Source organism: Inquilinus sp. Marseille-Q2685 (assembly GCF_916619195.1).
Classification (GTDB): domain Bacteria; phylum Pseudomonadota; class Alphaproteobacteria; order DSM-16000; family Inquilinaceae; genus Inquilinus.
This window is the reverse complement of record NZ_CAKAKL010000002.1, coordinates 1,458,807-1,513,940: the sequence shown is the minus strand read 5'-3', so window position 1 is coordinate 1,513,940 and position 55,134 is coordinate 1,458,807. Positions and strand designations below refer to the sequence as shown.

At 70.8% G+C, this 55,134-nt stretch carries 54 protein-coding genes (2 of these 54 running past the window's edge); 33 read left to right on the top strand and 21 right to left on the bottom strand.

The annotated features are described in order from the left end of the window. The 4 genes in view from LG391_RS16260 to LG391_RS16245 are tightly spaced (each overlapping or abutting the next) and all read left to right on the top strand, a layout consistent with a single transcriptional unit that may run on beyond the window. A protein-coding gene (locus tag LG391_RS16260; RefSeq protein WP_225769041.1) for an ABC transporter substrate-binding protein crosses the window boundary here: on the top strand, nucleotides 1-833 show its 3' portion. It extends 220 nt beyond the left edge of the window; the window shows 833 of its 1,053 coding nt (coding positions 221-1,053); its start codon lies off the left edge, out of view; the stop codon is at nucleotides 831-833. Then, on the top strand, nucleotides 830-2,374 hold the full coding sequence (locus LG391_RS16255) for a sugar ABC transporter ATP-binding protein (protein WP_225769040.1): 1,545 nt from the start codon (nucleotides 830-832) through the stop codon (nucleotides 2,372-2,374). The genes LG391_RS16260 and LG391_RS16255 overlap by 4 nt, the downstream gene beginning before the upstream one ends. Then, a complete protein-coding gene (locus tag LG391_RS16250; RefSeq protein WP_225769039.1) occupies nucleotides 2,371-3,312 on the top strand; it encodes an ABC transporter permease in 942 nt (313 codons plus the stop codon). Before LG391_RS16255 ends, LG391_RS16250 begins: the two co-directional genes overlap by 4 nt. Beyond that, nucleotides 3,309-4,262, top strand: a complete 954-nt coding sequence (locus tag LG391_RS16245) for an ABC transporter permease (protein ID WP_225769038.1) — start codon at nucleotides 3,309-3,311, stop codon at nucleotides 4,260-4,262. The genes LG391_RS16250 and LG391_RS16245 overlap by 4 nt, the downstream gene beginning before the upstream one ends. On the opposite strand, the gene LG391_RS16240 is transcribed toward LG391_RS16245, so the two are convergent. Beyond that, nucleotides 4,259-5,164 (bottom strand): amidohydrolase, encoded by a 906-nt coding sequence (locus tag LG391_RS16240; protein WP_225769037.1) that lies wholly within the window; start codon nucleotides 5,162-5,164, stop codon nucleotides 4,259-4,261. The two genes, LG391_RS16245 and LG391_RS16240, sit on opposite strands and share 4 nt — an antisense overlap. Nucleotides 5,165-5,267: 103 nt before the next feature. Here LG391_RS16240 and LG391_RS16235 point away from each other — a divergent pair, with 103 nt between their 5' ends. Genes LG391_RS16235 through LG391_RS16205 form a run of 7 tightly spaced genes read left to right on the top strand, consistent with a single transcriptional unit; the run spans nucleotide 5,268 to nucleotide 11,625 of the window. Beyond that, a complete protein-coding gene (locus LG391_RS16235; protein WP_225769036.1) occupies nucleotides 5,268-6,569 on the top strand; it encodes an amino acid deaminase in 1,302 nt (433 codons plus the stop codon). 55 nt (nucleotides 6,570-6,624) lie between these two features. Further along, nucleotides 6,625-7,293 carry an amino acid ABC transporter permease gene (locus LG391_RS16230; protein ID WP_225769035.1) on the top strand — a complete coding sequence of 223 codons (669 nt, stop codon included), beginning with the start codon at nucleotides 6,625-6,627 and terminating at the stop codon, nucleotides 7,291-7,293. A 12-nt stretch (nucleotides 7,294-7,305) separates the two neighbouring features. After that, entirely contained in the window at nucleotides 7,306-7,956 is a 651-nt protein-coding gene (locus LG391_RS16225) for an amino acid ABC transporter permease (RefSeq protein ID WP_225769034.1), read from the top strand. After that, a complete protein-coding gene (locus tag LG391_RS16220; protein ID WP_225769033.1) occupies nucleotides 7,943-8,671 on the top strand; it encodes an amino acid ABC transporter ATP-binding protein in 729 nt (242 codons plus the stop codon). Before LG391_RS16225 ends, LG391_RS16220 begins: the two co-directional genes overlap by 14 nt. A 31-nt stretch (nucleotides 8,672-8,702) precedes the next feature. Beyond that, entirely contained in the window at nucleotides 8,703-9,494 is a 792-nt protein-coding gene (locus LG391_RS16215) for a transporter substrate-binding domain-containing protein (protein ID WP_225769032.1), read from the top strand. A 56-nt stretch (nucleotides 9,495-9,550) separates the two neighbouring features. Continuing rightward, a complete protein-coding gene (locus LG391_RS16210) occupies nucleotides 9,551-10,564 on the top strand; it encodes a succinylglutamate desuccinylase/aspartoacylase family protein (RefSeq protein WP_225769031.1) in 1,014 nt (337 codons plus the stop codon). A 23-nt stretch (nucleotides 10,565-10,587) separates the two neighbouring features. Further along, complete coding sequence (locus LG391_RS16205; RefSeq protein ID WP_225769030.1) at nucleotides 10,588-11,625, top strand: substrate-binding domain-containing protein; 1,038 nt, start codon at nucleotides 10,588-10,590, stop codon at nucleotides 11,623-11,625. A 209-nt stretch (nucleotides 11,626-11,834) separates the two neighbouring features. On the opposite strand, the gene LG391_RS16200 is transcribed toward LG391_RS16205, so the two are convergent. After that, entirely contained in the window at nucleotides 11,835-12,632 is a 798-nt protein-coding gene (locus tag LG391_RS16200) for a response regulator transcription factor (protein ID WP_225769029.1), read from the bottom strand. 790 nt (nucleotides 12,633-13,422) lie between these two features. Between LG391_RS16200 and LG391_RS16195 the strand changes: the two genes are divergently transcribed. Further along, on the top strand, nucleotides 13,423-14,586 hold the full coding sequence (locus tag LG391_RS16195) for an SEL1-like repeat protein (protein WP_225769028.1): 1,164 nt from the start codon (nucleotides 13,423-13,425) through the stop codon (nucleotides 14,584-14,586). Between the two features lie 24 nt (nucleotides 14,587-14,610). Here LG391_RS16195 and LG391_RS16190 read toward each other — a convergent pair whose 3' ends face one another. The 8 genes from LG391_RS16190 to LG391_RS16155 are packed head-to-tail and all read right to left on the bottom strand — an operon-like array spanning nucleotide 14,611 to nucleotide 23,544. Next, complete coding sequence (locus LG391_RS16190; RefSeq protein ID WP_225769027.1) at nucleotides 14,611-15,492, bottom strand: N-formylglutamate amidohydrolase; 882 nt, start codon at nucleotides 15,490-15,492, stop codon at nucleotides 14,611-14,613. A 7-nt stretch (nucleotides 15,493-15,499) separates the two neighbouring features. Then, complete coding sequence (locus LG391_RS16185) at nucleotides 15,500-17,056, bottom strand: gamma-glutamyltransferase (protein ID WP_225769026.1); 1,557 nt, start codon at nucleotides 17,054-17,056, stop codon at nucleotides 15,500-15,502. Further along, nucleotides 17,049-17,732, bottom strand: coding sequence for an RraA family protein (locus tag LG391_RS16180; RefSeq protein ID WP_225769025.1), 684 nt, complete (start codon nucleotides 17,730-17,732; stop codon nucleotides 17,049-17,051). Before LG391_RS16180 ends, LG391_RS16185 begins: the two co-directional genes overlap by 8 nt. After that, nucleotides 17,719-19,359, bottom strand: coding sequence for an ABC transporter ATP-binding protein (locus LG391_RS16175; protein WP_225769024.1), 1,641 nt, complete (start codon nucleotides 19,357-19,359; stop codon nucleotides 17,719-17,721). The genes LG391_RS16180 and LG391_RS16175 overlap by 14 nt, the downstream gene beginning before the upstream one ends. Further along, a complete protein-coding gene (locus tag LG391_RS16170; protein ID WP_225769023.1) occupies nucleotides 19,356-20,168 on the bottom strand; it encodes a creatininase family protein in 813 nt (270 codons plus the stop codon). Before LG391_RS16170 ends, LG391_RS16175 begins: the two co-directional genes overlap by 4 nt. Nucleotides 20,169-20,172: 4 nt before the next feature. Beyond that, nucleotides 20,173-21,750: an ABC transporter substrate-binding protein gene (locus LG391_RS16165; protein WP_225769022.1), complete on the bottom strand. Its 1,578-nt coding sequence runs from the start codon at nucleotides 21,748-21,750 to the stop codon at nucleotides 20,173-20,175. Nucleotides 21,751-21,776: 26 nt separating this feature from the next. Further along, complete coding sequence (locus LG391_RS16160) at nucleotides 21,777-22,613, bottom strand: ABC transporter permease (protein WP_225769021.1); 837 nt, start codon at nucleotides 22,611-22,613, stop codon at nucleotides 21,777-21,779. 10 nt (nucleotides 22,614-22,623) lie between these two features. Next, nucleotides 22,624-23,544, bottom strand: a complete 921-nt coding sequence (locus LG391_RS16155) for an ABC transporter permease (protein ID WP_225769020.1) — start codon at nucleotides 23,542-23,544, stop codon at nucleotides 22,624-22,626. 163 nt (nucleotides 23,545-23,707) lie between these two features. On the opposite strand from LG391_RS16155, the gene LG391_RS16150 reads away from it, so the two are divergent. Then, entirely contained in the window at nucleotides 23,708-24,616 is a 909-nt protein-coding gene (locus tag LG391_RS16150; protein ID WP_225769019.1) for a LysR substrate-binding domain-containing protein, read from the top strand. An 18-nt stretch (nucleotides 24,617-24,634) separates the two neighbouring features. On the opposite strand, the gene LG391_RS16145 is transcribed toward LG391_RS16150, so the two are convergent. From LG391_RS16145 to LG391_RS16135, 3 genes are read right to left on the bottom strand one after another with little or no spacing between them, the layout of a single operon-like run. Continuing rightward, a complete protein-coding gene (locus LG391_RS16145; RefSeq protein ID WP_225769018.1) occupies nucleotides 24,635-25,867 on the bottom strand; it encodes an MFS transporter in 1,233 nt (410 codons plus the stop codon). After that, nucleotides 25,864-26,508, bottom strand: a complete 645-nt coding sequence (locus LG391_RS16140) for a transcriptional regulator (protein WP_225769017.1) — start codon at nucleotides 26,506-26,508, stop codon at nucleotides 25,864-25,866. The genes LG391_RS16145 and LG391_RS16140 overlap by 4 nt, the downstream gene beginning before the upstream one ends. Nucleotides 26,509-26,564: 56 nt before the next feature. After that, a complete protein-coding gene (locus LG391_RS16135) occupies nucleotides 26,565-27,761 on the bottom strand; it encodes an MFS transporter (protein WP_225769016.1) in 1,197 nt (398 codons plus the stop codon). A gap of 430 nt (nucleotides 27,762-28,191) precedes the next feature. Here LG391_RS16135 and LG391_RS16130 point away from each other — a divergent pair, with 430 nt between their 5' ends. The 10 genes from LG391_RS16130 to LG391_RS16085 all read left to right on the top strand — a co-directional run bounded on the left by LG391_RS16130 (nucleotide 28,192) and on the right by LG391_RS16085 (nucleotide 37,612). Continuing rightward, entirely contained in the window at nucleotides 28,192-29,169 is a 978-nt protein-coding gene (locus LG391_RS16130) for a LacI family DNA-binding transcriptional regulator (protein ID WP_225769015.1), read from the top strand. Further along, the gene (locus LG391_RS16125) at nucleotides 29,166-30,191 is read left to right on the top strand and encodes a polyamine ABC transporter substrate-binding protein (protein WP_225769014.1); all 1,026 of its coding nucleotides are present in this window, start codon (nucleotides 29,166-29,168) and stop codon (nucleotides 30,189-30,191) included. The genes LG391_RS16130 and LG391_RS16125 overlap by 4 nt, the downstream gene beginning before the upstream one ends. A 182-nt stretch (nucleotides 30,192-30,373) precedes the next feature. After that, nucleotides 30,374-31,204: an ABC transporter permease gene (locus LG391_RS16120; protein WP_225769013.1), complete on the top strand. Its 831-nt coding sequence runs from the start codon at nucleotides 30,374-30,376 to the stop codon at nucleotides 31,202-31,204. Then, nucleotides 31,204-31,977: an ABC transporter permease gene (locus tag LG391_RS16115; protein WP_225769012.1), complete on the top strand. Its 774-nt coding sequence runs from the start codon at nucleotides 31,204-31,206 to the stop codon at nucleotides 31,975-31,977. Before LG391_RS16120 ends, LG391_RS16115 begins: the two co-directional genes overlap by 1 nt. A 257-nt stretch (nucleotides 31,978-32,234) precedes the next feature. After that, nucleotides 32,235-33,260 (top strand): ABC transporter ATP-binding protein, encoded by a 1,026-nt coding sequence (locus tag LG391_RS16110; protein ID WP_225769011.1) that lies wholly within the window; start codon nucleotides 32,235-32,237, stop codon nucleotides 33,258-33,260. Further along, nucleotides 33,257-34,192 (top strand): nucleoside hydrolase, encoded by a 936-nt coding sequence (locus tag LG391_RS16105; RefSeq protein WP_225769010.1) that lies wholly within the window; start codon nucleotides 33,257-33,259, stop codon nucleotides 34,190-34,192. Before LG391_RS16110 ends, LG391_RS16105 begins: the two co-directional genes overlap by 4 nt. Further along, complete coding sequence (locus LG391_RS16100) at nucleotides 34,189-35,961, top strand: adenine deaminase (protein ID WP_225769009.1); 1,773 nt, start codon at nucleotides 34,189-34,191, stop codon at nucleotides 35,959-35,961. The genes LG391_RS16105 and LG391_RS16100 overlap by 4 nt, the downstream gene beginning before the upstream one ends. A 64-nt stretch (nucleotides 35,962-36,025) precedes the next feature. After that, on the top strand, nucleotides 36,026-36,514 hold the full coding sequence (locus tag LG391_RS16095; protein ID WP_225769008.1) for a DUF1801 domain-containing protein: 489 nt from the start codon (nucleotides 36,026-36,028) through the stop codon (nucleotides 36,512-36,514). A 34-nt stretch (nucleotides 36,515-36,548) separates the two neighbouring features. Then, entirely contained in the window at nucleotides 36,549-36,965 is a 417-nt protein-coding gene (locus LG391_RS16090) for a DUF1801 domain-containing protein (protein WP_225769007.1), read from the top strand. Between the two features lie 8 nt (nucleotides 36,966-36,973). Further along, nucleotides 36,974-37,612: a class I SAM-dependent methyltransferase gene (locus LG391_RS16085; protein WP_225769006.1), complete on the top strand. Its 639-nt coding sequence runs from the start codon at nucleotides 36,974-36,976 to the stop codon at nucleotides 37,610-37,612. Between the two features lie 9 nt (nucleotides 37,613-37,621). Here the strand turns inward: LG391_RS16085 and LG391_RS16080 are convergent, their stop codons facing one another. From LG391_RS16080 to LG391_RS16055, 6 genes are all read right to left on the bottom strand, one after another. Then, entirely contained in the window at nucleotides 37,622-38,320 is a 699-nt protein-coding gene (locus LG391_RS16080) for a GntR family transcriptional regulator (RefSeq protein WP_225769005.1), read from the bottom strand. A 9-nt stretch (nucleotides 38,321-38,329) separates the two neighbouring features. Further along, nucleotides 38,330-39,121 carry an ABC transporter permease gene (locus tag LG391_RS16075; RefSeq protein ID WP_225769004.1) on the bottom strand — a complete coding sequence of 264 codons (792 nt, stop codon included), beginning with the start codon at nucleotides 39,119-39,121 and terminating at the stop codon, nucleotides 38,330-38,332. Further along, nucleotides 39,118-39,978 carry an ABC transporter permease gene (locus LG391_RS16070; protein WP_225769003.1) on the bottom strand — a complete coding sequence of 287 codons (861 nt, stop codon included), beginning with the start codon at nucleotides 39,976-39,978 and terminating at the stop codon, nucleotides 39,118-39,120. The genes LG391_RS16075 and LG391_RS16070 overlap by 4 nt, the downstream gene beginning before the upstream one ends. Beyond that, nucleotides 39,975-41,036, bottom strand: coding sequence for an ABC transporter ATP-binding protein (locus LG391_RS16065; RefSeq protein WP_225769002.1), 1,062 nt, complete (start codon nucleotides 41,034-41,036; stop codon nucleotides 39,975-39,977). The genes LG391_RS16070 and LG391_RS16065 overlap by 4 nt, the downstream gene beginning before the upstream one ends. Further along, on the bottom strand, nucleotides 41,033-42,043 hold the full coding sequence (locus LG391_RS16060; protein ID WP_225769001.1) for a PotD/PotF family extracellular solute-binding protein: 1,011 nt from the start codon (nucleotides 42,041-42,043) through the stop codon (nucleotides 41,033-41,035). Before LG391_RS16060 ends, LG391_RS16065 begins: the two co-directional genes overlap by 4 nt. 106 nt (nucleotides 42,044-42,149) lie before the next feature. Beyond that, nucleotides 42,150-43,124: an isopenicillin N synthase family oxygenase gene (locus tag LG391_RS16055; RefSeq protein WP_225769000.1), complete on the bottom strand. Its 975-nt coding sequence runs from the start codon at nucleotides 43,122-43,124 to the stop codon at nucleotides 42,150-42,152. 104 nt (nucleotides 43,125-43,228) lie between these two features. Here LG391_RS16055 and LG391_RS16050 point away from each other — a divergent pair, with 104 nt between their 5' ends. Further along, complete coding sequence (locus tag LG391_RS16050) at nucleotides 43,229-44,167, top strand: nucleoside hydrolase (protein ID WP_225768999.1); 939 nt, start codon at nucleotides 43,229-43,231, stop codon at nucleotides 44,165-44,167. 2 nt (nucleotides 44,168-44,169) lie between these two features. On the opposite strand, the gene LG391_RS16045 is transcribed toward LG391_RS16050, so the two are convergent. Then, nucleotides 44,170-44,340 carry a hypothetical protein gene (locus LG391_RS16045; RefSeq protein WP_225768998.1) on the bottom strand — a complete coding sequence of 57 codons (171 nt, stop codon included), beginning with the start codon at nucleotides 44,338-44,340 and terminating at the stop codon, nucleotides 44,170-44,172. A gap of 242 nt (nucleotides 44,341-44,582) precedes the next feature. Between LG391_RS16045 and LG391_RS16040 the strand changes: the two genes are divergently transcribed. The 9 genes from LG391_RS16040 (at nucleotide 44,583) to LG391_RS16000 (ending at nucleotide 54,632) form a co-directional block, all read left to right on the top strand. Beyond that, entirely contained in the window at nucleotides 44,583-45,899 is a 1,317-nt protein-coding gene (locus LG391_RS16040) for an FAD-binding oxidoreductase (RefSeq protein WP_225768997.1), read from the top strand. A 57-nt stretch (nucleotides 45,900-45,956) separates the two neighbouring features. Continuing rightward, nucleotides 45,957-46,496: a MarR family winged helix-turn-helix transcriptional regulator gene (locus tag LG391_RS16035; protein WP_225768996.1), complete on the top strand. Its 540-nt coding sequence runs from the start codon at nucleotides 45,957-45,959 to the stop codon at nucleotides 46,494-46,496. 248 nt (nucleotides 46,497-46,744) lie between these two features. After that, nucleotides 46,745-47,452 (top strand): SDR family NAD(P)-dependent oxidoreductase, encoded by a 708-nt coding sequence (locus LG391_RS16030; protein ID WP_225768995.1) that lies wholly within the window; start codon nucleotides 46,745-46,747, stop codon nucleotides 47,450-47,452. Next, a complete protein-coding gene (locus LG391_RS16025) occupies nucleotides 47,452-48,780 on the top strand; it encodes an FAD-binding oxidoreductase (protein WP_225768994.1) in 1,329 nt (442 codons plus the stop codon). The genes LG391_RS16030 and LG391_RS16025 overlap by 1 nt, the downstream gene beginning before the upstream one ends. 110 nt (nucleotides 48,781-48,890) lie before the next feature. Further along, complete coding sequence (locus tag LG391_RS16020; RefSeq protein ID WP_225768993.1) at nucleotides 48,891-50,570, top strand: peptide ABC transporter substrate-binding protein; 1,680 nt, start codon at nucleotides 48,891-48,893, stop codon at nucleotides 50,568-50,570. A 30-nt stretch (nucleotides 50,571-50,600) separates the two neighbouring features. Then, nucleotides 50,601-51,551: an ABC transporter permease gene (locus LG391_RS16015; protein ID WP_225768992.1), complete on the top strand. Its 951-nt coding sequence runs from the start codon at nucleotides 50,601-50,603 to the stop codon at nucleotides 51,549-51,551. A gap of 12 nt (nucleotides 51,552-51,563) precedes the next feature. Continuing rightward, entirely contained in the window at nucleotides 51,564-52,445 is an 882-nt protein-coding gene (locus LG391_RS16010) for an ABC transporter permease (protein WP_225768991.1), read from the top strand. Continuing rightward, nucleotides 52,445-53,458, top strand: coding sequence for an ABC transporter ATP-binding protein (locus tag LG391_RS16005; protein ID WP_225768990.1), 1,014 nt, complete (start codon nucleotides 52,445-52,447; stop codon nucleotides 53,456-53,458). Before LG391_RS16010 ends, LG391_RS16005 begins: the two co-directional genes overlap by 1 nt. 160 nt (nucleotides 53,459-53,618) lie before the next feature. Then, on the top strand, nucleotides 53,619-54,632 hold the full coding sequence (locus LG391_RS16000; protein ID WP_225768989.1) for an ABC transporter ATP-binding protein: 1,014 nt from the start codon (nucleotides 53,619-53,621) through the stop codon (nucleotides 54,630-54,632). Here the strand turns inward: LG391_RS16000 and LG391_RS15995 are convergent, their stop codons facing one another. After that, a protein-coding gene (locus LG391_RS15995) for an SDR family NAD(P)-dependent oxidoreductase (protein ID WP_225768988.1) crosses the window boundary here: on the bottom strand, nucleotides 54,633-55,134 show its 3' portion. The gene runs 344 nt beyond the window's last position; 502 of the gene's 846 nt are visible here — the last part of the coding sequence; the start codon falls outside the window, past its right edge; it ends in the stop codon at nucleotides 54,633-54,635.

The following is a 55,134-nucleotide window of genomic DNA, read 5'->3' as shown; positions in this document are numbered from 1 at the left end:
GGCTGGTCGACAAGCTGGTCATCACCGACGCCCAGGGCAACGCCAACACCCAGATCCAGCAGGTCCAGTCGATGATCGACGCCGATGTCGACGCGATCATCCTGATCGCCGGGTCGGCCACCGCGCTGGACCGCGTGGTCGCCGATGCCTGCGCCAAGGGCATCGCGGTGATCAACTTCGACAGCCTGGTGCAGACCGACAAGGTGACGGCCAAGATCAACACCGATTCGCTCGACTGGGGAAAACAGGCCGCCGAGTGGCTGGTCAAGCAGATCGGCGGCAAGGGCAAGATCATCGTGCTGAACGGCCCGGCCGGTATCTCGGTCAGCGACGACCGGCGCAAGGGCGCGACGCCGGTGCTGCAGGCCAATCCGGGGGTCGAGGTGCTGGCCGAGACCAACACCGACTACAACGTCGCCCCGGCGCAGGAGGCGGTGACCAGCCTGCTGTTCGCCAACCCGGAGATCGACGGCATCCTGTCGCTGGGCGGGGCGCTGTCGGCCGGCGCGATCCTGGCGATGGACCGGCAGGGCCGCGACTTCGTGCCGACCACCGGCGAGAACTACCGCCAGTTCCTGGAGCTGTGGAAGCAGCACGAGATGAAGGGCTGGGCGACGATGCAGCCGAACTGGCTGGGCGCGCTGGCCGTCTACACCGCGGTGCAGGCGCTGCAGGGCAAGGACGTGCCCGCTTTCGTCAAGGTGCCGCTGCCGGTGATCGACGACAGCAGCATCGACGGCTATCTGGCGCGGGCCGACAAGTTCCCGGCCGACGGTTACATCTTCTCGGAATACGACACGGCGCTGTTCGACCAACTGCTGGCGGCGAAGTGAGCATCGTGGGCGGGGGCGGCGCCGGGACGGCGCCGCCCGTTCAGGCCGCGCCTGTCCTGGCCGCGGAGGGCGTGTCCAAGGCCTTCTTCGGCAATCCGGTGCTGCGCGATGTCTCGATCGCGCTGCATCCCGGCCGGGTGCATGCCCTGCTGGGCGAGAACGGGGCCGGCAAGTCGACCCTGATCAACATCCTGTCCGGGGCGCTGCGGCCGGATGGCGGGTCGCTGACGGTGGACGGACGCAGCGCCGGCCACCTGACCCCGCGCGAGGCCCAGCGCGCCGGCATCGCCGTGGTGCAGCAGGAGCTGAGCCTGGCGCCGCACCTGTCGATCGCCGAGAACATCGGCCTTGGCGCCTATCCCCGGCGGCTGGGGCTGATCGACTACGGCGCCCTGGCGGCGCGGGCCCGGGCGGCCTGCGAGCTGGTCGGGCTGGACGAGCCGCTGGACCTGCCGGTCGATGCCCTGTCGCTCGGCCGCCGGCAGATGGTCGAGATCGCCAAGGCGCTGTACCGCAAGCCGCGCGTCCTGATCCTGGACGAGCCGACCTCCTCGCTGTCCGCTCACGAGGCGCAGACCCTGGCCCGGCTGGTGCGGCGGCTGCGCGACGAGGGCGTCGCCATCCTCTACATCTCGCACCGGCTGAACGAGGTGCTGGACCTCTGCGATTACGCCACGGTGCTGAAGGACGGCAGCCGCACCGCCGACCGGCCGCTGGCCGGCGTCGACCCGGAAGGGCTGGTGCGGCTGATGGTCGGGCGCGATCCCGGCGACCTGTTCCCGGCGTGGCAGCCCAGCGCCCGGGCGGAGACGGCGATCGAGATCAAGGGCTTCCGGGCGGGGTCGGCGCGGGAGGTCGACCTGACGGTCCGCTACGGCGAGGTGGTCGGCATCGGCGGGCTGGTCGGGCAGGGGCAGGAGGACCTGCTGCTGGGCCTCGTCGGCGCCCTGCCGGCGGCGGCCGATGCCGCGCGCATCGCCGGCGCCAATAGGCCCGTCGCCAAGGTGACCGAGGCGACGGCGGCGGGCTTGGCCTACATCCCGGCCGACCGCAAGAAGGAAGGGCTGCTGCTGCCGCACAGCATCGCCTTCAACCTGCTGCTGCCGACCCTGGCGCGGCCGGCCCGCGGCCTCCGCGACCGGTCGGCGGAGGCGGCGACGGTAGCCGATCTGGCGAAACGGCTGACCATCAAGGGCGACACGGCACGGCCGGTGCAGGCGCTGTCGGGCGGCAACCAGCAGAAGGTGGCGCTGGCCAAGTGGCTGCCGCTGGCGCCGCGCATCCTGCTGCTGAACGATCCCACGCGCGGCGTCGATGTCGAGACCAAGCGGGAGATCTACGTCATGCTACGGGCGCTGGCGGCGCAGGGGAAGGCGGTGGTGCTGCTCAGCTCCGACACGCCGGAGCTGGTGCATCTCTGCGACCGGGTGGCGGTGATGTTCGCCGGCCGCACCGTGGCGACGCTGGAGCGGCCGGGCATCAGCGAGGAGGCGATCGTCGGCGCCGCCATGGGCGTCGCGGCGCCGGGGCTGGCGGCATGAGCGCGGCGCTGTACCGGGCGATCCAGGGCCGCCGGCACCAGGGGCTGCGCGGGCTGTACCTGATCGTGGCGCTGTTCCTGGCGCTCTACGTCGCCCTGTTCCCGGGGCTGGTCAGCGTCGAGGGCGTGGCCAGGTTCACCCAGAACTGGTTCCCGCTGGCGCTGGTGGCGATGGCCCAGGCGATGATCATGCTGACCGGCGGCATCAACCTCGCCGTCGGCGCCATGGTCAGCCTCGGCGCCGTGGTCGCCGCCACCAGCTTCGACGGGCTGCTCGGCGTGCCCGGCGGGGTGCTGGCGGTGGCCGCGATCGGCCTCGCGGTCGGGGCCGGGGCGGGGGCGATCGTGGCTTTCTTCCGGCTGCCGGCGATCATCGTCACTTTGGCCGGGTCCTTCATCCTCGGCGGCGCGGCCCTGCTGGTGCTGCCGCGGCCGGGCGGCGACGTGCCGGACTGGCTGTCGGAGCTGCTGGCCGGCCACCAGCCGGTGGCGGCGCTGCTGCTGGTGCTGCTGGCGGTCGCCTGGAAGCTGTACCTGGCGACGCCGATCGGCCTCGGCCTCTACGCCGCCGGCGACAACCCGGTTGGCGCCTACCGCTCCGGCGTGCCGGTCGACCTCGCCAAGGTCGTGGCCTATGCCGTCAGCTTCATGCTGGCGGCGCTGGCCGGGCTGTTCGTGGCGGCGCAGACGGGATCGGGCGACCCGGTGATCGGCACGCCCTTCACCCTCAATTCCATCGCCGCTTCGGTGCTGGGCGGGGTCGGCTTCCTCGGCGGGGCCGGCACCATGCGCGGCGCCCTGGCCGGCAGCCTGCTGCTCAGCGTCATGATCAACGTCATGTTCTTCCTGGGATTTCCGCCCGTGGCGCAATACATCGCCCAGGGGCTGATCATCGTCGGCGCCGTGGCGCTGCCGCAGATCCGCTGGAGGCGGGCATGACGGCGATCGCGACCAGGCTGCCCGCGATCCTGCGGCACAAGGCGGTGCTGGCCTGGCTGGTGGTGGCCGCGGTCTGGGTCGCCGCCAGCCTGCTGACCCGCGGCTTCGGCGCCTATGGTCATCTGCGCTATCTGCTGGAGCTCGCGGCCGTGATCGGCCTGGTCGCCGCAGGGCAGACGCTGGTGGTGATCGGCGGCGGCATCGACCTCGCGGTCGGCGCGGTGATCACGGTGACGGCGATCCTGCTGCCGCTGCTGTCCGTGGCCTGGGACCCGACCGGCCTCGTCGGGGTGGCGGCGACGCTGCTGGTGGCGGCCGGGATCGGCTTCCTCAACGGGCTCGGCATCGCCGCGCTCAGGGTGCATCCGCTGATCATGACGCTGGCGATGGCGACGCTGCTGCAAGGGCTCCTGGTGATCGTCGCCGGCGGCAGCGCGATCACCGTGCGCAACCCGGTGGTGGAATGGCTCGGCTCCGCCCGACCGGCCGGGGTGCCGGTCGGCATCCTGCTGTGGCTCCTGGTCTCGGCCGGGGTGCTGGTGCTGCTGCACCGGACGGCCGTGGGCGCGCGGATCTTCGCCCTCGGCACCAGCCCGCTGGCGGCGCGCCTGTCCGGCGTCGATATCGGGCGGACCACGGTGCTGCTGTACACGCTCAGCGGCCTCGCGGCGGGCATCGCCGGGGTGCTCGTGCTGGGCATGAACCGGCAGGGCTATGTCGGCATCGGCGACCCGTATCTCCTGACCTCGATCGCCGCGGTGGTGCTGGGCGGCACCTCGATCCTGGGCGGGCGCGGCACCTATGCCGGCACCATCCCGGGGGCGATCCTGCTGGTCACCATCACCGCGCTGATCACCGTGGTGAACGCCTCGCCCGGCTGGCGCAGCATCCTGTTCGGCGGGCTGATCCTGGGCCTGCTGCTGCTGTCGGGCCGAGAGGCGCGGCGCTAGCCGATGCGGTACAGCCGGCGGGCGTTGTCGTGGAACAGCGCCCGCTGCTCTTCCGGGGTCAGGTCGGCGGTGAAGGCCTTGAAGCCGTCCCAGACCTCGTCGAAGGAGGCGTGCAGCCCGGCCACCGGGAAATCGCTGGCGAACAGCGACCGGTCGGGGCCGAAGGCGTCGAGGCAGGCCAGCACCACGTCGCGCAGGCTGTCCGGCGTCCAGTCCCGGTCATAGGCCACGAGGTCGGAGATCTTGAGGTGGACGTTCGGCTCGCGCCCCAGCGCCGCCAGGCCGGCGCGCCAGCGGGCCATGCCCTCCGGGTCGCGGTCGGCCGGGCTGCCGCAATGGTTCAGGATGAAGGTCTGGCCCGGGACGTCGCGCACCAGCCGCAGCGCGTCCGCCATCTGGCCGGGATAGATCATCAGGTCGAAGGACAGGCCGTGCCCTTCCAGCCGCGCCAGGCCGCGGCGCCAGGCGGGGTCGTCCATCCGGTCCGGCCGGGCGGCGAAGCTGCGCGCCGGGTCGGGATGCCAGCTCAGGATGTCCCGGATGCCGACGACGCGGGGGAAGGCCGCCTGCCGCTCGAGCAGCGCCGCCGCGTCCGGGGAGCCGAGCGGGACGTGGGCGACGTATCGCGCGGCGATGCCGTCCGCCTTGTCCAGCGTCTCCAGCCATTCCGTCTCCGCTACCGGATTGGAAGGATCCCAGCCGGCCTCGATATGCACGGTCGCGACCACCGGCTGGTTCCGCGCATCCGCCCGGTAATCCGCCGGCAGGTAATCGCGGCGCAGCGGCGCGTTGTCGCCGAACACCATGTCCCGCGCCGGGCGCAGCCAGGGATGGCGGTCCATCGACAGGTCCCAGAGGTGATGGTGCGCGTCGACGATCGGGCCGTCATAGGGCCGGGTCATGGGTCTCTCCAGCGGGTCATGGATTCATGACAACGTTGTCTTGACAGATAGCCCGCCGCTGCCGTCTAAGGAAGCCCAAGGACAGGGAAGGGGAGCGGCGATCGTGGCCGACGGGATCATCGACATGCTGCATGACGGCATCCGGGGCGTGCCGCCGGGCGCCGGGCCGATCCCGCTGGACGAAGTGGCGGCGCAGGGCTGGCACCCGGCCGAGGGCGCGATGTCGCTGCCGGTGCTGACCCTGGACGAGGACGCCTTCGCCGCCAACCGCGCCCTGATGCTGCGCTATGCGGCGGAGCAGGGGGCGGCGATCGCACCGCATGCCAAGACGCCGATGGCGCCGGCGCTGGCAGCCTCGCTGGTCGCGGCCGGGGCCTGGGGCACCACGGTGGCGGACATCCGCCAGGCTGCGGTGATGCTGCGCGCCGGGCTGAACCGGCTGCTGCTGGCCAACCAGGTCGGCGGCCTGGGCGGCGCGCGCCGCCTGGCCCGGCTGCACGAGGCCTATCCCCGGGCCGAGATCTACGCCTTCGTCGATTCCCCGGAGGCCGCCGCGGCGCTCGACGCCGCCTGGCGCGAGGCGCGGCTGGCGCCGCTGCCGGTGCTGGTCGAGGTCGGGGCCGGCCGCGCCGGCGCCCGCGACCTGGCGGCGGCGGAGCGGGTGATCGCCGCGGTCAAGGCCAGCGAGGGCCGGCTGCGCCTGGCCGGAATCGGCGCCTATGAGGGCGCGGCGGCGACGGCGGATGCGGAGCGCACACAGGCGGCGATCGCCGGTCTCGCCGCGCTGGCGGCGGAGGCGTTCGGCAAGGTCCGCGCCGCCGTCGGGCCGCAGGCGCCGCTGATCCTGACCGCCGGCGGATCCACCTATTTCGACCTGATCGTGCGGCATCTCGGTCCCGTCGCGGCCGCCGACGGCAAGGCCCGGCTGGTGCTGCGCAGCGGCGCGATCTTCTTCCACGACCACGGCATCTACAAGCGCGGCCTGGCCGCGCTGGACGCCCGGCAGGGCTTCCGCCTGGGCGGCGAGCCCGCCAGCGCATCGGAGGGCTTCCGCCCGGCGCTGCGGATCTGGGCCGAGGTGCTGTCGCGGCCCGAGCCCGGCCTCGCCGTCTGCGGCATGGGCATGCGCGACGTCTCCCACGACCAGGACCTGCCGACGCCGCTGCGCCTGCACCGCGACGGCAAGCCGGCACACGGCTTCGCCGGGCCGAACGAGGCGAGGGTGGCGAAGCTGAACGACCAGCACGCCTTCCTGGCGCTGGGCGCCGGCAGCCCGGTCGCGGTCGGCGACGTGGTCGAGTTCGGCATCTCCCACCCCTGCACCTGCCTCGACCGCTGGCGGGTGATCTGGGGCGTCGACGGCCGGGGCCGCGTCCGGGCCGCCTATCCCACCTGCTTCGGCTGATCCGGCCCATGACCGCCGCCGTCGCGCTTTCTTGTCCCGAAAAGACAACGTTGTCATGGACCGATTGAACTTCCGGCCGCTCTGGCGCTACGAGGACCAGCTGCTGGACGGCGCCCTGATGACGCTGCTGCTGACCGGCATCGCCGCAGCGGCGGGTCTGGCGATCGGCGTCGCCGGGGCGCTGGCGCTGCGCCACAGCCCCCGGCCGCTGCGGCTGCTGGTCCGCGCCTATGTCGAGCTGATCCGCAACACCCCGGCGCTGATCCAGCTGTTCCTGATCTTCTTCGTGCTGCCGGGCCTGGGGCTGAAGCTGCCGCCCTTCGAGGCCGCGGCCGTGGCGCTGAGCCTCTATTTCGGCGCCTACGCCACCGAGATCGTGCGCTCCGGCCTCGACTCGATCCATCGCAGCCAGGTGGAGGCGGCGTCCTGCCTGGGGCTGACGCGCTGGCAGGTGTTTCGCCACGTCGTGCTGCCGCCGGCGCTGCGCAACGTCTACCCGTCGATCACCAGCCAGTTCGTGCTGCTGCTGCTCGGCTCCTCGCTCGCCTCCCAGGTCTCGGCGGAGGAGCTGTTCCACACCGCGGGATTTGTCGAGAGCCGCAGCTTCCGCAGCTTCGAGGTCTATGCCGTGGTCTGCGTCCTGTATCTGGCGATGGTGGCGGCCTTCAAGGCGCTGTTCGCGGCGGTGGGCCGGCTGGCCTTCCGCTGGCCGGTGCGGCGCTAGGGGAGGGGCCGGATGCGCGTTTTCTCCGCCGGCGACCTGCTGTCGCTGCTGTCCGCCCTGCAATGGACGGTGGCACTGACCCTGATCGCGCTGGGCTGCGGCGGGCCGCTGGCGCTCGGCCTCGCGGCGATGCGCGCCGGGCGGGCGGCGTTGCCGCGCTGGATCGCGGCGCTGCTGCTGCAGCTGGTACAGGGCGTGCCGCTGCTGGGCCTGCTGATGTTCTTCTATTTCGGTATGCCGGTGTTCCTCGGCGTCGACGTGCCGGCACTCACCGCCGTGGCCGTCGCCTACACCATCTGGACCGCGGTGTTCCTGGGCGAGATCTGGCGCGGCGGCATCGAGGCGGTGAAGCCGGCGCAGTGGGAGGCGGCGGAATGCCTCGGCCTGACCCGGTGGCAGCAGTTCCGCTGGGTGATCGGCCCGCAGGCCTTCCGCATCGCCCTGCCGGCAACGGTCGGCTTCCTGGTGCAGCTGGTGAAGAACACCTCGCTGGCGTCGGTCGTCGGCTTCGTCGAGCTGGCGCGGGCCGGGCAGATCGCCAGCGCCGCCACCTTCCAGCCGCTGCTGACCTACACCGTCGTCGCCGCGATCTACTTCGCGATCTGCTTTCCGCTGACCACCTGGTCGCGCTCGCTGGAGGCCCGTCTCAATGGCGCTCGTTGAAGTCCGGAACCTGAGCAAGCGCTTCGGCCCGGTCGAGGTGCTGAAGGGCGTCTCGCTGGATGTCGAGGAAGGCGAGATCGTCACCATCATCGGCCGTTCCGGCTCCGGCAAGTCGACGCTGCTGCGCTGCATCAACGCGCTGGAGTCGATCGAAGGCGGCGAGGTGCGGATCGAGGGCAGGCCGGTCCGCGCCGGGATGAAGGAGCTGCGGGCGCTGCGCCAGCGCGTTGGCATCGTGTTCCAGAGCTACAACCTGTTCCCGCATCTGACGGTCGAGCGCAACGTCACCCTGGCGCCGATCCTGACCGGCCGGATCCGCAAGGGCGAGGCGCGGGCGCTGGCGGCCGAGGTGCTGGGCCGGGTCGGGCTGGCCGACAAGATCGACGCCTGGCCCGAGCGGCTGTCCGGCGGCCAGCAGCAGCGCGTCGCCATCGCCCGCTGCCTTGCCATGTCGCCGCAGCTGATGCTGTTCGACGAGGTCACCTCCGCCCTCGACCCCGAGCTGGTGGGCGAGGTGCTGCGGGTGATGGAGCAGATGGCCCGCCAGGGCATGACCATGATCCTGGTGACGCACGAGATGGGCTTCGCCCGCAACGTCGCCACCAAGATCGTCTTCATGCATCAGGGCAAGGTCTGGGAGGAGGGGCCGCCGGACCGGATCTTCGGCGACCCGCAGACGCCGGAGTTGCGCAGCTTCATCGGTTCCGCGCAGTGACCCGAAGCAACAAACAGAAGGAGGTTCTCACATGATCACCGGATTCCGCCGCCTGCTGGCCGCCGCCGCGGCGGTCGCGGCCCTGGCCCTGCCGGCCGCGGCGCAGGCCGACAAGCTGCAGGACGTGCTCGACGCCGGCAAGCTCAGGGTCGGGGTGCTGATGGACGTGGCGCCCTGGGGCTTCAAGGACGAGAAGGGCGAGGCCATCGGCCTCGACATCGACCTGGCGAAGCTGATGGCCGCCGACATGGGCGTGGAACTCGAGCTGGTGCAGGTCACGGGCGCCAGCCGCATCCCGAGCCTCCTGGCCGATAAGGTCGACGTGCTGATCGCCGCCGCCGGGGCCACGCCGGAGCGGGCGCAGCAGGTCGCGTTCTCGCAGCCCTATGCCGCGGTCGACCTCGGCGTCTACGGGCCGAAGAGCATCAAGCCGTTCGAGGATGCCGCGGCCATGGCCGGGCACAGCATCGCCGTCGCCAAGGGCACGACGCTGGACCTGTGGCTGACCGAGAACGCGCCGGACGCCGCCTATAGCCGCTTCGAGGACGCGCCCTCGGCCGTCGCCGCCTATCTGTCGGGCCAGGCCGAGATGTTCGCCGAGAACAGCGCCATCGCCCGCACCGTGTCGCAGCAGAACCCGGGCAAGGAGGTGGAGCTGAAGTTCCTGATCCGCCAGTCGCCCGCTCATGTCGTGATCCCGCACGGCCAGCCGGACCTGCTGAACTGGATCAACACCTTCCTCTACTACAACCGCCTCAACGGCAAGCTGGCCAAGCTGCAGACCACCTGGTTCGGCGCGGCCCAGCAACTGCCCTTGATGTAAGTCTCTGCCGCCGTCCTTTCCGGGCGGCGGCATTCCCTGCGCCCCCGAGGACCGAGATGCATACGGGTCTGTTCCACACCATCGATTTCGACGCCGACGGCAAGGTCCTGGACCATCTGGGAATCCCCTTCTCGGTCGACCGGTCGCCCTATTTCCACGTCAAGGTCCCGGTCGCGCGGATCAGGAACGGCGACGGCCCGCGCGTGCTGCTGATGGCCGGCAACCACGGCGACGAATACGAGGGCGAGTTCGCCCTGGCCCGGCTGGTCCGCCGGCTGGACCCGGCCCGGATGAAGGGCGCCGTCACCATCCTGCCGATCGTCAACGCGCCGGCGGTGCGGGCGTCCAGGCGCTGCTCGCCGCTCGACGGCGGCAATCTCAACCGCGCCTTCCCGGGCGACCCGGACGGCCCCCCGACCCAGCGCATCGCCCATTTCCTCGAGCACGAGCTGTTCCCGCGCCACGACGTGGTGTTCGACCTGCATTCCGGCGGCACCTCGATGGCGCATCTGCCCTGCGCCCTGATCGAGCGCCATGCCGATCCGGCGCGGCAGGAGCGGGCGGTGGCGCTGATGCGGGCGCTGGGCCTGCCCTGGGGCTTCATCGCCGACAACGGGCCGGCGGCGCCGACCTCGATGGGCGCCGCGGCGCGGGCCGGCACGATCGGCCTGTCGGGCGAGTTCGGCGGCGGCGGGACGGTGACGCCGGCGACGATGCGTGGCGCTTCGGCCGCGATCGACGCGCTGCTGCTGGCGCTCGGCGTCATCGACGCGCCGCTGCTCGGGCCTGCACCGACGGCCGGGCCGATGCGCCTCCTGTCCCTGGCCCGGCACAGCCAGGCGATCTACGCCACGGCACCCGGCTGGTTCGAGCCGGCGGTCGAGGTCGGCGCTGAGGTCGCGGCCGGGGACCTGGCTGGCTGGATGCACGACCTGGATCGGCTGGAGGTGGCGGAGCAGCCGCTGCGCTTCGCCGAGGCCGGCGTCGTGATCTCGCACCGGTTGCACAGCCGGTGCGAACCGGGCGACTGTCTAATCCAGGTGGCCGAGGTGCTGGACACCGGCCGGTGAGGCGCAGGCGGGACGGAGGGGAGATGACGGATTCGGAGAAGCGGCCGCCCCGCATCGACGAGGTCGCACGGATCGCCGGGGTGTCGCCGATCACCGTCTCCCGCGCGCTGCGCCAGCCGGAGAAGGTGGCGGAGGAGAAGCGCCGCCGTATCCAGGCGGCGATCGAGCAGACCGGCTACGCGCCGAACCAGGACGCGATCCGCCTGCGCTCCGGCGGCCGCCCCGGGGCGGCGCTCGCCGCGGCCGCGCCCTCGACCCTGGTGGCGGCCTTCGTCTCGAACATCGCCAACCCGCAATTCTCCCGCGCGGTGCGGGCCTGCGCCGAGGTGCTGGAGCCGGCGGGCTACCGGTTGATGATGGGCGAGACCGCCTATTCCTATGCGCGCGAGACGGCGATGATCCGGTCGCTGCGCGACCTCAGACCCGCCGCGGTGATGTTCACCGGCGTGATCGAGCTGGAGGAGAACCGCGAGGCGCTGCGCGCGCTCGGCGTGCCGGTGATGGAGACCTGGGCCTATCCGCAGGACCCGATCGACATGCTGGTCGGCTTCTCCAACTTCGACGGCGGGCGGCTGGTCGGCGAGCATTTCGGCGAGCGCGGATACCGCCGCGTCGCCTATGTCGGGCGCGGCGGCGGCCGCGGCGTGCTGCGGCTGCAGGGCTTCAAGGAGGGCTTGGCCAAGCACGGGCTGCGCCCGGCGGCGGAGCTGCCGGTCGAGGGGCCGGCCGGCCTGGCCGAAGGGCGCCGGGCGATGGCCGCGCTGCTGGACCAGGGCGAGCCGCTCGACGCGGCGTTCTTCGGCAACGACCTGCTGGCGATCGGCGCGATGTTCGAGGCGCGGCGCCGCGGCATGGCCGTGCCGGGCGACCTGGCGGTCGCCGGCTTCGGCGACATCGAGCTGTCGGAGGCGCTGGAGCCGGGGCTGACGACGGTGCGGATCGACAGCGACGATATCGGTCGCCGCGCCGGCCGGATGCTGCTGACCCGCCTGGGCGGGGAGAGGCCGGAGCGCGGCATCGAGCTGGTCGAACTGAGCCTGGTGGTGCGGGCGAGCGGATAGGGGCGATCGGCGCGCCCTACGCCGAAAGGCGTACTTGGACCGGTCGAATAATATATTATGATCCCGGTGCTCCGACCGAGGAAATGAATGTGTCCGGGCCGTCACCCGGCACACGGTCTTGCGGATAAAGTATTCTTGCCCGTGTTGACGGATCGGGAAGGAACGCCTGGAGCTGGAAAGGCCGCCGCTGCGTGGCGGCCTTTTCCATGTCAGGCAGCGCAGGTTTCGACCGGGCGAGCCTTTGGAGATGAAAGGAAGCCATTCTTGGCTGCGTGCAGCTTGAAGGCGATCTCGGTCCGGTTCCGGGCCTGGAGCTTTTTCATGATGGCCCTGATGTGCACCTTCACGGTGCTCTCACTCAGGTCCAGCTCATAAGCGATGATCTTGTTCGGCCTGCCGAGGGCGACGGCCTCGGCGACAGCCGCCTGCCGTTCCGAAAGACCGAGCATGCTGTGGACGGATTGCTGGCGTCCCGGCTGCTCGCGACCGGAGTTCCGAAGCGCGCTGGCAGGGACGAAGGTGCCTCCGGCCATCGCGAGGCAAAGCGCTCCGATCGCGACATTCAGGCTGACGCTGGTGGGGATATAGCCGCGAACTCCCCGCGCCAGAATCTCGGCGATATGGCCTGGATCCTCGTTTTCGCCCAGCACAACCACAGGGATGTCGCGATGGGCGCCGATCAGGCCCCGAAGCTCGTCCTCAAGCGATGGATGGTCATTGCCGACCGAACCGCATTCCAGAAGGATCAGCGACGTGTCGCTCCGTTCCGGGCTCCGTTCCCATTCACCGATGTCGGCGAATGCGCGGACCCGAAATCGGCCGTCGCTCGACACGAGCGCCCGGGTCAATGTCTCCCGGCCCAGAGCACGTCGATCGATAATTGCGACCGTCACCGGGTTCGGAACGGAATGGTCGATGGCTCGGACACTGGTAATGGAATCGATTTCAGGTTCTGGCGCTCTGATGGTGTTGGGAAGCGCATCCGCTTCATTTTCGTTGAAAAGCATAATTGCCTCGTAGCCTGGTTGGGGATACTTCCCTTCCTGCTTCAATAGCTAGAGATCAAAGATATTTTTTGGTTGCGTATGGTTTCTTGTCGTTCTTCAGAGGCCGGTGCGGCCGGCAGGAATGCGGGCCGAAGTCCGGCGAAGTTCACTCCTATTTGTATTATATTTTATGCAAAATCAATCGAGTTCGACCTAAGCCTTTCGAACGAAAGCTATTCCCAAAGTGGTAATCGACCGTGGAGGTCCTCCGGACGGAGGAGCTCGTCACCGGTGCGGGAGATCGGGCAGGAGCAGCCTATCACGAGTGCCGGGGGCAACTGAGACCCGAAAGGCCATCCTGTCGACCGCGCAGGTCCGCGGCACCGCGACGAGTCCGAATTCATGACGGCGCCGGGCAAGCTCGCCCTGGCGGCAGCCAAGTTCATTCCGTGGCTCCATCGACAGGTACTGCAGATAATTTGAGCTAGATATAACAAAAGGGCATAAGATCAGAAGTCTACCCCGTTTGGCTGAATTGTCTGGCCGCCAGATCTCCAGTAGTCGATTGGCGGGGACCGAACACTTACCTGAATGCGCGTAGACCTGGCCGATCCCGAAGCCGGGTCTTGTCCTGTCGATCGGCGCCTGGCGCCATATCGACATCTCGCCGGAGCGGAGCCGAGGACGGTCCGGCAAAGATGCCCGGTGAGCATGAGCCGGGACCCGGTCACCGCGACCGTGACGGCCGTCGTGAACGACGGCATCTGCAGCTTCTGGTACGGCAAGGCCGGGAAACGGGCGAGGAGGTTGGGTGGACTCTCTGGCCGACGATGTGACTCGGCTCGGGCATGAGCCGGACAATTCCCGCGGAAGCGCCGCCCGCCGCGCGGTCGCGGCGCTGCTCGCATTCACCGTGGTCGGCTGCTCCACCCTGGACGAACTGGGGCTCGGCTGGGGGAGTGCCGGTTCGGCCGAAGCTCCGCAAGCATCCGCGCCCGATCCCGCAGCCCCGGCTCTGCAGCCTGCGCCCGCCGCCTCGGCGCCCGCTCTCAGGACAGCCGCGATATGGCCGGATGAAACCGGCACGCCCCGCGCGCCGGACAATTCCGCAGCCGAAGCGCCGCTGCCGGACAACGCCTCCCCCGAGCTGCGCGACCTGGCGCGCAGGGCCATGGCCGGCGATGCGAACGCCGAGTATGAGATCGGCACCCGCTTCGCACGCGGCATGGAAGTGCCGCAGAGCGATGAGCGAGCCGCGTATTGGTATCGCCGCGCCGCCGACCAGCGCAAAGCCGACGCGCTCTATGCCCTGGGCCTCGTCTATCTCAACGGCTCCGGCGTGCCGCGCGACGTCAGAGAGGCGATGAACTGGTTCCGCAGAGCCAGCATCGCCGGCAATCCGCGCGGTGCGTACGAGGTCGGCCGCCTCTATGAAAGCGGCGAGCTCGGGCCGCCCAACCCGCGCATCGCCGCCGGCTGGTACCGGATCGCGGCCGATGGCGGCGACGAGCAGGGCAAGCAGGCGCTGGCAAGGCTGCAGGCGTCTCCGGGCGTTGCCGCGTCGGCGATGCCCGGCACCGGTGTCGCCAGCCCGGACGCCGGCCGCCTCGCGCCGGCCCAAGCCACCACGGCCGCCACGAGCGCGGAGCCGGGCCTCGACAATCCGGCGGCCCAGGTTCCGGCGCCGGAGCCGACCAGCCGCCAGGCGGCAATCGCATCTCCATCGGCCGTGCCTGCGACGCCACCTGCGCTTGCCCCCGACCGGCCGGCGACCGGCGCCCAGATCCGGGAGATCCAGCAGCTGCTGGGAAGGCTGAACCTGGATGCGGGGCAGGCCAATGGCCGGCTGGGGCGCAGGACCCGGGCCGCCATCGCCACCTTCCAGCGGAGCCAGGGCCTGCCGGTCACGGGGCAGCCTTCGGCGGCGCTGCTGCAGGCGCTTCGCACCGCCGCCGAGCCGCCTCGCTTCGATTGACGGACGCGGTCGGGGCGACCAGCGTCAAGCCCCGCTCCCCGCATGGTCCCGCAGCACCCGGCCCAACGTCTCCAGATGGCCGCGCAGTGCCGCGAAGCCGGCGGTGCGCTCGCGGCTGTCTTCGTCCATGTACAGGCGGCGGTTGATCTCGATCTGCAGGCTGTGGCGGCCGCGGGGCGGGTCGGAATAGGCCGAGACCAGCTCGGCACCGCGGAACGGCACGTTCAGCGCGACCGAATAGCCGAGGCCACGCAGCGTCTCGGCGGCGAGCTGCACGAAGCCGGGCTCGCAGGCGGCGCCGTCATAGTCGCCGAGCACGAAATCCGGCCGCGCCGTCCCGGCCGGGTCGGGCGACAGGGCATGGCCATAGGCCGGCATCGAGTGGCAGTTGACGTGGTAGACCCGGCCGAAGGCGCCATGCACCGCGTCGAGCAGGGCTTTCAGCCGGTCGTGATAGGGCCGCCAGTAGCGCTCGATCCGGGCCTCGACCTCGGCCACGGTCAGGCGCCGGTCGTACATCGGCGCGTCGCCCCAGGCGTAGCGCCAGATCAGCCCCATGCCGCGCCGGGCCGAGGCGCTGTCGCGCACCGGATGCGGCCAGTGGCCCTCCACGAGGTCGAGATCGACGTCGAGCAGCGACCGGTTGACGTCGAGGAAGCTGCGCGGGAACTGCGCCACCAGGAAGGGCGCGCCGAGGTCCGGGGCGAAGTCGAACAGCGCGTCGACATGGGTGTCGGACGCCATGCGCACCAGCGCCGGCGGCACCGCCGGGCGGAAATCCGCGGGCAGCGCCAGGCCGCTGTGCGGGCTGTCGAACACCATCGGGCTCGGCAGCCCTCGTGGCGGGACGACGGTGAGGACGCCGTCGATCTCGACGGCGTCGATGCGGAGGGCGGGCTGGGTCATCGCTCGATCAGCGGGTGGCGGCGGAGGCCTGGGAGGCGGGGTAGGTGGTGTCGGCCATGCCGGTGAAGCCGCCGCCCTCGCGGGCGATGGCCGAGGGCGAGGCGAAGGGGCGGGGATAGACCGCACGCTGGGCCGGGCGGACCGGGCCCAGCGGCTCAAGCGCCGCGACGCAATCCGCCGGCAGGTCGATGTCGACGGTGATCCCGACGGCCGGGCCGGCATTGATGCGCGGCGCGTTCAGCGCGGCCTCGACGCCCATCCCGGCATGCAGCAGCATCGCCGAGACCTGGGCCAGCGCCGGCACGATCTGGTTGCCGCCGGAGGCGCCGAGCACGGCGAAGGGGCCGTCGGAATCGGTGATCGCCACCGGGCACATGTTGTTCGGCCCGAAGGCGCCGGGCCGCAGGCTGTTGGCCCGGCCGGGCCGGGGGTCGAACCAGGACATGCCGTTGTTCAGCAGCACGCCGGTCGCGGGCGACAGCACCCGGGCGCCGAAGCGGTTCAGCAGGGTGAAGGTCAGCGCCACCATGCGACCGTCGCGGTCGGCGGCGTTGAGCTGGGTGGTGCTGGAGGTGGTGCTCAGCTCCGCCGGGATCAGGCGAGCGCGATGGCCGGCGAAGGCGTCGCGCAGCGCCGCGGTCATCGCCGTGTAGAAGCCGGGGTCGAGCGGCCCGGCGCCGCGCCGCGCGTCGAAGTGTCGGAGGGCGTCGTGCAGCCGGCGGCCGCCGCTGCTGTCGCCGGCGACATGGACCTGCCGGCCGGCGATCCCGGCCGCGGAAGCCGGGTAGACGCTCGGCTGATAGGCGGCCAGGTCCTCGGCGGTGATGAAGCTGCCGCCGCGGCGCAAATCCTCGGCCAGGCGCTCGGCGATACGGCCGGTGTAGAAATCCTCCGGCCCGGCCTCGGCCAGCCGCTCCAGCGTCGCGGCCAGCGCCGGCAGCGGCAGCACCGTCTCCGGCTCGGGCACCGTGTCGCCGGGCATCAGCACGGCGCGGGCGCCGTCGTCGCGCCGCAGATCGGATTCGGCCATGGCGATGGCCAGGGTGGCGTGCCAGTCGACCGCCATGCCCTTGCGGGCCCGTTCGATCGCCGGGGCCAGGGCGCGGTCGAAGCCGATCGTGCCGAAGCGCCGCAGCGCCTCGGCCAGGCCGCGGACGCAGCCGGGGACCACCGCCGCGGTATAGCCGCGGACATTCGCCTGGCCGGCCGAGGCCGGCATGCCGAGGAAGGTGACGGAACCCTCCGGATCCGGCCGGTAGGCCTCGGGGTCGAAGCGCAGCGGCGCGCGGCCGGTGAACTCCACCACCTCGACCCGGCCGTCCGGCTCTGCCACCATCAGATAGCCGCAGGCGCCGAGGCCGCTCATCCAGGGCTCGACCGTCTGCAGCACGAGGGCGCCGGTGACCGCGGCGTCGACGGCGTTGCCGCCGGCCTCCAGCACCGCGGCGCCGGCCTCGGCCGCGGCATAGTGCTGGGAGGTGACGACGCCGTGCGGCCCGGCGGCGGCCGGCTTGCTCAGGCGCCAGCGCTCGACCCGGGCGGTGGCGAAATGGGGATCAGCCATGATGGGCCTCCTGGTCGGCGGCGACCAGGCGACTTGCGCCGGAGATGTCGCCCAGCGCCTGCCCGGCCCGGGCGCGGGCCTGCCGCTCGGCGATCCGCGCCTCGCGGGCGATCGCCTCGTCCGCCGCGGCCTCGGCCTCGCCGGGCGGCAGGACCAGCACGCCGGTGGCATCGGCCAGGATCGCGTCGCCCGGCAGCACCGGGACGTTGCCGCAGGCGACCGGCAGGTTCAGCGCCCCGCCCAGATCGTTCAGCCGGGTGGTGATGGCGGAGGCGCCGCGGCACCAGGCCGGCAGCCCGGCCTCGCGGATCTCCTCCGGGTCGGTGCAGGGGCCGTCGAGCACGACCGCCACGGCGCCGGCCCGCTTCACCGCCCGGGCCACGCCGCCGCCGAGGCAGGCGTGGCGGTCGTCGCCCAGCCGGTCGATCACCAGCACGTCGCCGGGCCGCAGCAGGCCGACGGCGTGGTGCAGCAGGGTCGAATCCGTGCCCGGGATCGCCACCGTGACGGCGGTGCCGACCAGCGTGCCGCGCACCGGCTGCAGCGGCGCGATGCTGCGGTGGACGAAGCCGCGATGGCGGAAATGGCCGATCGTGGCGATCTCGACCCGGGCCAGCTTCTCGGCCAGCGCCGGGGCGATCTGCGGCGGCACGGCGCCGATCTCATACTTTCTCATGCAGCCTCGCTCCTTCCGGCCCGGCGTCGTCCCGGCCCCAGTCGCGGCCGGGCACGGCCGACAGCAGCTCGCGGGTGTAGGCCTCGCGCGGGGCGCCGAAGAGGGCGGCGGGTTCGCCCTCCTCGACGATGCGGCCCTGGCGCATCACCGCGATGCGGTCGCAGATCCGGCTGGCCACGCGCAGGTCGTGGGTGATGAACAGCATGGCGAAACCCAGCCGCTGCTGCATCTCGGCCAGCAGGTCCAGGATCTGGGCCTGGACCGAGACGTCGAGCGCCGAGACCGATTCGTCGGCGATCAGCAGGTCCGGCTCGATCGCCAGCGCCCGGGCGATGCAGATGCGCTGGCGCTGGCCGCCGGAGAATTCGTGCGGGAACCGGCCGGCCGCCTCGGCGTCGAGGCCGACGGCCTGCAGCAGCGTCAGCGCGCGCTGGCGGGCCTCGGCCCGGTCGACGCCATGGATCACCGGCCCTTCGGCGATCGCGGCGCCGACGCTCTGCCGCGGGTCGAGCGCGCTGTAGGGGTCCTGGAACACGATCTGCACCCGCCGCCGCGCCGCCCGCAGCGCCTTGCCCCTGAGGGCGGAGAACGATCCTCCCGGCAGGGTGATGTCGCCGCGCTCGGGCTCGATCAGCCGGATCACGCATTGCGCCAGGGTGGACTTGCCGGAGCCGGATTCGCCGACCAGCCCCAGCGTCTCGCCGCGGCGGATCTCGACATCGACCCCGTCCACCGCCCTGACGCTGCGGCCGCCGCCGAACAGGCCGGACTTGCGGAAGGTCTTGGCGATGCCCTTGGCCGAGACGGCGACCGGCCCCAGCCCGGGCCGGGCGCGCCGCGGCTCCAGCACCGGCACGGCGGCCAGCAGGTCGCGGGTGTAGTCCGCCTGCGGCCGGCGCAGCACCCGGTCGCGCGGGCCTTCCTCGACCAGCCGGCCGTTCTGCATCACCGCGACTCGGTCGGCGATCTCGGCGACCACGCCGAAGTCGTGGGTGATGAACAGGATGCCGGTGCCGTGACGCTGCCGCAGGTCCAGCATCAGCCGCAGGATCTGCGCCTGGGTGGTGACGTCGAGCGCGGTGGTCGGCTCGTCGGCAATCAGGATGGCGGGCTCCAGCGCCAGCGCCGTTGCGATCATCACCCGCTGGCACTGCCCGCCGGACAGCTGGTGCGGGTAGCTGTGGTACAGCTGCTCCGGGTCGGGCAGGCGGACCTCGCGGAACAGCGCCAGCACGCGCTCGCGGATCTCGGCGGCGGAGAGCTTCGTGTGCAGCCGGAAGGTCTCGGCCACCTGGTCGCCGACCCGGTAGATCGGGTTCAGGGCGGCGCCCGGCTCCTGGAAGATCATGGCGAGGCGGCGGCCGGAGAGGTCGCGCCGCTCGCGCTCGGCCAGCGCCAGCAGGTCGCGGCCCTCGAACAGCACGCGGCCGCTCGGCTCCGGCAGGTTGGCCGGCAGCAGCCCCATCACCGCCAGGGCCGTCATCGACTTGCCGGAGCCGGATTCGCCGACGACGCAGAGGATCTCGCCGCGGCCGAGCGTCAGCGACAGGCCGGAGACGGCATCCGGTCGCTGTGCCGCCGGCGGCAGCGGCACGCGCAGATCCTCGATGGCGAGAAGCGGCGTCATGCCGGCGCCGCCTCGACCCGGCGCGGGTCGCAGCGGCGGAAATGGGCGACGAAGCGGGCGGTGAATCCCACGATGTGCTCGACGATCCGGGCGCCTTTCGCGGCGTCGGCCAGGGCCGGGTCGCCGCCCAGCATGCCGTCCGGATTGACCTCGGTGACGTCGAGCGGGACCTGCACCGGCAGCCCCTCGAAGCTGACCGCGGCAACGCCGTCGGTCGGCAGGCCGAAGGCGCGGGAGGGCGTCGCCGGGCGCACCAGGTCGGGCCGCATCATCTCCGGGAACAGGTGCAGATAGACCGAGGTCAGCGGGTCGCCGCCATGGCCGCGGGCCCGGCCGGCGGCGTCGCCGTGCAGCTCCCGCCACAGCTCCGGCGGGATCAGGCGCCAGATGTTCAGCGCCGCCACCGCCACGCCGCGCTCGCGGCGCAGGCGGCGCAGCGTCTGGTCGATCAGGGGGGCGTTCGAGCTGTGGCCGTTGAACACCACCAGATGCTCGACGCCATGGTCGAGGAAGGCGGTGACCGTGTCTTCCAGCACCGCCGAGAAGGTCTCGGCGCGCAGCTGGATGCCGCCCGGCACGGTGCGGAAGAAATCGGCATAGCCGAAGGGGACGGTGGGGGCGGCGATCGCGTCCGCCGCCTCCGCCGCCAGCAGCGACAGCCGCTCGGTCAGCATGTAGTCGCCCATCGGGGCGTGCGGGCCCTGCTCCTCCTGGCTGCCGAAGGGCAGCAGGACGACCGGGCGCTCGGCCAGACGCTCGCGGAACTCCACGAAGGTCATGTCCTTCAGGGCGTGCTTGCGCGGCGGCATCGGGTCAGCCCAGCTTCAGGTAGCCGCCATACATGCGCATGTCGCTGTCGCCGATCGGCGTCCACGCGATGTCGGCGCGATGGGCCCAGTTGTAGACGCTCTTCCACAGGTAGAAGCCGGGCGTCACCCGCTGCCATTCCTCGGACAGGGCCAGATAGGCCGCCTTGCGCTTCTCGAACTCGGTCTCCTTCTCGAAGGCGCGGCCCAGCTCGACGAACTTCTCGGTCGGGGTCCAGGACTTCCAGCTGGCGGTAGACCGGGTCGCGGTCGGGCCCCAGTCCAGCCACAGCGGCTGGTACGGGTCGCCCGGGATGAAATCCGAGCTCATCGACATGTTCATCAGATGGTAGGGGCGGCGGTAGACCAGCTCGAAATTGTCCAGCACCACGGCCTCGACATTGACCCCGATCTCGCGCCACTGCTCGACCATGATCTCGGCCGCGGCCTCGTAGTTCGGGTAGAACTGCCGGGTGATGTGCCAGCGCAGCTTCTGGCCGTCGTAGCTGGTCTCCTTGACCAGGGCCTTGGCCCGTTCCGGGTCGTAGGGCAGCTTCGGCTTCAGCTCCGGGTCGTAGAACCGGCCGTATTCCGGGAAGTTGAACGGCACCGCCGGGTGGAAGGTGGCGTCGCCGAACAGGGCGGCCACGATCTCGTCCATGTTGACGCCCTGGACCATGGCGTAGCGCAGCTTCGGGTCGACCAGCGGGTTGTCCGGCGGGTCGGGCAGGGTGTTGAAGGCGAACGCCGGGTAGTTCTCGACCTGGCGCCGTATCAGCTTGACGTCGGAATAGCCCTGCAGCGTCGGTTCCTGGTCGGTCGGGATGTTGACGATGAAGTCGAACTCCTTCGACACCAGCCCGGCCAGGCGCGCCGCGAATTCCGGCACGATCTTCCACACCAGCTGCCGCGCCGGCGGCGGGTCGCCCCAATAACCGTCGAAGGCGTCCAGCACCATCACCTCGCCGGAGCGGAAGGTGGTGACCTTGTACGGGCCGGTGCCGATCGGCGCCTGGCCGAAGCGGTCGACCCCGACCTCGAGATAGTATTTCTTCGGCACCACCAGGCCGATATTGCCGGTCAGCTTGCCCGGGACGTTGGGGTCGGGCGTGGCGGTCTCGATCTCGATCGTATGGGTGCCGGTGGCCTCGACCCGCTTGAAGCCGGCGGTGAAGGTCTTGCCGCGCGGCTCGAACGGCTTCGGCCCCCACAGCCGGTCGGCGCCGAGGGTGAAGGCGACGTCCTCGGCCGTCATCTCCGTGCCGTCATGGAACTTCACGCCCTGGCGCAGCTCGATAGTCCAGACCGTGCCGTTCCGGTCCCACTTCGTCGCCAGCTTGGGCTGCAGCGTGAGGCCGTTGGGGTCGGAGAGGTAGTCGCGCTCGATCAGCGCTTCGTAGAAGTTCGGGAAGATCCGGTTCGAGGTGGTGCTGAGGCCGTTGATCGGCGACATCATCTGCCACAGGTTGTCGACCGCGATGGTCAGCACCGGCCGGTCCGCCGCCCGCCCGTATCGCAGCGGCGTGGCCAGCGAGACGGCGCCCGCGCCGAGCGCCAGCTTGCCGAAACCGCGTCTTGTGAACATCGAAGCCTCCGTTGCTTGTTTCGTTTTCAGGCGGTGCGGTGGCGCAGCATCGGGTCCAGCCGGTCGCGCAGCCAGTCGCCGACGATGCTCATCGACAGGGTGACGGCGAAGATCACGAGGCCGGGCCAGACCGCGATCCACCAGGCGCTGGAGAGATACTCGCGGCCGTCGCCGAGGATCTGGCCCAGGCTGGTCAGGGGCGGCTGGATGCCGAGGCCGAGGAAGCTCAGCGAGGTCTCGAGCAGGATGATCTGCGGGAAGTTCAGCGTGACCTGGACGATCAGCGCGCTCGCCACATTCGGCAGGATGTGCCGCAGGTAGAGCCGCATCGGCGGGGCGCCCAGCGCCACCACCGCCTTGGCATAGGGCTGGCTGGCGGCGGACAGGACCACGCCGCGCGCCAGCCGGGCGGAGGATTCCCAGCCATGCAGCCCCATCAGGATGACGAACAGCGTCAGGCTGTTGCCGAAGAAGGCCAGGAGGGTCAGGGCGATCAGGATAAAGGGCAGCGACGCCTGGAAGTCGACCAGCATCATCAGCGACTCCTCGACCCAGCCGCGGAAATGCGCGGCGATGAAGCCGATGGCGCTGCCGACGACGGCCCCGATCAGCGTGCCGGCGACGGCGACCGACAGCGACATCTGCAGCCCGCCGACCAGCCGGGCCACCATGTCGCGGCCGAGCCGGTCGGTGCCCAGCAGGTAGCGCGGGTCGCCGCCCAGGAAGGACGGCGGCTTCAGCCGGGCCAGCAGGTTCTGCTGGGTCACGCCGTACGGAGTCAGCCAGCCGCCGAACAGGGCGGCCAGCAGCGCCGCCGCCAGGATCGCGAAGGCCGCTGCGAGGAACCAGGGGAAGCGCCGCATCGCCCGCCCCTCAGCGCGCCGTGCGGATGCGGGGGTCGAGCAGCCCGTACAGCAGGTCGACCGCGAGGTTGGCCGCGACCATGGTGGCGGCGACCAGCAGCACCAGCGCCTGCACCACGGCAAGGTCGCGCGAGGTCACGGCGGTGACCAGGAGGCGGCCGATGCCGGGCCAGGCGAACACCGTCTCCACCACCACCGCGCCGCCGACCAGCGCGCCGAGATTGAGGCCGATGATGGTGACGATCGGGATGGCGGCGTTGGGCAGGGCATGGCGCAGCACCCGGACCAGGGGCGGCGCGCCCTTCGCCGCCGCGGCGCGCATATAGGGCTTGGCCAGCACCTCCAGCATCGCCGAACGGGTGAAGCGCGCCAGCGTGCCGGCGGTGTAGACGCCCAGCGTCGCGGCCGGCATCAGCAGGTGCAGGATCGAGCCGGTGCCCGAGCTCGGCAGCCATTGCAGCGTCAGGGAGAACAGGAGGATCAGCAGGATGCCGAGAAAGAAGTTCGGCAGGGCGAAGCCGAACACGGCGAAGCCCATCACCAGCCGGTCGAGGGCGGAGCCGCGGCGCAGCGCCGCGACGATGCCGGCCGGCACCCCGACCAGGATGGCGACGGCATAGGCGGAGAGGCCGAGCAGCACGGTCCAGGGCACGCGCTCGGCGATGATCTCCGTCACCGGCCTTCCGTCGCGGTAGGAGGTGCCGAACTGGCCCGACGCCATCTGCACGACATAGCGCAGATACTGTTCGGGCAGCGGCCGGTCGAGGCCCCAGGCCTCGCGGAACTGCGCGATCTCCTCATTGGTGGCGTCCGGCCCCAGCAGCGACTGCACCGGGTCGCCCGAGACCCGCAGCACGATGAAGGCGAAGGTCACGACGAACCAGAGCGTCAAGAGGGTCCGCGCGGCTTTCACCGACCAGAAGCGCACCATGCAGCAGCCTTCTCTCCGTCGTCGGGGCGGGCAGGGCCTGTCTCGGGAGGGCGCCCGCGATCGGCAAGAAAGGGTCCGATCCGGGGCGTCGAGGGCGGTAGCGAACCACAGCGATCCCATGGGATCTATCATAAAATTACAGGGGGATTTATATGTCAGAGATATGAATAGAGGCATCGAGCTGCGTCATCTGAGCTACTTCGCCTGCCTGGCGGAGGAGCTGCATTTCGGCCGCGCCGCCGACCGCCTCGGCATGGCCCAGGCGCCGCTCAGCCAGCAGATCCGGCAGCTGGAGGAGCGGCTGGGCGTGCGCCTGTTCGACCGCACGACACGGCGGGTCAAGCTGACCGCGGCCGGCGAGATCCTGCTGCGCCACGCCCGGGATGTGCTGAGCGGCCTGGACCGCGCCATCTCCCACACCCGCGCGATCTCGGGCGAGCATGTCGGCCACCTCGTGGTCGGCGGCGTGCATCTGGCGCTGTCGCAGTTCCTGCCCGCCATCATCCGGGCGTTCCGCCAGGACTATCCCGCGGTCACGGTCGACGTCGTGCCCTTCACCACGGCCGAGCAGCTGAAGACGCTGGAGGCCGGCGGCATCAACGTCGCCTTCATCCGGCCCACCACCGCGGCCGGCTTCATGCAGATGGAGCGGCTGTCGAGCGAAGGCTTCGTGGCGGTGCTGCCGAAGGCGCATCCGCTCGCCGCCAAGCCCGACCTGTCGCTGCGCGACTTCTCGGGCCAGCCCTTCATCGGCTATGCGCCGATCCTCGGCGCCAGCTACAGCAACCTGGTGCTGGACGCGTTCCGCCAGGCCGGGGTGCGGCCGATGGTAGTGCAGGACGCCTCGCACACCCTGTCGATCGTCACCCTGGCCGCCGCCGGGGTCGGCCTCGGCATCGTGCCGTCCTGGGTGTCGCACATGCCGCTGCCGGAGCTGGCCTACCGGCCCCTCGACGACCTGCCGCAGGCGGTGGAGCTGGCCATCGCCTGGCCGGCCGGCGAGACCTCGCCGGTGGTGCTCGACTTCGTCCGCATCTCACGCCTGGTCGCGGCCCAGCGCCGGGCGCGCTGAGCGGCATGGTCCCGGCGCTCAAGAGGGATCGGCGCCGGCGACCCGCCGTTTCCCGAACCCGCGGAAGCTCCTGCGCGCCAGCGGCAGCAGCGTCGCCGCCAGATATGCCAGCCCGATCAGCAGCAGCGCGGCGGGGAGGCCGACGCCGCTGATCAGCGCGCCGCCGAAGAGCCCGCCGAAGGGAATCAGGGTCCAGCAGAGCGCCGTGCTCATCGACGTGACGCGGCCGACCAAGGGCTTGGGGATCCGCTCGAACATCACGGCGAACAGGATCGGGTTGAGGAAGCCCGAGGCAAAGCCGCCGATCGCCAGGGTGGCGAAGACAAGAGCGAGCGGCACGTCCACCGCGAGGACGAGGAAACGCGGAAACCCGGTCAGGAGGAACGCGACCGTATAGACGACGAGGCGCGGCATCCGTTCGCCGATCGAGGCGGCGATGGCCGCGCCCACCATGGAGCTGCCGGAGAACACCGCCAGCATCGCCCCCAGCAGTTCGGGGCCGTGACCGGCATCCCGCGTCCAGACCGGCAGCAGGACGGCGTGGAAGGCCTGGTCCAGGAGGTTGGTGGCCGCCACCATGACGACGATGCCCATCAGCACCGCATCCCGGCGCAGGAAGGTCCAGCCTTCCAGCAGATCCCGGCCATAGGACGCCGCCGCCGCGACCGCGGGATGGCGCAGCGCGGGGATGCCCGCCCCGATGATCAGGGCGGCGACGGCGAAGGTGGCGGCATTGAAGGCAAGGGCCTGGGCCGGACCGGTCATCACGGCGATCAGCGCGCCGGCGCCGGCCGCCCCCACCGTCGAGGCCAGTCTTTCGATGGTGCCGACGACGCCGGTCACCCGCTCCAGCGGCACCGCCGCCAGCTCCGCGATGTCCGGGACCATCGCCTGCTTGGCGGCGTCGGCCGGGCCGCGCAGCGCGCCGAGGACGAAGACGATGGGGAGCAGGGCCGGGACGGTGAGCATGCCCAGCAGATGCAACAGGGGCACCAGCCCGACCACGGCCGCCGAGGCCGCATCGCAGAGGATGGCGATCCGCTTGGGGCCGGCGCGGTCGATCAGCGGGCCGCCCAGGGCCTTGGCGACGACATAGGGCAGCATTTCCGCCATCGCCACCAGCCCGGTCGATACGGGGCTGTTCGTCGTGCTCAGCACCAGCCAGGGAATGGCGATCGTCGACAGCCTCGTGCCGGAGATCGAGACGGTCTCGGCGGCGGCCAGGGCGAGAAAGGGCGCGCGTCCGCTCACGGCCCGGCATCCTCCTCGCGGTGCGGCAGCCGGCCCGGATAGGGAAAAGCGCGTAGCATGACCGTGAAGGGCGCCATGTCCGGGGGCAGCGGTTCCCCGAGGGGCGGGGCGTCCCGCATCGCCTCCAGCATGATGTCGGTCAGCCGCCTGGTCAGGGCTTCGGCCTGCTCCGCCGTCAGCGGGATGGTGACGTCGCTGGCCGTGCTGGCCTTGCGCCATGGGGCCGGCAGCTCGGGATATTCCTCGACGGCCCGCTGCATCTGGCCGACCTGCAGGGACAGCGCCGCCTGGGTGAAGGCGACGCCCGCATCCAGCTCCGCACCCTCGGCATCCGTCTCGAGCACGGAGGTCAGCTCGTGGCTGGCGCGCCACCAGCGGTCGCGCCGGGATGGCCCCGGCTTCTCCTCGATGAAGCCGTACTGGGCCAACTGGCGGAGGTGATAGCTCGTCGCGCCGCTGTTGAGGCCCAGCCGCGCCGCCAGCTGCGTCGCGGTGGCGGGGCCGTCGACCCTGAGCATGCCCAGCATCCGCAACCGGACCGGATGCGCCAGCGCCTTGAGGGCCGTCGGATAGGGGACGACCCGGCTGACGTCGCGGGGCGCGGTCGCGGCGGGAATCGATGGAGGGCGAGGCGGGTTCATTCACCAAGCTTAATTTGCAAAGATATCTTTGCAAAGATTTCTTTGTGCACCCTCGGCTATGTCGATGTTACGCGGGATGCGGCCCGGTTCAGCCGGACCGCTGCGGCGGCCAGCAGGCCGAGGAAGGAGGCCAGCAGCATCAGCAAGATCAGGAGCGTCGGCGACGGCTCGCCGGACAGGGCGAGGCCGGTCAGCGTCGTCGTCAGCGCGCCGCCCAGGACGGTCAGGGCGCCGGTGATGCCCGCGGCGCTTCCCGCCAGCCGGGGGCGCACCGACATCGCCCCGGCGTTGCTGTTCGGCGTCGTCATGCCGTTGCCCAGCCCGACGAAGACGGTGCATCCGAAGTAGAGGGCCGGCGTCAGATGGCCCATGGCGATGACCGCGAGGCCGGCGAGGAGGCCCAGGCAGGCGAGCATCCGGCCCATCAGCATGACCGTCGCCGGCGGATGCCGGCCGACCAGGCGGCTCGACAGCCAGCTGCCGGCGACGAAGCCCGCGGTGATGCTGCCGACGTACACGCCCAGCTGCGCCGTGCCGATCCCGAAGACGGTAGTGGCGATCCGGGGCGCCCCGGCCAGGAAGATGTAGAAGGCGCCGGTCGAGAAGGCGGTGCACAGCGCATGGCACCAGAACAGCGGCTCGCGCAGCAGCGCGGCCAGGCGCCCGCCGTCGTCCCCCGTCCCGGCCGAGGGCCGGAGGGTCTCGCCCAGGTCCGACCACGCCAGGCACCAGAGCCCCGCCCCGGCCACGGCAAGGAGCAGGAAGGCCATGCGCCACCCGAAGGCGGCGTCCAGGACGCTGCCCAGCATCGGCCCCAGCATCGGGGCCAGGGCCATCGCCATGCCGATGCGGCCCAGCAGCCGCGCGGCCTCGGCCTCCCCGGCCGTATCGCGGACGATCGCGAGGGAGAGGACATAGCCCGAAACCACCGCCGCCTGCAGCATCCGGAACGCCAGCAGCATCCACACGGTCTGGGCGACCGCGCAGCCGAGCGAGGCGAGGGTGAAGACCGCGAGCGCCGCCAGCAGCACCGGGCGCCGGCCGATCCGGTCGGCGAGCGGGCCCAGCCCGAGCTGGACCGCGGCCGAGACGGCGAGATACCCGCCGAGCGCAAGGCCGACCAGGGCGTAGTCGGCCTCCAGATCCCGCGCGATGTTGGCCAGCGACGGTACGATCATGTTCAGCGTGACCACCGAGGTGGCGGTCATCAGGATCAGCGTCGACAGGGCGGGCGGGGTGGTGGCCTTGCGCATCGGTGTCCGAACCCTCTGAAACAAAAAAGCCCCCGAACGGCGGTTCGGGGGCGCATGGCGGCGGACATGGCGTCCGCTATCGGGCCATGCACCTTTCGCCTACGATCGTGAAATTTGGTGGAAGCATTTTTATCTCCTGCGCAATGAACATATTATCAGATCGAATTTCTGCGCAAGTATCTGTTCAATCTCCATTGCATTGATTCGTCATGGCGAGCCCCGAAGGGGCGTGGCCATCCAGCGGCACCGACCCCTGGGATGGCCACGGCGCTACGCGCCTCGCCATGACGGGAAGGGATCGAGGAGTCGGTCAAGCACCGCGGGTACCGGGCTGGCTCGCTGCGTTTCGGCTTGCGCCGCGGCCGTCCCGCATGGTTAACCGTGCAACCTGCTTAATCGTGATACCAGGATGCCCGGCAAGCCGCCCTCCATGCTCGATCTCGCGCGCCGGCTCGGCGTGTCGCGGGCGACCGTGTCGAACGCGCTGCGCGGCAAGGGGCGGCTGTCGCCGGAACTGGCGGGCCGGATCCGCGCCCTGGCGGCGGAGCTGCACTACATCCCGGCCCATGCCGGCCGGGCCCTGCGCACCGGCCGCAGCGCCACCATCGGCCTGATCGTGCCGGATTTCGGACAGCCGCTGTTCCCGATCTTCGCCCAGGCGATCGAGCGCGCCGCCAAGAGCCGCGGATTCGCCGTTCTGGTCGGCGACAGCCTGGGCACGGCGGCGGGGCAGGCGGCGGAGATCGACAACCTGCTCGGCCGCGGCATCGACGCGCTGGTGATCATCCCGACCCGCGGCACCACGGTCAACGCCGCCGCGATCCCGGTGCCGGTGGCGGTGATCGACAGCGCCGCCACCCGCGGCAACACCGCGGCCAGCAACCATCGCGAGGGCGGCCGCCAGGTCGCCGGCCACCTGATCGGGCTGGGCCACCGCGACATCCTGCTGCTGGCCGGGCCCAAGGATTCCAGGGTGTCGCGCGAGCGCACCGACGGCATGCGCGAGGTCTTCGCCCGGGCCGGCATCACCCCGCGCATCCGGCATTCCGTCACCAGCTTCGAGGTGGGGGCGGAGATCGCGGCCGAGGTCGACCTCGCCGGCTTCACCGCCTGTGCCGCCGCCTATGACGCGCTGGCCGTCGGCTTCGTCACCGGCCTGGCCGCGCGCGGGGTGCGGGTGCCGCAGGACGTCTCGGTCACCGGCTTCGACGACCTGATGTGGGCGCGCATCGTCTCGCCGCCCTTGACCACCGTGCGGCAGGACCTCGCCGCCATCGCCGACCATGCGCTCGCCGTCGCCACCGGCGAACGGCAGGGGGCGCGGCTGTTCCCGGTCGAGCTCGTGCTGCGGGCCTCGACCGCCGGCCCACGACACGTCAACGACAACCGGAGAGGGGGTGCTTCATGATCTCGATACGGATGGCCGCCGGCGCCACGCTGGCTCTTCTCGGGTCCTCGGCCGCCCTGGCCGAGACGCCGACCCTGACCATCTCGGTCTACGGCGTCGCGCAGGACGCCTACAGGAAGGACCTCTACGATCCCTTCGAGGCCATCTGCGGCTGCAAGCTGGTGGTCGAGACCGGCAACAGCAGCGAGCGGCTGGCGAAGCTCGAGGCCAACAAGGCGTCGCCGGTGATCGACGTCGCCGCGATCGCCGACTTCAACGCGCTGGAGGCGGCGAGAAAGGACCTGATCCAGCCGATCGACGTGTCGAAGCTGTCGAATTACGGTGCGCTCTACGACTTCGCCCAGGACCCGATCGGCGGCCATCTGGCGGTCGGCTACACCTTCTACTCGACCAGCATCGTCTACCGCTCGGACAAGGTGTCGATTTCCAGCTGGAAGGACCTGTTCAAGCCCGAGCTGGCCGGCCGCATCGCCCTGCCGAACATCACCACCACCCAGGGGCCGCTGGCGATCTACATGATCGACAAGGCCGAGGGCGGCACCACGCCCGACCTGAAGGCCGGCATCGACGCCGTCGCCGCGCATCGCGAGGACGTGGTCACCTTCTACGAGCGCGGCTCGCAGATCCCGCAGCTCTTCGAGCAGGAGGAGATATTGGCGGCGGTGGTCGGCCGCTTCGGCTGGGCGAACATCAAGAAGCTCGACCTGCCGATCCAATGGGCGACGCCAAGCGAGGGCCAGACCGGCGGCATGAACGTGCTGACCCTGGTCAAGGGCTCCAGGAACGAGGAACTGGCGCTGAAGTTCATCGACTACTGGCTGTCGAAGGAGGTGCAGACCAGGCTGGCGATGGACCTGGTCGACAGCCCGGCGAACAGGACGGTCGAGGTGCCGCCCGAGACGGCGGAGGCGCTGACCTATGGCGCCGAGACCGCCGCCAGCCTCAGCTTCATCAAGCCCGTGGCGATGCTGGAGAACCGCGAGGCCTGGGTCGCCGGCTGGAACGCCAAGGTCGCCCAGTAGGACTGCAGCTATGGACAGGTTCGAGACCAAACGTTCCGAACGGGAAGCTTCCTCTCATCTGTCATTGCCGGGCTTGACCCGGCAATCCAGAGGCCACCCAGAGCGGCATCGACATCTCTGGATGCCCGGATCAAGCCCGGGCATGACAATTTTTCTTTTCAGTTCGGAGTCCTGAGCGTCCGATGTTCGAGAAGCGAGGCATCGGCCTGGCCCTGATGGCGCCCGCCGCGCTGTTCGTCGCGGTCGGCTTCCTGCTGCCGGTCGCGATCCTGCTGGCCGGCAGCTTCCATTCCGCCGCCGGCTGGGGGCTGGAGAACTTCACCGAGTTCTTCGCCAAGCCGCTGAACCGCGACGTGTTTGTCCGCACCTTCCGCCTGGCGCTCACGGTCACCGCGGTGGCGGCGGTCATCGGCTACGCCGTGGCGCTGGTGATCGTCGACGCCTCGCCGGGGGTGAAGGGCAAGCTGGTCGGCCTCCTGGTGCTGCCGCTGATGATCTCGCCGGTGGCGCGCACCTATGCCTGGCTGGTGATCCTCGGCCGCACCGGCATCGTCAACGTGGCGCTGACCGGCCTCGGCCTGTCGGACGAACCGATCCGCTTCCTGTTCAGCGAGACCGCGGTCTTCATCGGCCTGATCCAGCTGTTCTTCCCGCTGATGGTGCTGCCGCTGGTCAGCGCGCTGGAGAACCTGCCGGCCGACGTGGTGCCGGCGGCGCGGGTGCTCGGCGCCTCCTGGTGGACGGTGTTCCGGCGCATCCTGCTGCCGCTGACCCGCGAGGGGCTGGTGGTCGGCGGCACGCTGGTCTTCGTCGGCTCGCTGACCGCCTATGTCACCCCGGCGATCCTCGGCGGCTCCAAGGTGCTGATGCTGGAGACGCTGATGTACCAGCGCGTCTCGGTCGCCAACGACTATGCCGCCGCCGGGGTGATCGCCGTGATCCTGATCGGCATGAGCATCCTGACCCATGGCGGGCTGAAGCGCCTGGCCACGGCGCGGCGGAGGGCCGGCTGATGCGGATCGCCGGCCACACCCTGCTCGCCGCCGTGATGGTGTTCCTGATCGGCCCGTTCCTCCTGATCTGCGTCGCCGGCCTGTCCGCCGGCGAGACCCTGGCCTTCCCGCCGCCGGCCCTGTCGCTGCGCTGGGTGGAGAAGGTGTTCGAGGTCGAGAGCTTCCGCACCAGCTTCGCCCTGTCGATGGCGCTCGGCCTCGGCGCCACCGGGGCGGCGCTGCTGCTGGGCATCCCCGCCGCCTACGCGCTGGAACGCTACGACCTGCCGGGGCGCGAGGCGGTGCGCGGCGTGATCACGGCGCCGATCATCGTGCCCGGCATCATCGTCGGCCTTGCGCTGCTGCGGCATCTGGTGATCCCGGCCGGCATCCCGGTCATCGCCGCGCTGTTCGTCGCCCACACGGCGCTGCTGGTGCCCTATGCCGTGCGCATCACCTCGGCCAGCCTGAAGAACCTGCGTGTGGACATGGAGGAGGCGGCGGTGCTGCTCGGCGCCAGCCGGGCCGGGGCCTTCTTCCGGGTGGTGCTGCCGAACATCCGCAACGGCATCATGGCCGCCTTCGTCATCGGCTTCGTCACCTCCTTCAACCAGGTGCCGGTGTCGCTGTTCCTGTCCGGCCCCGGCGTCTCGACCCTGCCGATCGACATGATGTTCTACATGGAATTCAACTACGACCCGTCGGTGGCCGCCCTGTCGGGCCTGCTGGCGCTAATGTCGCTGGCCATCGTGCTGGTCGCCGAACGCCTGCTGGGGCTGTCCCGCTATGTGTAGCCTGCATTTCTCACCCTCGATGTGGCCTGCGCCGGTTCAAGACGCCGGCAGGGCAGGAGCCGCGCGCGGCGCGATGCGGCACATCGGGCAAGCGCGGCGACGCCCCCTGCCGGCGTCTTCAACCGGCCCAAAGGGTTGCCTTGCGGCGGGCGCCTGCGGCCCCGGGCGGCTCGACCGTATATCCCGATACGCTCTTCGCCGCCCGGAGCCGCATTCACCTCGCCGCAAGGCAACGCAGGCCGCATGGAGGGTGAGAAATGCAGGCTAGCGCTTTCCTTCATCTGGACGGGCTGACGCTCGCCTATCACGGCCAGGTCGTGGTCGACCGGCTGACCGTGTCGATCCGGCGCGGCGAGCTGGTGGCGCTGCTCGGCCCCTCCGGCTGCGGCAAGACCACGACGATGCGCGCGATCGCCGGGCTGATGGCGCCGGCCGGCGGCCGGATCACGCTGGCCGGGCGCGACATCACCCGGGTTCCGGCCAACAGGCGCGGCGTCGGGCTGGTGTTCCAGTCCTACGCCCTGTTCCCGCATCTGACCGTGGCCGAGAACGTCGCCTTCGGCCTGCGGCTGAAGAAGCTGCCGGAGGCGGAGATCACCAGCCGGGTCGGCGCGGCGCTGGCCAATGTCGGCTTGTCCGGCTTCGCCGAGCGCCTGCCCAAGGCCCTGTCCGGCGGCCAGCAGCAGCGCGTCGCTTTGGCCCGGTCGATCGTGGTCGAGCCGCAGCTGCTGCTCCTGGACGAGCCTTTGTCCAATCTCGACGCCCGGCTGCGGCTGGAGATGCGCAGCGAGCTCAGCCGCCTGCAGCGCGAGCTCGGCATCACCATGATCTACGTCACCCACGACCAGGCCGAGGCGCTGGCCCTGGCCGACCGGATCATCGTCATGCGCGCCGGCCAGATCGAGCAGATGGGTCGGCCGGACGAGATCTACGAGGCGCCGCGCTCGCCCTTCGTGGCCCGCTTCATGGGCTTCGAGAACACCTTCGCGGTGGAGGAGGGCCGGCTGGCCACGGCCGGCGGCAGCCTGGCGCCGGGCTTCGCCCTGCCGGCGGCGGCGAAGGCGCTGGGCTGGCGGCCGCAGGCGGTGGCGCTGGGCGCCGGCCCGCATCGCGGCCGGGTGCGCGGCGTCTCCTATCTCGGCCAGACCGTGGAATACCTGCTGGAAACGCCGGCCGGCCCGATCAAGGCCGAGGTGCCGTCGGCCGAACCGCGGCACGAGGCGGGGGCGGAGATCGCCTTCGACCTGCCGCTGGCGACGGCCGCGGTGATGGAGCACGCATGATGCGCCGGGTGTGGATCGACACCGATATGGGCTTCGACGACGCGGTCGCCATCGCCATGGTGGCGGATGCGCCGGACGTCGCGATCGCCGGCCTGTCTCTGGTCGCCGGCAACGCCCCGCTGGACCGGGTGGCGCAGAATGCCCGCGACGCCGCCACCTTCTTCGGCTGGGACGTGCCCATCCATGCCGGCCGCGACCGGCCGCTGCTCGGCGATCTCGTCACCGCCGCCTATGCCCTCGGCGACGGCGCCATGCCGACGGTCGGCCGCAGCTTGCCCGAAGCCGATACGCCCTTGTCCGAGGAGCCGGCGCTGTCAGCCCTGGTCCGGTACCTGGAGGAGGGCGGAAGCGAGGTCCTGGCGCTGGGGCCGCTGACCAACATCGCGGCGCTGCTGATCGCCCGGCCCGACCTGGCCGCGCAGATCCGGCTAGTCTGGATGGGCGGCAGCGCCGGCCCCGGCAATCACACCGCGGTCGCCGAGTTCAACGCCGCGGTCGACCCGGAGGCGATCCAGGCGGTGATCGACGCCGGGGTGCGCATCGCCATGGTCGGGCTCGACGCCTGCCGGCCGGTCACGGTCTCGGTCGCCGATGCCGACACGCTGCGGGCCATGGGCGGCGACCGCGCCGCGGTGCTGGCCGACCTGCTGCAGGGCTATGCCTCCATCGGCCAGCCCGGGGGGCCGCATCCGCTCTACGACCCGGTGGCGGCCGCCGCCTGGATCGAGCCGGCGACGATGGGAGTCCGCCCGGCCCGGCTGGATGCCGAGCTGTCCGGCCGGCTGACCCGCGGCATGACCGTCATCGAATGGCGGGTGCCGCGCAAGGCCGCCGCCAACGCCGACATCGCCACCGTGCCGGAGGTCGGGCGCATCCGGGCGATGGCGCTCGGCGCGCTGGAACGCGCCGCCCAACAGAAGGTCCAGCCATGACCCGCGAACCCCACGACCTGGACGATCCCGGCCTGCGCGACCGCGCCGTGCGCGCCGCCCGCGGGCTCGCGCCTTTCGACGTGCTGATCACCGGCGCCAGCCTGGTCGACGTCGCGACCTCGGAGGTCCGCGCCGCCGATATCGGGCTGGTCGGGCCGCTGGTCGCCAGCGTGCACGCCCCCGGCAGCCGCGGTGATGCCGGCCGGATGGTCGACGCCGCGGGCCGCTTCGTCGCGCCCGGGCTGATCGACACGCATCTGCACATCGAAAGCTCGATGGTGACGCCGCGGCGCTATGCCGAGGTGGTGGTGCCGCAGGGCACGACGACGATCTGCTGGGATCCGCACGAGGTCGGCAACGTCGCCGGCCTGGCCGGGGTGCGCTGGGCGGTCGAGGCCGGGCAGGGGCTGCCGCTGCGGATCCTCACCCTGGCGCCGTCCTGCGTGCCCTCGGCGCCGGGGCTGGAGGTGGCGGGCGCCGAGGTCGGCGGCGGCGAGATGGCGGAGATGCTGCGCTGGCCGGAGATCGCCGGCGTCGCCGAGGTGATGAACATGCGCGGCGTGCTGGACCGCAGCGAGCCGATGCAGGGCGTGGTCGCCGCCGGCCTGGCCAGCGGCAAGCTGGTCTGCGGCCATGCCCGCGGGCTGGAGGGCGCGTCGCTGCAGGGCTTCGCCGCCGCCGGCATCCAGTCGGACCACGAGATCACCTCGGGCGACGACCTGCTAGCCAAGCTGCGCGCCGGCTTCACGGTCGAGCTGCGCGGGTCGCACGACTATGTCCTGCCCGGCGCGGTGCAGGCGCTGGCGAGCCTGCCGCACCTGCCGCAGACCCTGACCATCTGCACCGACGACATCTTTCCGGACGATCTCGTCGCCGCCGGCGGCGTCGTCGACGTGCTGCGGCGGCTGGTCCGCTACGGCATGAAGCCGGTCGACGCGATCCGGGCGGCGACGCTGAATGCGGCGATGCGCCTCGGCCGCCGCGATCTCGGCCTGGTCGCGCCCGGCCGCCGCGCCGATCTGGTCGTGCTGGATGGGCTGGAGACGCTGGGGGTCGAGCGGGTCTTCGCCTCGGGCCGCGAGGTCGCGGCCGAGGGGCGCCTGATCGGCGGTCCGCTCGGCCGGCCGGCCGATGCCTTCCATGACAGCGTGAAGGTGCCGCCGCTGACCACCGACGATTTCGTCCTCCGCCTGCCGGGCGACGGCACGGCCGTGGTCAACTCGATCTTCCGGCCGCGCTTCACCGAATGGCGCGACCTCGCGGTCGAGGTGAAGGACGGCGCGGTGGTGCTGCCGGAGGACAGGATCCTGATGGCGGTGATCCATCGCCATGGCCGGCGCCCGGCGGTGCCGCAGATCGGCATCCTCGACGACTGGGGTCCTTGGCGCGGCGCGCTGGCCACCACGATCTCGCACGACAGCCACAACCTGACCGTGTTCGGCCGCGACCCGGCCGACATGGCGGCGGCCGCCAATGCGGTGATCGCGGCCGGCGGCGGCATGGCGGTGGCCGAAGGCGGCGCCGTCACGGCACAGGTGGCCCTGCCGGTCTGCGGCCTGCTGTCGGACGCGCCGGCGGCGGAGGTCGCGGCCGACTTCGCCGCGGTGAAGGCGGCGGCGGACCGGATCGTCGACTGGCAGCCGCCCTACCGCACCTTCAAGGCGGTGGTCGGCGCCAGCCTGGCCTGCAACCCCGGGCCCCACGTCACCGACCTCGGCCTGACCGACGGCACCACCGGCGAGATCCGCCCGCTCCTGGCGGCGGGCTGAGCCGGTCGACATCGGCCGGAATCGAAGTATTCTCTGCGGCCTGTCTGTCAGCGAGGGGAGCGCCATGACCGACACGACATCCGCCAAGGCGAAGGCCGCCAGGACGGCCGCCGCCAAGCCGCGCAAGCCGAAGGCGACGGAGCCGGCCGCGGCGCCGGTCCTGCTCTCGGGCGGCAACCCGCAGATCGCGAAGGGCTATGGCGACGAGCCCGTGCAGGCCTATATCGCGGCGATGCCGGGCTGGAAAAGCGAGGTCGGGCGCCGGCTCGACACTCTGATAGAGCGCACCGTCCCCGGCGTGCGCAAGGCGGTCAAATGGAACTCGCCGATGTACGGGGTGGAGGAGAAGACCTGGTTCCTCGGCATCCATTGCTTCACGAAATACATCAAGGTGGCGTTCTTCCGCGGCGCCTCGCTGCAGCCTCTCCCGCCCGGCACGTCCAAGCAGAAGGAGGTGCGCTACCTCGACATCCGCGAGGACGAGCCGCTCGACGAGGCCCAGTTCTGCGCCTGGGTGAAGCAGGCCAGCGAGCTGCCCGGCGAGAAGATGTGAGCGGCGAGAGATACTCGAGGGAGCGACAGCAGCCATGAATGCAACGACGGCAGCCGCCACCGAAGGCGGCTCTCCCTCCCGGCTGATCGATGCCAGGATCGAGGAGTTGGGGGACTGGCGGGGCGAGACGCTCGCCCGGGTCCGGGCCCTGATCAGGCAGGCCGATCCCGAGGTGGTCGAGGAGTGGAAGTGGAGAGGGGTCCCGGTGTGGTCGCATGCCGGCATCATCTGCACCGGCGAGACGTACAAGGCGGTGGTGAAGCTGACCTTCGCCAAGGGCGCGTCGCTGGCGGACCCGTCCGGCCTGTTCAACTCGAGCCTCGACGGCAACACCCGGCGCGCCATCGACATCCGCGAGGGCGACGCGATCGATGAAGCGGCGTTGAAGGATCTCATCCGCGCTGCCGTGACCTTGAACCTTTCGGCGCAGGCGAGAAGGAAGCGCGGCTGAGGCGCGCCGTGCCGCAGGTCGCGAACGACGCGCGCTTCTGGGACCGGGCCGCGGGCAGATACGCCGCCGATCCGATCGCGGACATGGCGGGCTACGAGCGGACGCTGGAGCGCACGCGGCACTATCTCAGGGACGGCGATGCGGTCTTCGAATTCGGGTGCGGCACGGGGACGACGGCGCTCAGGCTCGCATCCTCCGTCGGGCGCATCCTGGCGACCGACATATCGGCCGAGATGATCGCGATCGCCCGCGGGAAGGCCGAAGCCGCGGGATGCGCCAATGCCGATTTCCGGGTCGCGACCCCCGATGCGATGCCTTGCCCGGACGGGACCTTCGACGTCGCCCTGGGCTTCAATGTCCTGCATCTGGTGGCGGCGCGGGAGACTGCGCTGAGAAATGTCCATCGGCTGCTGAAGCCGGGCGGGATCTTCATTTCCAAGACGCCCTGCGTCGGCGAGGCGAACCCGCTGATGCGCGTCGTCCTGCCCCTGATGCAGCTCGTCGGGAAGGCGCCCTATGTGAGCTTTCTCACGGCGCAGGAGTTGGAGCGCGAGATCGCGGCGGCGGGGTTCGAGATCATCGAGCGCGGGCGCCACGCCTCGCGCGGCAAGGATCTGCGGCCGTTCCTCGTGGCACGGAAGCGGTGACGCCTCCCGTCAGCGCTTGCCGATGGTCGAGGACAGCGCCCTGCGGACGATCTGCCAGGCGACCTCGACCAGGCCTGCGGTGACTTGGCCGGCGGCCGGGGCGTCGCCGCGGCGGATCGCGTCGATCATCTGCTGGTTGGCCTCGATCGCGATCGCCGTCATCTCCGCCGACACGCCATAGGCCAGGTGGCGGTAGCGCAGCGCCGGCTTCTGCACGATGGCCAGCAGGCGTTGCAGCACGGCATTGCCGGAGGCCTCGTGCAGCGCCTCGGTCAGGGCGACATTGGCGTCGAAGCATCGCTCGACCTCGCCGGCCTCCAGTGCCGACCGCATCGCTGCGAGGGCGACCGAGAGCTCGCCGGCGACCGCGACCGGATTGGCCGACCGGGCCGCGCCCTCCGCCGCCAGCGCCTCCAGCTTCACCCGGCAGGAATAGATCTGGTCGAGATCGGCCAGCGACATCGGCGCCACCCGCACGCCCTGGCGCGGCCGGCGGATCACCAGCCCGGTGCCCTCCAGCAGCCGCAGCGCCTCGCGCACCGGCGACCGGCTGATGCCGTAGCGCTCGCACAGCTCCTCCTCCACCAGCTTGGCGCCGGGGGGCAGCTCGCGCAGGATGATCTTGCGCTCAAGGAAGGCGAGCACCGTCTGCGACAGCACCGGCCGGCGCGGGGCGCCGCCGTCTTCGTCCGGGATGGCGGTCTCCATGGTCGCGCGTCAGAACCTCTGGATCTTGAGGCCGAGGACCTTCTCGGTCACCACCACGACCAGCAGCGTCATGACGATGCTGACGGTGGAGACGGCCGCGGCCTCCGGCGTGAAGTTCAGGCGAAGATAATCGAACAGCTGGATCGGCAGCGTCGAGGTCCCGACGTCCTTCAGGAGGAACGAGATCGCGAAGGTGTCGAAGGAGATGATGAAGGCGAACAGGCAGCCGCCGATCAGCCCCGGCTTGATCAGCGGCAGGGTGATGCGCAGGAACACCCGCCACGGCCGGGCGCCGAGGCTGCGCGCCGCCAGCTCCCACGACCGGTCGAAGCCCTGCAGCGAGGCCGAGACGTTCATGAACACGAAGGGCAGGGTGATCAGCACATGGCCGGTGACCAGCGCCACCAGGTTCCTCGTGCCGATGCCGATGGCGTAGAAGAAGAACAGCAGTGCGATCGCCGTCAGCACCTCGGGCAGCAGCAGCGGCGCCAGCACGGCGATGCGGATCGCCTCCTTCGCCCGGCCGGCGTGGCGGGCGTGGTAGAGGGCGGCGGCGGTGCCGATCGCGGCGGAGGCCAGGGTGGCGATCGCCGCGACCTGCAGCGAGGTCCAGATCGCGGTGACGAACACCTCGTTGCCGAAGAAGGCCTCGTACCAGCGCAGCGACAGCCCCTGCGGCGGGAAGGCCAGGAAGGCGCCGGCGCTGAAGGAGGCGCCGACCACGACCAGGATCGGCGCCAGCAGGAAGGCGTAGACCAGCCCGCAGAACACCGGGAACAGGATCGGCCGACGCGGCTTCATGGCGCCCACCGCATCCGCGTGGCCCGGGCGAACAGGACGACGCAGAGCCCGCCGGCGACGCTGAGCATCAGCGCCAGGGCCGAGCCCAGCGGCCATTGGAACGCGTCGGTCAGGGTGTCGACCACGGTCAGGGTCATGGTCTTCACCCGCATGCCGCCGATCAGCACCGGGGTGACATAGGCGCTGAGCGCCAGCACGAAGACCAGGATGCAGCCGGACTGGATCCCGGGCAGGGCCAGCGGCAGGACGATGCGCCGGAACGCCACCCGCCGCGTGGCGCCGAGCGACCGCCCCGCCGCCTCCAGCACCGGATCGATGGTCTGCAGCGCCGCCATGATCGGCAGGATCATGAAGGGCAGGAAGACATGGGTCAGGGCGATGACGATGCCGAGCGTGTTGTACATCAGCGGCAGCGGGGCCAGGGTCAGGCCCAGCGACCGGGCCGCCTTGTTGATGACGCCGTTGTTGCCCAGGAGGATGGTCCAGCCGAAGCTGCGGACCACGATCCCGACCAGGAGCGGCGACAGCACGATGCCGTACAGCACCGGTCGCCAGCGCGACCGGCTGCGCGCCAGCTGCCAGGCGACCGGGAAGCCGATCAGGAGCGTCGCCGCGGTGGTCAGGAGCGCGATCCACAAAGTGCTGCCCAGCTGGGCCAGGTAGTAGCCGTCGGTCAGGGCGCGCCGGTAGTTGTCCAGCGTCAGCCCCGGCCCGTAGGGCGCGCCGGTGGCCGGCGGCCGGACGCTCATCAGCACGATGTTGAGATAGGGCACCAGCAGGAACACGCCCAGCAGCACCGCCGCCGGCGCGATCATCAGCCAGGTCCAGGGCGGCAGCCTTCTGCGCCGGGCGGTCATGGTGTCTCCGGGACGACCCAGAGCGGGGCGGCGGGTGGCCGCACCGCCACGCGCTGCCCCTCGGCGAAGCGGGTCTGGGTCAGGCTGTGGGCCTCCACGCCGCTGCCGTCGGGCAGGCGGATGCGGTAGTTGACCATGTTGCCCAGATAATAGCGGCCCTCGATGACGCCCTCCGTCGCCGTCGTGCCGATGCCGACGGGGGCGAGGGTGACCGCCTCCGGCCGCAGCAGCGCCTTGACCGGGGTGCCCGGCGCCGCGCCGTTCAGCCCGTCGGCCGCGCAGTCGCCGAACACCGTGCGGATCTTGGCGTCGGATCCGTTGGCCACGACGATGCCGGGCAGCAGGTTGGCCTGGCCGACGAAGCTGGCGACCCTGGCATCGGCCGGCCGCTCGTAGATCGCCTCGGGCGCGCCGGCCTGGACGATGCGGCCGCCGAACATCACCACGACGCGGTCGGACATCGTCATCGCCTCGGCCTGGTCGTGGGTGACGTAGATGGTGGTGATGCCGACCCGCCGCTGCAGGTCGCGGATGAACACCCGCATCTCGTCGCGCAGCCGGGCGTCGAGATTGGCCAGCGGCTCGTCCAGCAGCAGGATGCTCGGCTCGATCACCAGCGCCCGGGCCAGGGCGACGCGCTGCTGCTGGCCGCCGCTCAGCTCGCGTGGGTAGCGCTCCTCCATCCCGCGCAGCTGCACCATCTCCAGCACCCGGGCGACGCGGGTTGCGGTCTCGGCCCGGCCGACCTTCCGCATCTCCAGCCCGAAGGCCAGGTTCCGGGCCACGGTCATGTGCGGGAAGAGGGCGTAGGACTGGAACACCATGCCGATGTCCCGCCGCTCCGGCGGCAAGGCCGAGACGTCGCGCCCGTCGAAGGCGATGCTGCCGTGCTCGGCCTCCTCGAATCCCGCGATCAGCTTCAGCGTGGTGGTCTTGCCGCAGCCCGACGGGCCCAGCAGCGAGACGAACTCGCCGCTGTCGATCGACAGCGACAGCCGGTCGACCGCCCGGGCGGCGCCGAAGCTGCGGGTCAGCTCTGAAATGACGACCTCGGTCACTGGAAGGTCCGGTTCCAGCGTTCCGTCATCTCGGTGGCATTGGCGTTCACCCAGTCCCAGTCCCAGGCGAGGATCCTGCCCATCTGCTCGCCGTAGACCGGGACATCGGCGCGCAGATCCTCCGGCACCTCGACCGTGCGGTTGACCGGGGAGACGAAGAACTCCCGCGCCAGCATCAGCTGCGTCTCGGGTGACAGGATGAAGTCGATATACTTGTAGGCCAGCTCGCGCGCCGGGGCGTTGGCGCAGATGCTGAAGGTCTGGTCCCACATCAGCAGGCCTTCCTCCGGCACGATGCACTCGACCGGCAGGCCCTGGTGCTTCAGCCGGGCGATCTCGCCGAAATCATAGGGCGCGACCACGATCTCCCCGGTCGACATCAGGGTCGACATGTTGAAGTCGGTCTGCAGCACGGGCGCCAGCTCGCCCAGCTTCTCATAGGCCTTGTCCAGGTCCTGCGGGCCGCTGCCGAACAGCTTGCCGGTCAGCATCACCATCGCCTTGCCGGCGGAGTTGACGATGTTGTAGAGGCCGATGCGGCCCTGGAACTCCGGGTTGTCCCACAGGTCCTTCCAGGATTTCGGCGGGGTCTGCACCAGGTCGGTACGGTAGCCGAGGCCGAGCGGCGAGATCATGCCGACCGCGGCCCAGCCGTCGCCGGTCTGGGCGATCGGGTACAGGTCCTTGTAGTGCGGCACCAGCGAGAGGTCGAACTTCTCGAAGTAGCCCTCCTTGCGCAGCAGCGAGGCGAAGATCTCGTTCATCATCACCATGGAATAGGGCGGGTGGTCCTTGCCGGCCGCGCGCAGGGTCGAGGTGAAGGTGCGGCCGAAGCCGATGTCGAGCTTCGTCTTGGCGCCGGTCGCGGTCTCGAAGGCGGGCACCAGGCTGTTGCGCCAGAACGCCTCCCAGACCCCGCCATAGGTGGTGATGACCAGCTCCTGCGCCGCGGCCGCCAGGGCCGGGACGCGCAGCATGGCCGGGCCCATCAGGGCCGCGCATGCCATGACAACCTGCCGTCGAGTGGGCTGCATGTCCTTGTCTCCGCTGTTTGTGGACCGCCGACCTGGGCGGCGTCTCCCCGTGGAACCTCTGCCGGGTTCCTTGGCGTTCTCAGGACGCCTTCTTGCGGTACTCGTAGTTCTTGTTCAGCCGATCGAGCAGATAGTCGCCGTAGCGCACCGGCGGGTGGCGCGGCGCTTCGCCCGGAGCCAGGATGGCGGCGGGACAATCGACCACCGTGTCCATCGACGGGTCGTAGAAGAAGGGCTGCGAATAGCGCTCGCGGCCGCTCAGGTTCAGCACCCGGTGCGGGGTCGAGGCGAAGCGGTCGTTCGACCAGCGCGCCAGGATGTCGCCGACATTCATGACGAAGGTGTCCGGGATCGGCGGCGCCGGGATCCACTCGCCGGCGCGGTTGCGGACCTCGAGCCCGCCCACGGAGTCCTGCGCCAGCAGGGTGATGAAGCCGTAATCGGTGTGCGGGGCCGACCCGAACAGCCCTTCCTCGCGCCGCTGCTCCGGATAGTGGAGGAGGCGGAGGAAGAGGGTGGGGCGGTCGAAATGCGGCAGGAAATAGGTCGGCGGCAGGCCCAGCGCCTCGGCGATGGCGACCGCCATGTCGCGGCCCAGCGCCGACATCGCCCGCATGTAGTCGAGTGCCGCCTGACGCAGCTCCGGGATCTCCGCCGGCCACTGGTTCGGGCCCTGCAGCGGCTCGCCCAGCGCCGGGTCGTCCTCGGCCAGGTCGTGCATCACCATCAGGGATTCGCTCTGGTTCGGCTTGGTGACGTTGGCGACGGAGGAGGTGACGATGGTCGAGGTGCTGAACGGCATGTAGCCGCGATGCGCGTCGTTCATGCGGATGCGCAGCTTGGCCTCGGCCGGCAGGTCGTGGAACCGCACCGACAGGCGGTGCAGCCGGTCGCCCAGCTCCGCCGGCACGCCGTGATCGGCGAGATAGACGAAGCCGATCGTCTCCAGCGTCCGGCGCAGCTCCGCCACCGTGCCGGCACGGTCCTCCGGCCTGCCGCCGCGCAGCGGCGACACGTCGAGCACCGGGATGTTCGAGAATTCTCCCCGACCCATGCGCAAGCTCCCCTGTTTCGGATATTTGTATACAGAAACTCAGTTCTGTATACAGTTTTCTGACCAACAGGACCGGCCGCTTCCAGGCCGGCAGGGAGGCGGGTTTGACCGAAGCCATCATCATCGACACCGATCCGGGGCAGGACGACGCCTTCGCCATCCTGCTGGCGCTGGCGTCGCCGGAGCTCGAGGTGCTCGGCCTCACCACGGTCGCCGGCAACGTCCCCGTCGCCGTCACCGCCGCGAATGCCCGGCGGGTGGTGGAACTGGCGGGCCGGCCGGAGGTCCCGGTGCGGGCGGGCTGCGAGCGGCCGCTACTGCGCCCCGCCCGCTTCGCCGAGGAGGTGCACGGCAAGTCCGGCCTGGACGGCTGGGACTTCCCGGCCCCGGCGCGGCCGCCGGAGCCCGGCCATGCGGTCGACTGGATGGTCGAGACGCTGCTGAGCCGGCCGGACGGCGCGACCACGCTGGTGCCGGTCGGGCCCCTGACCAACATCGCCATGGCCTTGCGCCGCAGCCCGACGGTCGCCCGCAAGATCCGTCGGATCGTGCTGATGGGGGGCGGCTTCTTCCAGGGCGGCAACATGTCCCCGGCGGCGGAGTTCAACATCCTGGTCGACCCGGATGCCGCCGCGATCGTGTTCGGCGCCGGCATCGACCTCGTGGCCGTGCCGATCGACTGCACCTATGCGGCGCCGACGCCGGAGAGCTGGATCACCGACCTCGAAGGGCTTGGCACCCGCATCGGTGCCGCCGGCGCCGGGATGATGCGGTTCTTCCAGCGCTTCGGGAACGAGAAATACGGCACCGCCACCCGGCCGCTGCACGACGCGCTGGCGGTCGGCTATCTGCTCTGGCCGGAGCTGTTCGGCGGCCGGAACTGCAATGTCGAGATCGAGACGGCGTCGCCGCTGACCCTCGGCATGACCGTGGTCGACTGGTGGGGCATCTCCGGCCGCCCGGCCAACGCCCTGTGGCTGACCGGATGCGACGCGCCGGTCTTCTACGGACGGATGCTGGAGCGCCTGACCCGGCTCGGCTGAGGCTACAGCGGCGGGGCCGCGAGCGCGTCCTGCAGTGCCGCGAGGAAGGCCTGCGCCGCCAGCGACAGCGGCCGGCGCCTCGGCACGATCAGGCCGGTCGAGACCGGGATGCGCGGCGTGAAGGGCTGCACGGCGATGCCGGGCGCCGCCGCGCGCCGGGACCGCAGCGTCACCCAGCCGCCGTCGATCTTGCCGGACCAACAGATGACGCTTGACTCCGTCCATAATGGACGATCACAATCATAATCTCAGTTCCCAAGAAATGGTCGAAAGTCCGGATCGATGTCCGGCTACGAACATTCGATCGCGTACTGTCTGATCACCGGCTGATGAAAAAGAAGGCAAGATGTGCCTGTGATAGGCATTCGGCGTTCTTTCATCGGAATTGTGTCAGTTCTTCCGGGATGAGGAGGACATGATACATAAGACGCCGCTCGAACCGTCGCTGTGGTACGCCACGGCGGCCCCGGCGCCGGAGACGACGGCGCTGGACGGCACGGTCGACGCGCCGGTCTGCGTGATCGGGGCCGGCTACACCGGCCTGTCCACCGCGCTGCATCTTGGCGAGCGCGGAATCGGCGCGGTGGTGCTGGAGGCGCAGCAGATCGGCCATGGCGGGTCGGGCCGCAACGCCGGCCACTGCACCCCGACCTTCCATGTCCATGAGATCCCGACCATCCGGCGGATCCTGGGCGAGCCCTTCGCGTCGCGGCTGATCGAGCGGCAGACCAACGCCGCCAACCTGGTCTTCGACATCATCCGCCGCTACGGCATCGAGTGCGAGGCGGTGCAGACCGGCTACATCCACGCGGCCCATGCCAGCCCGGCCCTGGCGAAGCTGGAGCAGCGCTGCCGCGACTATGCGGCGGTCGGCAAGGCCACCCGGATGCTCGGCCGCGACGAGGCCCAATACCTGACCGGGTCGCCGCGCTTCTGCGGCGGCTGGTTCCATCCGGAGGGCGGACATCTCAACCCGCTCGGCTACGCCCGCGGCCTGGCGCGGGCGGCCATGTCGCGCGGCGCGCAGATCTTCACCCGCTCGCCGGTCACCGCGATCCGGCCGCAGGGCGGGCGCTGGCGGGTGGAGACGCCGACGGGATCCGTCGTCGCCGACAAGGTTGTGTGCGGCACCGGCGCCTACACCGACGGATTCTGGCCGGGGCTGGAGCAGAGCTTCGCCCGCCTCGGCGTCGCCGTGCTGGCCACCCAGCCGCTCGGCGACAACGTCCGCCGGACGATCGCGCCGGACAACAACACCGTGGTCGACAGCCGGCGCGACATCTCGATCTGGAAATACGACAAGGACGGGCGGCTGGTGACCTCGCTTTTCGTCGAGGGACGGCGCGGCCGCGATCCGGCCTATACCCACGACCTGATGCGGCGGAAGCTGCAATGGCTGCTGCCGCAGCTTGGCGACATCGAGTTCCAGTACAGCTGGACCGGCGCGCTCGACATGCAGCCGCGCACCTTCCCGCGGCTCTACGGCCTGGCGCCCGGCATCGTCGCCTCGCTCGGCTATTCCGGCCGCGGCGTGCCGACCGGCACGATGATGGGCACGGTGCTGGCGGAGTGGGCCACGGGAACGCCGCCGCAGGACCTCGCGCTGCCGGTCGAGACGCTGCAGCGCGCGCCCGTCTACATGCGCTTCATGCCGCGCGTCATGCTGGCCTGGTCGCGGATCCGCGACCAGCGTGCGGCCCGGCGCGACGGCCTCGACCCGCCGCCCTTCTGACCATGTGGACCTGTCCGTTGACCCAACCCACCGAAACCAAGGACGGCTATGCCCGCCATGAGCGATGGGCGCAGCGGGCGCACCCGCCGCGCCCGCCCGCGGAGCAATCCGCAGATCCCGAAGACGATCGACTTCTCGGAGATCGACTTCGACATCTTCACCGACCTGCTCAGCTTCTACGTCCGCACGGTCAACCTGCTGGTCAGCCGCGACCTGGACGAGCAGATGGAGGCGCTGGAGGTGGCCGGCGGCACCGGCAAGATCTCGACGCTGCTGCTGGTCGGCCGCAATCCCGGCATCCGGCCTTCGGTGCTGGCGCATTTCATCCTCAAGGACCGCTCGGCCATGGGCCGGCTGCTCGACCAGCTGCAGCAGGCCGGGCTGATCGAGCAGAAGATCTCGCCGGAGGAGCGGCGGGCGCGCGAGCTGTACCTGACCGGCAAGGGCCGCCGCCCGGCCGAGCAGGGGCGCGCCGTCGCCCGCCGGCAATCCGCCGAGTTCTTCTCGATGCTGAGCGCGGGGGAGCAGGCGGATCTGCTGGGGATCCTGCGCAAGGTCTATGTTGGTTATGTCGAGCAGGCCCCGGTGGTGGAGTGAGCGGGCCGGATCGTCTTCCTTTTAGTCCCCCCTTCCCTCGCGGGAGGGGGGTAGGGGGGGGGCTGCGCGCGTCCGCGCGCGAATGCGCATGGAGCCGGCCTCTCCACCCAGGACCCCTGCCGGTGGTCTGGGCCGGCGCTCGCTGCGAAAACCCCCTCTATCCCCTCCCGCGAGGAGAGGGGGGACTCGTTTGGCTTTGGCTGAGAGATGCGGGCGTCTGACAGCAGGCGTTGACGGAGGGCACCGCCATGCCGTCTGAAACGATCGCCCGCGTCGCCATGATCTCCGGTGCCAGACGCGGCATTGGCGCCGAGATCGCGACAGCTTTGGCCCGCGCCGGATGGCGGCTCAGCCTCGGCGCCCGCGACCCGGCGTCCCTGACCCCGCCCGACGGCGCCGACGCCCTGGTCCATCGCTTCGACGCCCGCGACCCGGACTCCGAGCGGCTCTGGGCCGAGGCCACGGCCGAGCGGTTCGGCCGGATCGACGCCGTCATCGCCAATGCCGGCATCATGATCCCGAAGACGGTGATCGCGGCCGACGATGCCGACCTCGACGACCTGATCCAGGTCAACGTCAAGTCGCCGCTGCGGCTGGTGCGGGCCGCCTGGCCGCATCTCGTCGCCTCGGGCCATGGCCGCGTCGTCACCATCGCCTCGCTGTCGGGCAAGCGGGTGAAGTCGGCGACCTCCGGCCTCTACGCCGTCAGCAAGTTCGCGGCGCTGGCGCTGACCCATGCCATCCGCCATGCCGGCTGGGACGAGGGCGTGCGCGCCACCGCGATCTGCCCCGGCTTCGTCGCCACCGACATGGCCGCGGGGCTGACCAGCCGGCCGGCCGAAAGCCTGACCCAGCCGCGGGATGTGGCGCGCATCGTCGCCTTCCTGCTGGACCTGCCGGACACGGCGAGCATCGCCGAGATCCCGATCAATTCGACGCTTGAGGAGAGCTGGTGATGGGCCCGCAGGTCGAGAGCGTCGAGCCCGATGCCGTGCTGCCGCAGCGGGCCGACGTGGTCATCGTCGGCGGCGGAATCATCGGCACCAGCGCCGCCCTGGCCCTGGCGCGGCGCGGCGTCTCGGTGGCGCTGTGCGAGAAGGGCCACATCGCCGGCGAGCAGTCCAGCCGCAACTGGGGCTGGTGCCGCAAGACCCGGCGTGATCCGCGGGAGATCCCGCTGATCATCGAGAGCATGCGGCTGTGGGAGAGCATGAACCAGACGGTGGAGGCCGAGACCGGCTTTCGCCAGAGCGGCATCCTGTTCGCGGTCGAGAGCGACCAGGAGATCGCGGAGTACGAGGCCTGGCTGGAGCATGCGCGGCCCTACCAGCTCGACGCGCGGCTGATCACCCCGGCCGAGTTCGACCGGCTGATGCCTGGCGCTGGCGGCCGCTGGAAGGCGGCGCTGTACTCCGCCTCCGACGGACGGGCGGAGCCGCAGCGCGCCGCCCCCGCCATCGCCCGCGCCGCACGCCGGGCCGGCGCTGCCATCCTGACCGACTGCGCCGTCCGCGGCGTCGAGCGGGCCGGCGGGCGCATCGCCGGCGTGGTCACCGAGCGCGGCCGCATCGCCTGCGACACGGTGATCGTGGCCGGCGGCGCCTGGTCTCGCCGCTTCCTCAAGGACCTGGGCCTCCGGCTGCCGCAGCTCAAGGTCCGGGCCAGCGTGCAGCGGACAGCGCCGCTGGAGGGCGCGCCGGAGACGGCGATGTGGTCGAAGGAGTTTGCGCTGCGCAAGCGCATCGACGGCGGCTACACCATCGCCAACGGCAACTCCAACATCGCCCCGCTGGTGCCGGACAGCTTCCGTTTCTTCAGCGACTTCCTGCCGGCGCTGCGCATGGAATGGTCGTCGCTGAAGATCCGGCTCGACGACCGTTTCCTGCAGGAATGGCGCGAGGCGGCGCCGGTGCCGCTGGACCAGCCCTCGCCCTATGAGAAGGTGCGGGTGCTGGACCCGGAGCCCGATCGCCAGGCCAACCGCCGGGCCATGGCCGACCTGGCGAAGCAGTTCCCGGCCTTCGCCGGGGCCAAGGTGGTGCAGGAATGGGCCGGGCTGATCGACGTCACGCCCGACGCCGTGCCGGTGATCTCGACGGTCGAGGAGGTGCCGGGCCTGGTCGTGGCGACCGGGTTCTCCGGCCATGGCTTCGGCATCGGTCCCGGCGCCGGCCATCTGGCCGCGGATCTCGCGACCGGCGCCCGCCCGATCGTCGACCCGAAGGATTTCCGCTTCTCGCGCTTCAGTGACGGATCGAGACCCCGGCCAATGGCCGGGGTCTAGGGTGGATCGAAGCTCCGGCCGATGGCCGGGGTGTGAGACGGCCGGGCGGGGAGACGGGCGCAGACCCGCCCCCGCCGGGCCCAGGAGGCCAAGAACAAGGGAGCTTCACCATGACCGACGAGACCAGGGATCTTCCGTTCGCCCAGCCCACCCGCCGCCGCTTCCTGGCGGCAGGCCTTGCCGCCGGCACGGCGGTCTGGCTCGGCCCCGGCCAGGGCTGGGTCAGGGCCGCGCGGGCGGCGGGGCCGCCGGCCAAGCCGACCGGCCAGGCGGTGATCGGCCTGTCGCAGGAGCCGACGGTGTTCAACCCGCTGATGCTGCACATCGAGGTCGACGAGGGCGTCTATTTCAACCTGTTCAGCCCGCTGTGGCAGGTCGACCCGCAGGGCAATTTCATCCCCGACCTCGCCGCCGAGGTACCGACCCTGGAGAATGGCGGCATCTCCGCCGACGGCCTGACCTGGCGCGTCAAGCTGCGCGACAACGTCAAATGGCATGACGGCACGCCGTTCACCGCCGAGGACGTGAAATACACCATCGACCTGATCAACAACCCGAAGTTCCGCGCCGGCCGACGCGCCGGGCACGAGCTGGTGCGCGACATCAAGGTGATCAGCCCGACCGAGCTGACCTGGCGGCTGGAGAAGCCCTACGCGCCCTATCCGTCGATCCTGTCCTGGACCTTCATCGTGCCGAAGCACCTGATGGAGAAGGAGGCCGACCCCAACGCCTCGGCCTTCGCCACCAAGCCGGTCGGCACCGGGCCGTTCAAATGGGTCGAGCGCGTGCCGGGCGACCACATCACCCTGGCCGCGCATGAGGGCTATCACCTTGACGGGCCGTATCTCGAGCGGCTGGTGATCAAGTACATCCCCGACTTGACCGTCCTGTTCACCCAGTTCACCACCGGCGACATCGATTATATCGGGCTGCAGGGCATCACCGCCGACCATTACGAGGAGGCCAAGGGCCTGGCCGACCGCGACGTCTCGCCGGTGCCGCAGGCCTTCATCGAGAACATCGCGCTGAATCTCGGGATGCCGGTGTTCCAGGACCCGGCGGTGCGCGAGGCCCTCTACACCGCGATGGACAAGCAGAGCATCATCGACAGCATCTATTACGGCCTGCCGACGCCGTCCGAATCCTTCCTGCCGAAGCAGTCCTGGGCCTTCAACCCGGACCTGCCGAAGCAGAGCTATGATCCCGAGAAGGCCAAGCAGATCCTGGACGCCGCCGGCTGGGCCCCGGGCGGCGACGGCATCCGCGAGAAGAACGGCGTGCGGCTGGAATTCGTCAACTCCACCACCGCCGGCAACCATGTGCGCGAGCAGGCGCAGCAGCTGCTGCAGCAGAACTGGCTCGACATCGGCGTCAAGATGAACATCAACAACCTGCCCCCGGCGGTGATGTGGGGCGACTACTGGATGCAGTCGAAGTTCGAGACGGCGATGGTCGGGATCTACTTCATGGTCGGGCCCGACCCGGACGCGACCGACTATTTCTCCAGCCGCTCGATCGGCGCCAAGGGCGGCGGCGGCCAGAACACCACGCAGTATGAGAGCGCCGATGTCGACAGGCTGCTGGCCGAGGGCGCGTCGACGGTGGACCCGGCCAAGCGCAAGGCGGCCTATCTGAAGATGCAGGAGTTCACGCGCAAGGACCTGCCGTACCTGCCGATCTTCCAATACGCCATGGTCCAGGGCGTGAAGAAGGGCCTGACCGGCTTCACCCCCAACGTCAACGTCCAGGAGAATTGCTGGAACGCACACACCTGGTACTGGGCCAGCTGAGGGAGGGGCCGCCCGGGAGCGGAGGAAGCCATGGCGCAATTCCTGTTCGGCCGCGCGCTGCAGAGCCTGCTGCTGCTCTGGCTCGTGTCGATGATCGGCTTCGCCGTGCTGCACCTGACCCCGGGCGGCCCGCTGTCGCAATTCGCCCTGGTCCCGGGCATGACGCAGGAGCGGCTGGCCCAGATCGCCCATGAGATGGGCCTCGACCGCCCGCTGCCGCTGCAATACTGGGAATGGGCCAGCCGGCTCCTGACCGGCGACTGGGGGCGGTCCTACCGCGACCAGTCGCCGGTGCTGGACGTGATCGGCTCGCACCTCTTCGCCACGGTCGAGCTGATGGCGACGGCGATCCTGATCGCGGTGCTGCTCGGCGTCTGGATCGGCGTCATGGGGGCGGTCCGGCGCTATTCCTTCGCCGACATGCTGGCGACGGTCGGCGCCATGGTCGCGCTGTCGATCCCGACCTTCTGGTTCGGCCTGGTGGTGATCTACGTCTTCTCGGTGCGGCTGCAATGGCTGCCGGCCGGCAACATGTACACGGTCGGCGACGGGTCGCTGCTCGACTTCCTGCACCATCTGATCGCGCCGGCCCTGGTGCTGGCGCTGGTCGAGGTGGCGATCTGGAGCCGCTATATGCGCGCCTCGATGATCGACGTGATCAACCAGGACTACATCCGCACCGCCCGGGCCAAGGGCCTGCCGGAGAAGCGGGTGCTGATCCGCCACGCGCTGCGCAACGCGCTCCTGCCGATGATCACCCTGGCAGGACTGGAGCTGCCGACGCTCCTGGGCGGCGCGCTGGTGACCGAGACGGTGTTCACCTGGCCCGGCATGGGCCGGCTGTTCCTCGATTCCCTGGGCTATCGCGACTATCCGGTGGTGATGGGGATCCTGATGGTCTCGGCCCTGCTGGTGCTGCTGGGCAACCTTTTGGCCGACATCCTCTGCGCGGTCGCCGACCCGCGCATCCGGCTGGATTGAGGGGAGGGGACGATGACCCTGGCCGCCGCCGTCCCGACCGTCGAACCCGCCCGCCGCGCCGGCAACCGCGGCTGGCGCCGCTTCCGCCGGCACCGGCTGGCGATGGTCGGCGTCGCCTGCATCCTGCTGCTGGTGCTGGCCTGCGTCGCCGGGCCCTGGCTGCTGCCCTTCGACGACCTGCGCATCGACATGCGCGCCCGCTTCGCGCCGCCCTTGACCGGGTGGCACCTGTTCGGCACCGACCCGCTGGGCCGAGACCTCTGCGCCCGGCTCCTGATGGCCGGCCGCATCTCGCTCTCTGTCGCCTTCGCCGCAATGGTGATCAGCACGCTCGTCGGCTCCGCCGTCGGGGTGGTGGCCGGCTATTACGGCCGGGCGGTCGGCGCCGTGCTGATGCGCCTGGTCGACGCCATGCTGTGCTTCCCCGCCGTGTTCCTGCTGCTGACGCTGGCGGCGCTGCTGAAGCCGGACCCGGTGACCATCACCCTGATCATCGCCGCGACCAGCTGGATGGAGGTGGCGCGCGTGGTCGAAAGCCAGATCCGCACCCTGCGCGAGCGCGACTTCACCCTGGCGGCGGAGATGATGGGCGCGTCCGACGCGCGCATCATGGTCGACGAGCTGCTGCGCAACGCGGTCGGCCCGATCGTCGTCGCCGCCACCCTGACCGTCGCCCGCGCCATCCTGATGGAGGCCTATATCAGCTTCCTCGGCTACGGCATCCAGCCGCCGACCGCGAGCTGGGGCAACATGCTGAACAACGCCCAGCAATACCTGACCTCGGCGCCCTGGCTGGCCCTGGTGCCGGGCATCGCGATCACGCTGGCGGTGACCAGCTTCAACTTCATCGGCGACGGGCTGCGCGACGCGCTCGACGCCCGGCTGGAGTCGTGATGACGGACGCGCCGATCCTCGAGGTCCGGGACCTGGCGGTCACCTTCCGCGGCGAAGGCGGGGCGGTGACGGTGGTCAATGACGTCTCCTTCTCCGTCCGCCGCGGCGAGACGCTGGCGCTGGTCGGCGAATCCGGCTCGGGCAAGAGCGTCACCAGCCTGGCGGTGCTGCGCCTGCTGCCCCCGGCGCCGCGCTGCGCCATCACCGGATCGGTCCGCTTCACCGGGCGCGATGGCCAGGCCCGCGACCTGCTGCAGCTGCCTCCCGAGGCGATGCGGGCGGTGCGCGGCGACGAGATCTCGATGATCTTCCAGGAGCCGATGACCTCGCTGAACCCGGTGCACCGGATCGGCGACCAGATCGCCGAGGCGGTGACCTTCCATCGCGGCCTCGGCCGCAGGCAGGCGCTGGCCCGGGCCGAGGAGCTGCTGGAGCTGGTCGGCATCCCGGAGCCGCGGCGGCGCCTGGCGGCCTATCCGCACCACCTGTCGGGCGGCATGCGCCAGCGCGTGATGATCGCCATGGCCCTGGCCTGCGACCCCAGCCTGCTGATCGCGGACGAGCCGACCACGGCGCTGGACGTCACGGTCCAGGCCGGGATCATCGACCTGCTGAAGTCGCTGCAGGCCAAGACCGGCATGGCGATCATCTTCGTCACCCACAATCTCGGCGTGGTGGCCGAGATCGCGGACAGCGTCATGGTCATGTATGCCGGGCGGATCGTCGAGCGCGGCGATGCCGTCGGGCTGCTGCAGCGGCCGCGCATGCCCTACACCCAGGGGCTGCTGCGCTCGGTGCCGCGGATCGACCGGCTGGACTTCGGCGGCGGCGTGCTGCCGGCCATTCCGGGCAGCGTGCCGGACCCCGGCCGGCTGCCGCCCGGCTGCTCCTTCCACCCGCGCTGCGGCCACGCCCGGCCCGGCGCCTGCGACGCCGAGGTGCCGGCGCTGGAGGAGGCAGACGGCCGGGTGGTGCGCTGCCTGCGCTGGCGCGAGATCGAGGCGGGGGCGTGATGACGATGAGGCTCGTGAAGGACCGTCCCCGCCAGCCCCACAGCCGTCATGGCGAGGAGCGAAGCGAGGGGGCCCTCCAGGGACCGGGGCGAGCCGCACTGGATGGCCACGCCCCTGCTAGCCTCGCCATGACGGGTTTGGGCATGGAGGCCGGTGTGCAATGACGACGCCGCAGGCCCAGCCCATCCTCGAGCTGCAGGAGCTCAGCAAGTCCTTCCCGGTCGGCGGCACGTTCTTCGGGCGCGAGCGGCTGCAGGTGCGCGCGGTCGACCGCGTCTCCTTCGCCGTGCGCCAGGGCGAGGTGCTGGGGCTGGTCGGCGAATCCGGCTCGGGCAAGAGTACGCTGGGCCGCACGCTCTTACGGCTGATGCGGCCGACCGGCGGGCGCGTGCTGTTCGAGGGCACCGATATCACGACACTCGGCCGCCGGCAGCTGAAGCCGATCCGTCCGCGGCTGCAGTTCGTGTTCCAGGACCCGGCGGCGTCGCTGAACCCCCGCATGACCGTCGGCCGCATCGTCGCCATGCCGCTCCGGGTGCAGAAGGCGGCGCCCCCGACGGCGGAGCGGGCCGCGAGGGTGGCGGCGGCGCTGGAGACGGTCGGCCTGTCCGCCGGTCATGCGGAGCGGTTCCCGCACGAGTTCTCCGGCGGCCAGCGCCAGCGCATCGGCATCGCCCGCGCCCTGGTGACCGAGCCGCGGTTGCTGGTGGCGGACGAGCCGGTCTCCGCCCTCGACGTCTCGGTCCAGGCCCAGATCATCAACCTGCTGATGGAGGTGAAGCGGCGGCTGGACCTGACCATCGTCTTCATCAGCCACGATCTGGCGGTGGTGGGCCAGATCTGCGACCGGGTGGCGGTGATGTATCTCGGCCGGATCGTCGAGATCGCGCCGGCCCGGGCGCTGTTCGAGACGCCGCGCCACCCCTACACCGAGGCGCTGCTGTCGGCGGCGCCGATCCCGGACCCGACGCTGCGCCGCCCGCGGATCCTGCTGAAGGGCGAGCTGCCGAGCCCGCTGTCGCCGCCCTCCGGCTGCACCTTCCGCACCCGCTGCCGCTACGCCCTGCCAGCCTGCGCCGAGGCCGCCCCGCCGCTGCAGGCGGTCGGGGAGGGGCATCTCAGCGCCTGCATCCGGCCCGAGCTGGCTTTGGCATCGCCGCTGGCGTCGGCCTGATCACGCCAGATCCCCGCCGTCGATGCCGATGACGTGGCCGCTGACATAGGAGGCGGCGTCGCTGGCGAGGAACACCACGACGGCCGCGACCTCCTCCGGCGTGCCGGCGCGGCGCATCGGGTAGGGCGCGACCAGCTGCTCGGTCGTCACCTTCCAGTCGCGCCGCACCCGCTCCAGCATCGGCGTCTCGATCGCACCGGGCGCGAGGGCGTTGATCCGCACGTCGCGGCCGTATTCCTGGGCCGCGGCGCGGGTCATGTGGATCACCGCGGCCTTGGTGGCACCATAGGCGACGATGTTCGGGAAGGCGTGGCGGCCGCCGATCGACGCCATGTTGATCATGGCGCCCCGGGCCCGCGCCAGATGCGGCAGCTCGTATTTCATCGAGACGAAGATGCCGCGCAGGTTGGTCGCCACCTGGTCGTCGAAGCCGGCGATGTCGGTGTCGGCGATCGGCGCCGGCGGCAGGTCGATCCCGGCATTGTTGAAGGCGATGTCCAGC

What these genes read in the sequence shown, in the direction of transcription:
- LG391_RS16250 (WP_225769039.1), top strand. Translation starts at nt 2,371, where the DNA reads ATGAGCGCGGCGCTGTACCGGGCGATCCAGGGCCGCCGGCACCAGGGG.
- LG391_RS16245 (WP_225769038.1), top strand. Translation starts at nt 3,309, where the DNA reads ATGACGGCGATCGCGACCAGGCTGCCCGCGATCCTGCGGCACAAGGCG.
- LG391_RS16240 (WP_225769037.1), bottom strand. Translation starts at nt 5,164, where the DNA reads ATGACCCGGCCCTATGACGGCCCGATCGTCGACGCGCACCATCACCTC.
- LG391_RS16230 (WP_225769035.1), top strand. Translation starts at nt 6,625, where the DNA reads ATGGACCGATTGAACTTCCGGCCGCTCTGGCGCTACGAGGACCAGCTG.
- LG391_RS16225 (WP_225769034.1), top strand. Translation starts at nt 7,306, where the DNA reads ATGCGCGTTTTCTCCGCCGGCGACCTGCTGTCGCTGCTGTCCGCCCTG.
- LG391_RS16220 (WP_225769033.1), top strand. Translation starts at nt 7,943, where the DNA reads ATGGCGCTCGTTGAAGTCCGGAACCTGAGCAAGCGCTTCGGCCCGGTC.
- LG391_RS16215 (WP_225769032.1), top strand. Translation starts at nt 8,703, where the DNA reads ATGATCACCGGATTCCGCCGCCTGCTGGCCGCCGCCGCGGCGGTCGCG.
- LG391_RS16210 (WP_225769031.1), top strand. Translation starts at nt 9,551, where the DNA reads ATGCATACGGGTCTGTTCCACACCATCGATTTCGACGCCGACGGCAAG.
- LG391_RS16205 (WP_225769030.1), top strand. Translation starts at nt 10,588, where the DNA reads ATGACGGATTCGGAGAAGCGGCCGCCCCGCATCGACGAGGTCGCACGG.
- LG391_RS16200 (WP_225769029.1), bottom strand. Translation starts at nt 12,632, where the DNA reads ATGCTTTTCAACGAAAATGAAGCGGATGCGCTTCCCAACACCATCAGA.
- LG391_RS16190 (WP_225769027.1), bottom strand. Translation starts at nt 15,492, where the DNA reads ATGACCCAGCCCGCCCTCCGCATCGACGCCGTCGAGATCGACGGCGTC.
- LG391_RS16185 (WP_225769026.1), bottom strand. Translation starts at nt 17,056, where the DNA reads ATGGCTGATCCCCATTTCGCCACCGCCCGGGTCGAGCGCTGGCGCCTG.
- LG391_RS16180 (WP_225769025.1), bottom strand. Translation starts at nt 17,732, where the DNA reads ATGAGAAAGTATGAGATCGGCGCCGTGCCGCCGCAGATCGCCCCGGCG.
- LG391_RS16175 (WP_225769024.1), bottom strand. Translation starts at nt 19,359, where the DNA reads ATGACGCCGCTTCTCGCCATCGAGGATCTGCGCGTGCCGCTGCCGCCG.
- LG391_RS16170 (WP_225769023.1), bottom strand. Translation starts at nt 20,168, where the DNA reads ATGCCGCCGCGCAAGCACGCCCTGAAGGACATGACCTTCGTGGAGTTC.
- LG391_RS16165 (WP_225769022.1), bottom strand. Translation starts at nt 21,750, where the DNA reads ATGTTCACAAGACGCGGTTTCGGCAAGCTGGCGCTCGGCGCGGGCGCC.
- LG391_RS16160 (WP_225769021.1), bottom strand. Translation starts at nt 22,613, where the DNA reads ATGCGGCGCTTCCCCTGGTTCCTCGCAGCGGCCTTCGCGATCCTGGCG.
- LG391_RS16155 (WP_225769020.1), bottom strand. Translation starts at nt 23,544, where the DNA reads ATGGTGCGCTTCTGGTCGGTGAAAGCCGCGCGGACCCTCTTGACGCTC.
- LG391_RS16150 (WP_225769019.1), top strand. Translation starts at nt 23,708, where the DNA reads ATGAATAGAGGCATCGAGCTGCGTCATCTGAGCTACTTCGCCTGCCTG.
- LG391_RS16140 (WP_225769017.1), bottom strand. Translation starts at nt 26,508, where the DNA reads ATGAACCCGCCTCGCCCTCCATCGATTCCCGCCGCGACCGCGCCCCGC.
- LG391_RS16135 (WP_225769016.1), bottom strand. Translation starts at nt 27,761, where the DNA reads ATGCGCAAGGCCACCACCCCGCCCGCCCTGTCGACGCTGATCCTGATG.
- LG391_RS16130 (WP_225769015.1), top strand. Translation starts at nt 28,192, where the DNA reads ATGCTCGATCTCGCGCGCCGGCTCGGCGTGTCGCGGGCGACCGTGTCG.
- LG391_RS16125 (WP_225769014.1), top strand. Translation starts at nt 29,166, where the DNA reads ATGATCTCGATACGGATGGCCGCCGGCGCCACGCTGGCTCTTCTCGGG.
- LG391_RS16120 (WP_225769013.1), top strand. Translation starts at nt 30,374, where the DNA reads ATGTTCGAGAAGCGAGGCATCGGCCTGGCCCTGATGGCGCCCGCCGCG.
- LG391_RS16115 (WP_225769012.1), top strand. Translation starts at nt 31,204, where the DNA reads ATGCGGATCGCCGGCCACACCCTGCTCGCCGCCGTGATGGTGTTCCTG.
- LG391_RS16110 (WP_225769011.1), top strand. Translation starts at nt 32,235, where the DNA reads ATGCAGGCTAGCGCTTTCCTTCATCTGGACGGGCTGACGCTCGCCTAT.
- LG391_RS16105 (WP_225769010.1), top strand. Translation starts at nt 33,257, where the DNA reads ATGATGCGCCGGGTGTGGATCGACACCGATATGGGCTTCGACGACGCG.
- LG391_RS16100 (WP_225769009.1), top strand. Translation starts at nt 34,189, where the DNA reads ATGACCCGCGAACCCCACGACCTGGACGATCCCGGCCTGCGCGACCGC.
- LG391_RS16095 (WP_225769008.1), top strand. Translation starts at nt 36,026, where the DNA reads ATGACCGACACGACATCCGCCAAGGCGAAGGCCGCCAGGACGGCCGCC.
- LG391_RS16090 (WP_225769007.1), top strand. Translation starts at nt 36,549, where the DNA reads ATGAATGCAACGACGGCAGCCGCCACCGAAGGCGGCTCTCCCTCCCGG.
- LG391_RS16080 (WP_225769005.1), bottom strand. Translation starts at nt 38,320, where the DNA reads ATGGAGACCGCCATCCCGGACGAAGACGGCGGCGCCCCGCGCCGGCCG.
- LG391_RS16075 (WP_225769004.1), bottom strand. Translation starts at nt 39,121, where the DNA reads ATGAAGCCGCGTCGGCCGATCCTGTTCCCGGTGTTCTGCGGGCTGGTC.
- LG391_RS16070 (WP_225769003.1), bottom strand. Translation starts at nt 39,978, where the DNA reads ATGACCGCCCGGCGCAGAAGGCTGCCGCCCTGGACCTGGCTGATGATC.
- LG391_RS16060 (WP_225769001.1), bottom strand. Translation starts at nt 42,043, where the DNA reads ATGGCATGCGCGGCCCTGATGGGCCCGGCCATGCTGCGCGTCCCGGCC.
- LG391_RS16055 (WP_225769000.1), bottom strand. Translation starts at nt 43,124, where the DNA reads ATGGGTCGGGGAGAATTCTCGAACATCCCGGTGCTCGACGTGTCGCCG.
- LG391_RS16040 (WP_225768997.1), top strand. Translation starts at nt 44,583, where the DNA reads ATGATACATAAGACGCCGCTCGAACCGTCGCTGTGGTACGCCACGGCG.
- LG391_RS16035 (WP_225768996.1), top strand. Translation starts at nt 45,957, where the DNA reads ATGAGCGATGGGCGCAGCGGGCGCACCCGCCGCGCCCGCCCGCGGAGC.
- LG391_RS16030 (WP_225768995.1), top strand. Translation starts at nt 46,745, where the DNA reads ATGCCGTCTGAAACGATCGCCCGCGTCGCCATGATCTCCGGTGCCAGA.
- LG391_RS16025 (WP_225768994.1), top strand. Translation starts at nt 47,452, where the DNA reads ATGGGCCCGCAGGTCGAGAGCGTCGAGCCCGATGCCGTGCTGCCGCAG.
- LG391_RS16020 (WP_225768993.1), top strand. Translation starts at nt 48,891, where the DNA reads ATGACCGACGAGACCAGGGATCTTCCGTTCGCCCAGCCCACCCGCCGC.
- LG391_RS16015 (WP_225768992.1), top strand. Translation starts at nt 50,601, where the DNA reads ATGGCGCAATTCCTGTTCGGCCGCGCGCTGCAGAGCCTGCTGCTGCTC.
- LG391_RS16010 (WP_225768991.1), top strand. Translation starts at nt 51,564, where the DNA reads ATGACCCTGGCCGCCGCCGTCCCGACCGTCGAACCCGCCCGCCGCGCC.
- LG391_RS16005 (WP_225768990.1), top strand. Translation starts at nt 52,445, where the DNA reads ATGACGGACGCGCCGATCCTCGAGGTCCGGGACCTGGCGGTCACCTTC.
- LG391_RS16000 (WP_225768989.1), top strand. Translation starts at nt 53,619, where the DNA reads ATGACGACGCCGCAGGCCCAGCCCATCCTCGAGCTGCAGGAGCTCAGC.